Source organism: Taklimakanibacter albus, assembly GCF_016595235.1.
Taxonomy (GTDB): domain Bacteria; phylum Pseudomonadota; class Alphaproteobacteria; order Rhizobiales; family Aestuariivirgaceae; genus Taklimakanibacter; species Taklimakanibacter albus.
This window is the reverse complement of the sequence record NZ_JAENHL010000007.1, coordinates 2,044,383-2,101,281: the sequence shown is the minus strand read 5'-3', so window position 1 is coordinate 2,101,281 and position 56,899 is coordinate 2,044,383. Positions and strand designations below refer to the sequence as shown.

Below are 56,899 nucleotides of genomic sequence, written 5' to 3'. Positions count from 1 at the left end.
GCGTCGAATTCGGCACCTTCTCGAAGTCCTTCGAACAGTGGTTCGGCGTCAAGCCGCCCGAGCCGCAAGTCGGTTTCCCGTCCGAGCATCGGTAGCGGGGAAGGCGCGAGGGCAATGGGATACTCCTTCAATTTCGGAGTGATCTGGGCCAGGATTGATGTCTTCCTCCTCGGTCTGGCACTGGGTCTTGCCCTCGCGCTCGCCGCTCTCGCCATCGGGACGGTGCTGGGCCTCGCGGCCGCTTTCGCCGCCGAGGCGGGTGGCGTCAGGCGAAAGCTCGTCGCCGTCTATGTCTCGCTCTTCCGCAACACGCCGCTTCTGGTGATCGTGCTCTTCGTCTATTTCGGCCTACCGCAATGGGGCTTGCGCTTCGGCAAGCTCGAAAGCTTCATCCTGGCGCTCGCGGTCTATTCGGGCGCCTATCTGACGGAAGTCTTCCGCGCCGGTCTCTCCGGCGTGCCCAAGGGCGTCATCGATGCCGGCCGCGCGATGGGACTTAAACGTCTCCCGCTTCTGTGGCGTATCGTGCTGCCGATCATGCTGCGCAACTGCCTGCCGGCGCTCGGCACGACCTTCATCTCGCTGTTCAAGGACACATCGCTCGCCGCGGTGATCGCGGTCCCTGAACTCACTTATGAGGCGCGCAAGCTCAATGCCGAGACCTTCCGGGTGGCGGAAGCCTGGGCCACTGCCAGCGTACTCTATCTCGCCACCTGTCTCCTCATCGCTGCGGCCTTGCGTTTCGCCGAGCGGCGTTTCCCGAAATTCTGACATGGCCGATTTCCTGCATCAGCTGTGGATCGCCCGTTTCGCTCTGACGCAGGGCCTCATTCTTACTTTGTGGCTCTCGCTGGTTTCGATCATCGCCGGAACGATCCTCGGTATCCTGGGCGGTGTCGCGCTCACCTATGGCGGCCGGCTGGTGCGCTGGCCGGTGCGTGCTCTGGTCGATGCGCTGCGTGGCATTCCGGTCCTGGTGCTGATCCTCGCGGTCTTCTATCTCCTGACCTTCGCCGGCATCAATTTCACCGCCGTCGAATCGGGGCTCATCGCGCTCAGTCTGTTTTCGGGCGCCCATATGGCCGAGATCGTGCGCGGCGCCCTGAGCGCTATCCCCACCGGACAGATCGATGCCGGCAAGGCGCTGGGCCTGAGCTCGTTTCGTATCTTTGCCCTGGTGCTCCTGCCGCAAGCGGCCAGGATGATCATGCCGGTGTGGATCAATACCGGCGCCGAGCTGGTCAAGACCTCGACGTTGCTGTCGGTCATCGGCACCGGTGAGCTGCTGTTCCGCACCCAGGAGGTCATCGGGCGCAATTTCATGACGCTGGAGTTCTATGGTTTTGCCGGCGCGCTTTTCTTCCTCATCAATTTTGCCATCGAGCAAGCAGGCCGTGTGATCGACCGACGTCTCGCCGCGCGGTAATGTCGGCGCGCTGTTGGCGGATCGCAGCAGCTGGACTGGAAGGCTTGCCAAATCTCCTCCTGCCCGGTAACAGCAAAGCGGGGGAGATCAAAAATGAAACATGCAGGCGCGAGTTCCCGAAGGCGACGGGTTTGTCTTGTGATCGCGGCCGTTTTCACGGCGATAATTTTCAACCGGACCCTGCCCGCCGTGGCTGATGAAACTTCCGGGCTCACGAGAATCTGTCGTGATCTCTACCGGGATTGGAACAAGAAGCTCCCGCACAGGGCTTTTGCGGCCTCCAAGATCGTCAATGGCCTGCAGGCCTGTGATATTTCATGGGGCTGGGAGAATCAAGATAGGGCGATCGCCAAGGCTATCAGCCTGTGCAAGAGGGACGATCATATGCGCAACCTGAAGCTCGGAGATACCTGCCGGGTGATCAAGGTGCATTAGGGACCAGACCAGGGGGAAAGTATGGGGCGGAGATAGTCGAAAGGGCCGACAGGGGGATCCCTGTTTCGCTATGCGGCCGCAACTGTGTTTGTGATCGGATTTTCCGGTACGGCGCTTCCCGTGCGTGCGGACGAAACCGCCGGCATGACCAGACTATGTCGTGTGCTCTATAAGGAATGGCGCAAGGTTGCGATGCATAAGGCGTTCGCTGCCTCCCAGGTTCTCGACGGGCAGCAGGCTTGCGGATATTCTTACGCGTGGGGCAGCCAGAAGAAAGCAATCAACAGCGCTCTCGGTCATTGCAAGAGCGCGGCCTCCTACCGGAATTTGAAGACGGCCGTCTGCCGGCTTGTGAAAGTTCAGTAGGCGAAGACTTTCCAGTATTAAAAGAGTCAGCCGGCGCGCGGGAAACCCGGTGGATATTCAGGCAAGGTGACGCCGCCATCGACGGTCACGGTCTGGCCGGTGACATAGTTGGCATCGTCGCTCGCCAGATAGAGGACGGCCTTGCCGATATCTTCGGGCAGGCCGAAGCGGCCCATGGGGATGAAGGCTTCGACGGCTGCCTTGAATTCATCGTCATATTGCGGCGCCGCCCCCTCGGTCATCACATGGCCGGGCTCGACAGCATTGATGGTGATGCCGTGGCGGGCGATCTCGATCGCCGCCGCCTTGACGAAGCCGTTGATGCCGCCCTTGCTCGCCGCGTAATGCGCCATGTTGCCGATGGCGGTGCGGTTGCCGGTGATCGAGGAGGTGACGACGATGCGGCCATAGCGGCGCGCCATCATATGCGGCAGGCAGGCCTGTACCGCCAGGAAGACACCTTTGAGATTGATGGTGAGGAGGCGGTCCCACAGTTCTTCCGGCATGGTGACGAGCGGCGATGAATCGAACACCGCCGCATTGGGGCAGAGAATGTCGATCTTGCCGAATGCCGATATGGCGGCCTCGGCGGCGCGGCGCATATCGGCCGCCTTGCTGACATCGGCCGCAAAGCCCTGGACTTGCCCGCCGTCGGCGCCGAGAGCCTGCACCGCCTTGGCCAGGAGGTCCTGATCGCGATCGACGAGCAGCACACGAGCGCCCTCGCCGGCGAGACAGCGGGTTATGCCGAGGCCGATGCCGCGTCCGGCACCCGTCACGATGGCGCTTTTTCCTTCAAAACGTCCCGGCATGGCGGTTCCTTTCGTTTCTTCTTCTCAGCCGCGGAAGGCCGGTTCCGGCAGACCACGGATTCCCGTCTCGATGGCAAAGATGGCGCCTTCCAAAGGGGTGCGCGCGAAACCTGCGTCGTCGAGATAGACCCATTTCCCGTCGACGAAGCGGATCGAGGCCGAGGTCACGAACAACGTGGTCATGTCGGGCCCGCCAAAGGCGCAGCTGGTCGGGCTTTCGACCGGCATTTCGATCACCCGGTCGACGCGGCCGTCGGGCGCGTAGCGGGTGATGCGAGAGCCGCCCCAATGGGTGGACCAGAGAAAACCCTCGGCGTCGACGGTCGAGCCGTCGGGCACGCCCGCTTCGGGCTCGATCCTGGCGAAGATGCGGCTGTCACTCGCCGTGCCTGTCACCGGATCGATGTCATGCGCATAGATGGCGCGGTCATGGGTACGGCTGTGATACATCACGCGCCCATCCGGGCTGAAAGACGGGCCGTTCGAGCAGATGAAGCCGTCGACCACACGCGCCGCGTCGTTGTCGCGATCGATGCGGAAGAGGGCGCCGACTTTCTCGGTTTCGAGCCGGTCGGTGGTGCCCGCCCATAATCTGCCCTGCCGGTCGCATTTCGCGTCATTGAAGCTGGCGCGCGGCGTATCGGCGATCGGATTCACATAAGGGACGCGGCCGCGGAAGTCTTTGTCGATGAAGGAAACGCCATCCGAGGCGGCGAGAACGAAGCCGCCTGCCGCGCGTGGCAGCACGGCGCCCAATTGCTCGGGCAGCGGCAGGTCGAATTTGGTGTCGATGCCCTGGGCCACATCGAGGCGGTGGATCTCGGGGCGCATCTGATCGATCCAGTAAAGCGCCTGCTCCCTCGAAGACCACAATGCGCCTTCCGACAGGACAGAGCGCGCTTCGTAGATGCATTCTATCTTCACGCTGCCCTCAATATTTGACGATCAGGTCGTTGAGCTCGCGCACGCTCGTCTCCGCCTTGGCGAGCGAGCCGATCACCTGGCCGCGCGAGAGAATGGTGAAGCGGTCGCAGCTTTCATAGGCGTGATAGAGATTGTGGGTGATGAAGACCGCCGACACGCCCTCGCGCTTGAGCTCGGCCAGATGCTCGAGCAGCTTCGCCGTCTCGCGCACCGACAGAGCGCTGGTCGGCTCGTCGAGCAGCAGCATCGCGGTCTTGAAATAAACGGCGCGGGCAATGGCGACCGCCTGGCGCTGGCCGCCCGACAAAGCCTCGACCAGGATATCCGGCGAATTGATGCCGGAGATGCGCACCATATTGACGAGAATGTCCATCACGATGGCGTTCATCTTGTGGGTGTCGAGAATCCCCAGGCCCTTCGTCAATTCGCGTCCGGCGAAGAAATTGCGCATGATCGAGGCCGAGCCGACCAGCGCCGAGTCCTGGTAGATCGTCTCGATGCCGAGCTTCTCGGAATCCTTGCGCGATTTGATGGTGGCAGGCTGGCCGTCGCGGAAGACCTGGCCGCTGTCGGGGAATTCGACGCCCGACATGATGCGCACCAAAGTCGACTTGCCGGCGCCATTGTCGCCGAGAAGGCCGACGATCTCGTTGCGGTTGATCTGGAAGTCGACGCCGCTCAGCGCCTGGACATGGCCATATTGCTTGGAAATGCCCTTGAGTGCCAGCAGCGGGGTGGAGGAGGGAATGGTCATTTGCCGGCCTTCCGCGTGAGCCAGGTGTTCAGGATCACGGCCACGACCAGGATCGCGCCGACAAAGACGTCGAGATAGAAGCCAGGCGCGCGCAGGAGCAGCAGGACGTCCTCGACCATATACATCAGGCAGGCGCCGACCACGATGCCGAGCACCGTGCCGCGGCCGCCCGACAGGAACAGGCCGCCGATGACGCAGACGGCGATGGCTTTCAATTCGAGGCCGATGCCCTGCGCCGGCGTCGCGGTGCCGACGCGGGTGATGCTGAGGATGCCGGCGATCGCCGCGGCGAGGCTCGCCAGTGCGAAAGCGATGACCTTGACCCGGTGGCTGTTGATGCCGACCGCGATGGCGGTCTTCTCATGGCCGCCGACCAGATAGAAATGATTGCCGAGCTTGCTTTTGTGAACAAGCAGACCGGTGAGCAGCGCTAGGCCGATGAACCAGATGAAGGGCGCCTCGATGCCGTAAAAGGCACCGGTGAGCAGGCCCGAAAAGGTCTCGTCCGGCTTGAAGGAAACGGTGCGGCCTTCCGACAGCCAGCGCACCACGCCGCGCACCACCAGCATGGCGCCCATGGTGGCGATGAAGGAGGGAATGGCGAATTTGACGGTGATGAGGCCGTTGGTGACGCCGATGGCGATCGCGATGGCAAGCGTGGCGATGACCGCAAGCCATACCGGCAGGCCCATGCCAAACAGAAGCGCGATGCTGTAGCCCGCCAGCGTATAGACCGATCCGACGGACAGATCATATTCACCGGTGATCATCAGGACGCCGACGCCCAGCGAGATGATGCCGAGCACCGGAATGGCGCGCAGCAGAAGACCGATATTAGTTTCCGAAACATATCTGAAATCGTTCGGATAAAGGAGCGACGCCACGATGCAGATCACCTGCAGGACGAAGAAGAACAGGCAGATATTGACGATCGGCTGCCGCATGAGGCGGCGCCAATGCGGGATTGCGGGCGTCGTGGATTTGAGAAGAGGAGCGGCGTCTTGCGTCATGTCATATCGCTAAAGGGCCGGCTCGCCCTGAATGCGAGCCGGCATGTAGGTTACTGTTTTACCGGTAGGTGCCGGCCCATTTCTTGACGAGCTCGGCATTGCTCTTGTCGATCACCGTGCCGCCGATCGGAATGCTGGAGGGCGGCACGCCATATTTGACGAAGTAATAGAGCATCACGATCGGCATATAGCCTTCGTAATAGGCGCCCGAATCGACGGTCGCGACCATCTTGCCGGCGAGAATGGAGTCGATGATGCCGGGGCTCAGATCGAAGCCGCCGATGACCGGCGTCACATTCGCTTCCGCCGCCGCCTGGGGGCCGACTTCGGTCACCACGCTGCCGAGACCGATGACCGCCTTGGTGTCGGGACGGCCGACGAGATATTGCGAGATGCGGGTCAACGCGGTCGCCATGGTCGGCGAGGCGTCGAGACGTTCCGAGGTGATGCCCGCTTCGTCGAGCGCCGCCTTGATGCCGCGATAACGCTCGGTGCCGTAGAAGGCATCCGGATCCTCGACCGGCGCCACGACGTGATCGCCTTTCTTGAGGCTACCCGCCTCGACCATCTTGCGCGCGATGCGCTGGCCGGCGGCGAAGAAATCCTGGCCGACATAGGCCTGGCTCTCGGTCGCGTTGGGCTTCGGATCATCAGTGTCGAAGGTGATGACGGCGATGCCGGCGGCGCGCGCCTTGGCGATGTTGGCGGTGAAGGCGTCGGGCAGCCAGTTGACGAGGGCGATGCCCTGCACCTTGTTGGCGATCGCGGTCTCGATGAGGTTGTTCTGCTTCACCGGATCGCTGTCGGCATATTGGATGTCGACGGAGACACCGCGATCCTTGGCGGCTTCCTGCGCGCCCTGGATCACCGGATTCCAGAAGGGATCGCCGGCGGCGGTGTAGATGATGAAGGTGACATTGACCTTCTCTTCCTCGGCCAGAGCGGTGCCCGCCGGCATGGCGCTTGCCGCCACAAGGGCGGCCGAGCCGGCAATCATCGAGGCCAAAGCCTCGCGACGTGACGTTTTCTTCATTCTTCTGCTCCCTGTTTGTTGTGATGCTTCATTTGTTGTCGGCCTTGCCGGCAAGGACGACGTCGTAATGCACGGCCCAGCGCACGATATGGCCGGTCACATAATCGGCGGCCGCCTGCTGGTCGCGGGCGCGCACCAGGCGCAGGATCTCGCGGTGCTCGGCAAGCTCGGTCTCGCGCAGCTCATCGCTCAGGCGCCCGGTGCGGCCGCGGGCACGCAGGAGATCGAGGATCGATCCCATGAAAGTGACGAAGACCTGGTTGCGTGTCGCCTCGGCCAGAAGCACATGGAATTTCGCCGCATGCTCATCGGTGGGCAGGCTACGATCGAGCGCCGCGCGGTGATCGTCGAGCAATCGCTCGATCGGCGCCAGATCCTCGGGCGTGGCCCTGATGCAAGCGAGGCGGACCGATTGCGGCTCGATCAGCTCGCGCGCCTCGAGGAGGTCGAGCGCCACGACATTGTTGATCAGGAAGCCGATCTGCTCGACCCGCAAAACATCCTCGGTCCTCGGCGCCTTGATGAAGGTGCCGTGGCCGGGGCTCGCCTGGACGATATTGAGGGTGGAGAGGATCTGCAGGCCTTCGCGGATGGTGGAGCGTCCAACCCCTAAGCTTTCGATCAGCTCGCGTTCGGTCGGCAACTGATCGCCGGGCTTGAGCAGCCCGCGGCGGATCATGCCCAGCAATTGCTGGGCGACCTGTTGGGCCGAAGTCGTCTTGACGATGGGGACGAATTCCACGGGATGCTCATGTCATATTGTCAGACCACCAGAGCGCAGAGCAGAAACGGAGTCAAGGGCCGGGATTCCGTCAATCCCGGGTAAGGCCCTGCAAGCTATTGGAGATATTGGTGAATATTAAAATTCAGACGCCGGGATCGAGCAGTATCTTGCCGATCACCTGACCTGAATCCTGGGCCTCATGCGCCTCGATGATACGTTCGAGCGGCAATCTCAGCCCGATCACGGGACTATAGGCGCCGGCCGTCAGGCAGGCGGTCACGTCGCGCACCGCCAGGCGATGTGCCTCCTCCGACATGGTGTAGACGAGCATGAAGCGGAAATTGTAGCCGCGCTGCATCGCCGGCACGAAGGGGATGGGGATCACCGCGGCCGGATCGTCGGTCGCGTAGGAAACGACCGCGCCATCGAGCGCCAGGCACGCCATGTCGATGGCGAGATTGGCCTTGAGATTGACCTCGACGATACGCTCGACACCTTTGCCGCGCGTGGCTTCCTTCACGCGCGCCGCGACATCCTCCGTCTGCCGGTTGATGACGAGATCGGCGCCCGCTTCACGCGCGACCTTTTCCTGCTCAGGCCGGCTCACCGTCGTCGCAACGAAAGCGCCCGCCCATTTGGCGAGCATGATGGCTGCGGTGCCCACGGCACCGGCGCCGCCCTGCACCAGCACATGCCGGCCCCTGATATCACCATCGGCGAACAGGCAGCGATGTGCGGTCAATGCCGGCACGCCGAGGCAGGCGCCGGTCGTGAAGGAGATGTCATCCGGCAAAGGCACGGCCTGGGCCGAGGGAATGACGGTGAACTGCGCAGCTGTCCCAAAGGCGCGGCCGAATTGCGCTTCATAGAGCCAGACGCGCTCGCCAAGTCGCGTCTCGGATACACCAGGCCCAACTCTGTCGATGACACCTGCGCCATCCTGATGCGGCACGATGCGCGGAAAACCCATCGGCCGGCCGCCGAAAGCGCCACGCGTCTTGGTGTCTGAAGGATTGAGCCCTGAAACGTGGATGCGCACGCGCACTTCGCCGGATCCGGGTTCTGGTTCCGGCAGATCGCCTAGGAGGAGAACATCGCGCGCCGGGCCTTGCCGGTCGTAATAGGCTGCTTTCATGCGAGCAAGGATAGGCCGCGCGCGGATCCGACTCAACCGCCGGAAATCATCTGCCTGCTCAGTCTCTGCAGCGCGGCGGTTCGCTGGGCGACGAAGCGCAGGAGAGCCGAGCGCCCGGGTTCATTCAGACCCTGCAGCGACTTGAGGAACAGGATCGTGCCTTTGCAGTTGCGCGCCGCATCGAGCTTGAACTCGATCGCATTGCGGAACTCGGCCGCCGTGAAGCCATCCGCCGTGGCTGCGAGCAGGAGCTGCATCAACGGAGCCTCGACATCTTTCTGATCGACCGGCTGGCCGGCATAGCTGCCGCTGGTGCGGATCACCTCCGCCGTGGCGGCGAGCTCGCGCTCCTGCAGGGACGCGGGCAGCAGAGCCGGATCGAAACCGCCCGTCTCACCCTTGAGATAGGCCTCGCAGGCCTTGGCGTCCTTCGCCGCCAGAGCTTCGGCCTCTTCCGCCGCGATCTGGTAGAAGGAGGTGAGTGCCGCGTCGGACGCGGAAGATATGCTCTGCGCCACGATCGGCGTGATGATCGCCCACATGCGCCGGCGCATCTCAGCGGCGGCTTCGCCTTTGACCGTGCCTTGGCGCAGGATGGCGAAGATCTCCTCGCGCGCTTTCGGATGCTTTTCGCGCAAGGTCCGATAAAGGGCGACCTGGTCGAGGGCCTTTTCGGCGTCGTCGATCTCCTGCAGCGGAATGCCGGCCTGCGCCACATCGGCGTCGGTCGCATAAGAGGTCACGAGACCCGACGCGAAGAGCTCGGCATGGCTCGGCCGCCAGGCATTTTTCTCCGTCACCGCCAAAGCGCGCTCGATGAAGTCCGCTTCGACGCCGCGGCCGCGGAGGAAGCTGCGCAGCTTGGCGATATGAGGTTGCGCTTCGGCGGAGTCCTGCGCGCCGGATTCGGGACGACCAAGGGCCAGGACCGCGTCGCGCGACAGCCAGCGGCTCTTGCCGGCGGCGAAGGCCTTGACGCAGGGCCCGGCGCAGACGGCCGAGACATAGGTGTTGAGATTATTGGCGAGGATGATCTCGCTCAGCCTGTCAGCTTCGGCGGGGCGGCCTTCCGGGCTGTTCAGATAGATGGTCGCGATCGCCGGATGATCATGCAGGACCTCATCGACCGTTTCCGACAGGCCCAGATCCATCGGGCCGGTGACGTTGAGCTCGGTGTCGTCGCGCAGCAGCGCCACCGTGTAGCGCGGCTCCGTGGTCTCGAAGATGGCGTCGGCGAAATGCTGGATCTGCGGCACGCCGAGCCTGGCGAAGATGGCGAGCACGGAGAGCGCCGCGATGACCGTCGCCCCTTTTGCGGCGATGCTCCAGATGCGTTTCGGATGTTCGGCTTCATAACGCTCGGCGGCGCGGACGACGCCGACGGCGAACCACACCATGGCGGCGAGCAGCGCCAGCCACAGGCCGATCACCCCGACGCTCACCAGGATCGGATAGTCGGCGATGTCGAGTCGCATGAGGGAGAAATAGAGGACGCCGAACAGAAAGGCGATCACGAGGCCGCTCAGCCAGAAGCTCTTCGGCAGCGACAGCACGCCCTTCCAGTGGCGCAGAAGATACGGTGTTTTAGGTTCGACGGGAGCAGGCGGAGGCTCCGCCGCGGCGGCGACATCGACCGTCTGGACTTGCTGCCATTCCTTGAAGCCCACCCGCCAGATCCAGTCGGTCGGCTTGAGCGAATTGTCGGCCAATGCCGCGGTGACGGCTTCCGTCGCCATCGGCCCGTTCCGTTTGCCGCCGACATGGGTAAACCAGGCGATGGGCCGCGTGCCATCCCTCATCTTAAAGTAGATGCCGAGCGCATCGAGCGCGAAGACCAGGGCGGACGGCACGACAAAGCTGGCCAAGGCCACCTGCCACTGCGGTGCGCCGCCATGGGCGAGGGCGAAGGCCGAGACGATGACGGCGACAGCATAAGTGAGGAGATGGGCGGCCAGGAGCCGCCGCAAGCTCATCTCCTTCCAGGCCTTCAGCGCCCAGATCGGAACTCGGGAGAATACCGCAATGCCGAGAAGGGCCCCGGCAAAAGAAATGGCCGCTGCAGTCGTCATGCCGCACCTGCACTAACCGGTCACGGGCCGTCCGGGCCGGAATTAACCCTAAGTGATCGTGACCTGGGTAAGCTAAATGCAGATGAACGGGTTAGGCAAGCGTTAGGTACATCTGGTCGGGGAAGCGGTAAATATATGAAAAGTAACTAAAATTTTACGAAATGGCGATTCGGGGGACCCCTCTCCCGGCTCGTTGCCGATCTCGTCTCCGCGACGCTCCGGAGCAGGTGAAAATCATCAGTGCCCTGATCAATATTTCGCGTCTCCGCGCGCGTCGTGATTCCCTCCGGCATTGTACGCCAAGGTCGTGAATGCGGCGGTCGATGACCGCGATCATCGCAGCGCATCAGACACACTTTCCTGTGCCCGCGAACTGGATTTTCGCCGCCGCAAAAATGAAGTGTTGATCGGATCGGTCAAAGCGAGCATGCTCCCTCGCTATTTTCCGGATATGCGCTGAGGCTTTGGAACATGCCTGGCATTGGACGAGAGCAGACGTCGGAGCCCTGGCGGGTGGGCGTATTGTTTTCGCGCACCGGCTATATGGCGCTCATCGAAGAGACGCAGTATCGCGGCACGATGCTGGCGATCGACGAGATCAACGAGGCCGGCGGCATCAATGGCCGCGAACTCGTCCCCGCCGTCTTCGATCCGGGCTCCGACAATGCGCAGTTCCGCGCCTATACGCGCAAGATGCTGGCCGAGGACGGCATCCGCACCATCTTCGGCTGCTACACGTCGTCGAGCCGCAAGGCGGTGCTGCCGATCGTCGAGCGCCTCAACGGCCTCCTGTGGTATCCGACCCTCTATGAAGGCTTCGAATTCTCGCCCAACATCATCTATACGGGCGCCGCGCCCAACCAGAACAGCCTGACGCTGTTCACCTATCTCGCCCAGAATTACGGCACGCGTTTCTATTTCGTCGGTTCCGACTATGTCTATCCGCGCGAATCGAACCGCATCATGCGCGCCCTCGTCAATCAGTCGGGCGGCGAGGTGGTCGGCGAGATGTATGTGTCGCTCAATGCCCGGCGCGAGGAGTTCTATCCGATCATGCGCGACATCCGGACCGCCAGCCCGGACGTCATCTTCTCGACGGTGGTCGGCGAGGCGACCGTGTTTCTCTATCAGGCCTTCAACGATTTCGGCCTCGACGCCAAGAAGCTGCCGATCGCCAGCCTCACCACCACCGAGGCCGAGATCCAGGCGATGGGCGCCGATGTCGGTGAGCACCACATCACCGCCGCGCCTTATTTCCAGGGCATCGGCGGGTCCAAGGAAGAGGCCTTCGTCCAGCGCTACCGCAAGCGCTACGGCGACAGCGAAAACACGAATATGTGCGTGGAAGCGGCCTATTTTCAGGTGCATCTCCTGGCCAAGGCGCTGGCGCAGGTGAACACGCTCGACACCGACATATTGCGGCCTTTGGTGCTCGGCTCGACCATCGATGCGCCGCAGGGCACCGTGTCGATCAATCCGGCCTGCAGCCATGCCAATGTCTGGTCGCGCGTCGGGCGCGTCAACCGGGCCGGACACTTCGCCATCATGCATCAGTCGCTGTCGCAGATCGACGCCGATCCCTATCTCATCAGCCCCTATCGGTTGGCGGAAAGCGCCTGAGCCATGGCGATCAATCCCCTGGCCCAGTTCTCGCGCCTGCGCCTGCTGGTCGTCTGCGAGCCCGATGAGGACGGCCAGTCGCTTCTGCGCCACCTCCAGCGCAGCCGCGCGCAGGTCCGGCATCAATGGCCGGCGCCCGACCGTATCGGCGAAAATGCCGATGTACTGTTCTGCGAATATGGGCCGGGCCTCGGCAACCGGCTCGCCTGGATGCCGGGCGAGGCGGAGGCGGCGCTCATCGTCCTGCTGCCGCAGAATGTGCGCCTCGATTACCACGAGCTGCATGTGGCCTGCCCCAATGCGGTGCTGAGCCGGCCCTATCAGCCGCATCTCATCGATGCAGCGATGCTGCTCGCCTTCGACCAGTTCGCCTTCTTCCGGCGCCAGAAGACGCGCATCGCGCGCATGGAAGAGAATGCGCGCGCCATGCGCGATATTGAGAAGGCGAAGCAGCTGATCATGCGGCGCAATCGCATCAATGAAACGGAAGCCTTCCGTGTACTGCGCGATATGGCGATGAAGAAACGCGTCACTGTCGCGTCGCTCGCGTCCAAACTCGTTGACACTTCCGACAGCCTCGTATAAGAAACGCGCACCCCGCAAAAATGCGGACAGCGGCAAAAGCGCCGCTCACATAATCAGGCAGTAACGCCCTCATGATTGACCGGTCCAGGTCAACTTGGGGGTTTTTTGTTGTTGTCATGGAGGAAACGATGGCTATCAGGAGAAGATCGTTCCTGACGGGAACGGCTGCGCTCGGCGCAGGTTTATTGGGCGGATTCCCACATATCTGGATCAAGGACTATTCGCTGGCGCGCGCCGCCGGCGGTGAAATCAAGGTCGGCGTGCTGTTCTCGCTCACCGGCACGACGGCGATCATCGAGGAGTCGCTGAACAAGGCGACGATCATGGCGATCGAGGAGATCAACGCGGCCGGCGGCATCAACGGCATGCAGATCAATGCGGTCGTCGAAGACCCGGCCTCCGATCCCGCCACCTTCGCGGAGAAAGCGCGCAAGCTCGTCGTTGGCGACAAATGCGTCAGCGTCTTCGGCTCCTACACGTCGGCCAGCCGCAAAGCGGTGCTGCCGGTGGTCGAGAAGCGCAACAATCTCTATTTCTACCCGACCCTCTATGAGGGCCGCGAATGCTCGAAGAACGTGATCTATACGGGCGCCGTGCCCAACCAGCAGCAGGACGAGTTCGTGCCCTGGCTGGTCGAAAAGTTCGGCAAGAAGTTCTTCCTCATCGGCTCGAACTACATCTATCCGAAGGAGGAGAACAACTACTGCAAGAAGCTGCTCGAGAAGCTCGGCGGCGAAGTGGTGAACGAGGAATATGTGCCGCTCGGCCATTCCGAGTTCTCCTCGGTGATCAACAAGATCAAGAGCACCGCACCCAATGTGATCTTCTCGACGGTGGTGGGCGATTCGGTGGTGGCGCTGCATCGGCAATATCGCGCCGCCGGCCTCGATCCGGCCAAGATGCCGATGGCGAGCCTCACCACATCCGAAAACGAAGTGGCGGCGATGGGCGGCGATGCCGCGGCCGGCCATTTCACCTCGGCGCCCTATTTCATGGTGCACAAGTCGCCCGAGAACGAGAAATTCGTCGCCGCCTACAAGAAGCGCTGGGGCGACGACAAGGTCACGCATTTCGTTTCGGAAGCCTGCTATTTCCAGATGTATCTGTTCAAGCAGGCAGTCGAGAAGCTGGCCCAAAGCGACATCACGCCGGACGGCATCCGCGAGGCGATCAAGGGGCAGGAATATGTGGCCCCGCAAGGCAAGATCCATCTCGACAAGGAGAATCTCCACACCTGGCTGTGGCCGAAGATCGCCGTCGCGAAATCTGACGGCCAGTTCGAGGTGCTGAAGGATTCGGCCGAATGGAAGGCGCCCGATCCTTATGCCGCCTATCCGAACCAGAAATGCACCGAGACGGGCTTGAAGGAAGCCTGAGACTCATCCGGCCGCGGCGGCTTTGTACCGCCGCGGCTTTCTAGCCTTGTGAGCTTTCGGTCATGGAATTTCTGTTCGAACAATTCATCACCGGCCTGAGCATCGGCTCGATCCTGCTCATCGTCGCCCTCGGCCTGTCGATCATCTATGGCTCGATGGGCGTCATCAACATGGCGCATGGCGAGTTCATCATGCTCGGCGCCTATGGTGCCTGGGCGCTCAAAGCCTATGCCGGCATCAGCCTGTTTCCGAGCCTCATCATCATTTTCATCGCCACGGCGCTCCTCGGCGCCCTCATCGAGCGCGGCGTCATCCGCTATCTCTATCGCCGGCCGATCGACACCATCCTCGCCACCTGGGGGATCGGCGTCATGCTGCAGCAGCTGGTGCGGCTCACCGCCGGCGGCGAATTGCGTTATGTCGAGATGCCGCCGAGCCTCGCCGCCACTGTCGACATCTTCGGCGTCGACGTCTCGGCCTATCGTGTCTTCATCATCATCGCAGGCGCCGCCCTCTTCGCCGCGACCTGGATGCTCGTCAACAAGACGACGGTCGGCATGCAATTGCGCGCCGTGGTCCAGGACCGCAGCATCGCCACCGCCTTCGGCATCAATGCGAGCACGATCTATACCGGCACCTTCGCCTATGGGGCGGGGCTTGCCGGCCTCGCCGGCGCGCTGGTGGCGCCGCTCAAGAGCGTGTCACCGGAAATGGGCACCGGCTATGTGGTCGATGCCTTCTTCGTCGTGGTGCTGGGCGGCGTCCAGAGCCTGTTCGGCACGGTGGCGAGCTCGGTGCTTCTCGGCCAGCTCTCAGGCGTGCTCGCATATTGGCAGAACGACACCGTCGCCAAGGCGCTGGTGCTGGTCGGTATCGTCATTCTCATCCGCTTCAGGCCGCAGGGCCTCTTCGTCACAAGGGTGCGCACATGATGTCGAAGCGCACCATGAGGCAGGTCTTCGTCTATGGCGCGGTGTGCCTCGCCATCTTCCTCCTGCCGATGCTGATCAACGACGATTTCCTGCTCAACCGCTTCGCCCGCTATCTGGTGCTGGCCATGGTGTCGATGGCACTGGCACTGTCCTGGGGTTATGCCGGCATCCTCAATCTCGGCCAGGCGATGAGCTTCGGGCTCGGCTCCTATTGCATGGCGATGGCGCTCAAGCTGCGCACCATTCCCGTCCATACCGGCTCGGAAGGGCTGCCCGACTTCATGGTGTGGAACAATGTCGAGGCGCTGCCGTGGTTCTGGAAGCCGTTCTATTCCATGCCCTTCGCCATCGCGGCGGGCATCATAGGACCGATGATCGTCTCGGCGATCCTCGCCTGGTTCATGTTCCGCGGCAGGGTCACCGGAGTCTATGTGGCGATCATCACGCTCGCCACTCTGGTAGTCGTCAATCTCGTCATCATCGACCAGCAATGGGCGACGGGCGGTTTCAACGGCATCACCGATCTCGCCCAGCTCGAGCTCTTCGGCATCACCTTCGATGCCTATAGCGCGACGACCTATTATCTCATCGCTATCTGTCTGACGGTGTGCCTGTTCCTGGCGCTTGCCGTCACCAAGAGCAAGGCCGGGCTCATCCTGCAGGCGATCCGCGACCAGGAAGACCGCGTGCGCTTCTTCGGTTACGACGTGGCGCTGTTCAAGACCATGGTGTTCTGCATCTCGGCCGGCATCGCCGGTCTCGCCGGCATGCTCTACACGATCGTCATGGAATTCGCCTCGCCGACCTTTCTCGGCGTGCAGCTCAGCCTGTCGATCGTCATCTGGTGCGCGGTCGGTGGCCGGCAAAGCCTGGTCGGCGCGCTGCTCGGCGCCATTCTCGTCGCCGGCATGCAGGGCGCGCTCTCTGAATCCGAGGTCTTCCTCGACACCTGGACGCTCGTCATGGGCGCGCTTTTCGTGCTGGTGGTGCTGTTCCTGCCCAATGGCATAGCGAGCCTCGGCGAAAAACTCACCGAGAAGTTCGGCGGCCGCCGCGCCACGCCCGAACCGGCCAAGCGCGGCAATTCCATCGCCCGCTCCACCAAACTCGCCGAGGGCAAATGACCGCGCATCTCGAACTCAGCGATGTCAGCGCCAGCTTCAACGGCTTCAAGGCGGTGAACGGCCTGTCGCTCAAGGTGGAGAAGGGGGAGTTGCGCTGTCTCATCGGGCCGAACGGCGCCGGCAAGACCACCGCCCTCGACCTCATCTGCGGCAAAACGGTGCCGAGCGGCGGCTCGATCCGCTTCAAGGGCATCGAGCTCGGCCGGCATGACGACTATCAGATCGCGCGCTCAGGCGTCGGGCGCAAATTCCAGGTGCCGAGCGTCTTCCGCCAGCTCACCGTGCGCGAGAATCTCGAAGTCGCCTATTGCAAGCGCAATGGCGTCCTCGCCAATCTGCTGCGCTGGGCGCATTCGGCCGACAGCGACGGCCTCGACAAGCTCGCGGAATTCGTGGGGCTCAGCGATCAGCTCAACGTGCCGGCGGCGCATCTTTCGCATGGCCAGACGCAATGGCTCGAGATCGCGCTGTTGCTCGCCCAGGACGCCGAGCTCATCCTGCTCGATGAGCCGACCGCCGGCATGACGGTGCAGGAGACGCAGAAGACCGCCGATATCTGCAACCGCCTCAAGGGCAAACACACGATCATCGTGGTCGAGCACGATATGGGATTCGTCAAGGCGATCGGCGACATCATCTCGGTGATGCATCAGGGCAAGCTCCTCGCCGAAGGCCCGGTCGCCGAGATCGAGAACAATCCGAAAGTCAAACAGGTCTATCTGGGATCGGTGGGGATCAGCGGTGCTTGAGCTCAAGAATCTCGAAGCCTATTACGGCAATTCGCGCGCCCTTCAGGGCGTCAATCTCACGCTCGAAACGGGCAAATTCCTGGCCGTTCTGGGTCGCAACGGGGTGGGCAAGACCACTCTGTTCAAGGCGATCCTCGGCCTCATGGACCGCTGCGGCGGGGAGATCGCGCTGTCGGGTAAACGCCTCGACCCGCTGCCGACCTTCAAGCGCGCCCATGCGGGCCTCGGGTATGTGCCGCAGGGCCGCGGCATCATCCCGACCTTCACGGTGCGGGAGAATCTGAAGCTCGGCACCTTCGCGCGTTCCGGCGGCGACAAGCATTCCTATGACGATCTCGTCTTCGAGATATTCCCCGTGCTCGGCGAGTTTCTCGACCGGCAGGGCGGCAATCTTTCCGGCGGCCAGCAACAGCAGCTGGCGATCGGCCGGGCGCTTCTGACAAACCCTAAGATCATCCTGCTCGACGAGCCGACCGAGGGCATCCAGCCCAACATCGTCGAGCAGATCGAGGAAGCGATCATCAAGCTCAACAAGGCGCATGGCATCACCATCATCCTGGTCGAGCAGGATATCGAATTCGCACGGCGCGCCTCCGACTCCTTCGTAATCATGGAGAAGGGCCGCGTCGTGGCGGAGGGTCCCGTCAAGAACCTGACGGACAATCTCATGCACAAGCACATGGCGGTGTGACCATGCGTCGGTGCGCAATGATCAGGCAACCATCTGGGAGACGAACATGATTCATGGCGATATCGGTAGCAGCAACGACACGGTCGGCGTTGCGGTGGTCAACTACAAGATGCCGCGCCTCCATACCAAGAAGGAGGTGCTCGACAATGCCCGCAAGATCGCCGAGATGCTGGTCGGCATGAAAGTGGGCCTGCCCGGCATGGATCTGGTGATCTTCCCGGAATACAGCACCCACGGCATCATGTATGATCAGAAGGAGATGTATGAGACCGCCTCGCAGATCCCGGGCGAGGAGACCGAGATCTTCGCGGCTGCCTGCCGCAAGGCCAAGGTCTGGGGCGTGTTCTCGCTCACCGGCGAACGCCATGAGGAGCATCCCAACAAGGCGCCCTACAACACGCTCATCCTGATGAATGACAAGGGCGAGATCGTGCAGAAATACCGCAAGATCATGCCCTGGGTGCCGATCGAAGGCTGGTATCCCGGCAATTGCACCTATGTGTCGGAGGGCCCCAAGGGCCTCAAGGTGAGCCTGATCATCTGCGATGACGGCAATTACCCGGAAATCTGGCGTGACTGCGCGATGAAGGGCGCCGAGCTCATCGTGCGCTGCCAGGGCTATATGTATCCGGCCAAGGACCAGCAGGTGCTGATGGCCAAGGCGATGGCCTGGGCCAATAACAGCTATGTGGCGGTTTCGAACGCTACCGGCTTCGACGGCGTCTACTCCTATTTCGGCCATTCGGCGATCATCGGTTTCGACGGTCGCACGCTCGGCGAATGCGGCGAAGAGGAGATGGGCATCCAATATGCCCAGCTGTCGAAGATGCTCATTCGCGACGCGCGCAAGAACAGCCAGTCCAACAACCATCTCTTCAAGCTGGTGCATCGCGGCTATACCGGCATGATCAATTCGGGCGAGGGGGCGCAGGGCGTCGCCAGCTGCCCCTATGATTTCTACAAGAAGTGGATCACCGATCCGGAAGGCACGCGCGAGATGGTGGAGGCCATCACCCGTTCGACCGTCGGCACCGAGGAGTCGCCGATCGAGGGCATTCCGAATCCGAAGACGCGCGCCCATCGTTGAGTAAGAGCCGGGGACCGGAGAGTGGTCGGGGCCACTCTCCGGTCATGCCTGAATGGATGTCGTAGTCATGGATCTGAGCAATTATCTCCTCACCGGACAGCCTTATTATCATCCCGTCGGCAATGAGGTGGCGCTGTTCGAAGCGGCCTATGCGGCGCGCCTGCCGATGATGCTGAAGGGGCCGACGGGCTGCGGCAAGACACGTTTCATCGAGCATATGGCCTGGCGGCTCGGCAAGCCGCTGATCACGGTCGCCTGCCATGAGGACATGACGGCGTCGGATCTGGTCGGGCGTTTCCTTCTCGATGCCGAAGGCACCGTCTGGCATGACGGCCCGCTGACACTCAGTGTTCGCCACGGCGCCATCTGCTATCTCGACGAGATCGTCGAGGCGCGCCAGGATACCACCGTCGTCATCCATCCCTTGACCGATGACCGTCGCATCCTGCCGCTCGAGAAGAAGAACGAGCTGGTCCGGGCGCATCCCGACTTCCAGATCGTGATCTCCTACAATCCCGGTTATCAGAGCGTCATCAAGGATCTGAAGGAATCGACCAAGCAGCGTTTCGCGGCGCTCGACTTTTCCTATCCCGAAGCGTCGATCGAAACCGAGATCGTCGCCCATGAATCAGGGATCGCGCATGAGGACGCCGCCGTGCTGGTGCGGATCGCCGGACGCACCCGCAATCTGAAGGGACATGGATTGGATGAAGGCGCCTCGACCCGCATGCTGGTCCAGGCCGGCCGGCTGATGAGCCGGTCGATCCCGCTGCGCGAGGCTTGCGAGGTGGCGATCGTGCTGCCGATCAGCGATGATCCCGATATGCGCCGCGCCCTCACCGAAACGATCGCCGCCTGCGTCTGAGGATGACCGACGACGGTCTCATAGACGGCTTGCTGCGCAGCGTCCGCTTCGCCCAGGCCATCGACCGGCGCACCTGGCAGAGCGTGCGCGAGGTCTTTCCCGGGCCTGCCTTCGACCTGTGGATCGACGGCTTCGAGCGGGTCGCGGCGAAGATCAGCGACCCCGCGGCGCCTTTCGCCTTCGCCACCGGTAGCGTCGAGGTGGCGCGGCTTCACGGCGTCGATCTGGCGCTCGCCACTGCCGACACCGCGACCGGCATCGCCAAGGCGGCGGGACCTGAAGCCGCTCTGCGCTTCCTCAGCACGCTGCCGGCGGTGGCCGCACTTCTCGAGGAAAACGCCGCCTTGCGGATCTGGTTGCGGACGGTCGAGGAGGCGGCGACGCTGGCGCCAGGCGCTGCGTCCCTCATCATTCGCGCCTCGGGCTTCGTGCTCGGCCGGCTCAGCGTGCTCGCCTTTCGCGCCTGGGCGGCAAACGGCATCCGTCAGAGCGGTGGTGATGCCGCCAAGGCGGCGCTCTATTTCGCCGTCACCGACATGGCGACGCTCAAAGCCTTCGAGCGCGATCCGGACGATGTCGCCTTCACCGATATCGAGGCATCGCTGCGCGCCTTCCTGATCGCCCTGTGGAAGATCCGCCCGGTGATCCGCGCGGCCAGCGTCAGGCCGGGCGGGCGGGTGATGCGGCGGGCCTCCTTCGATGGCGCCTTCATCCGCGTGCCCGAGATCTATGCCGGTTATCGCGGCGCGGCGGCAGCCGCCCATTATCACGCGGTCTTCGCCCATATCGGCGCGCATCTGAGGTATGGAAGGGCCAAATTTCCGGTCGGCTCGCTCCGGCCCGTGCAGCTGGCGCTGGTCGGGCTGATCGAGGATGCGCGTATCGAGGCGCTGGCCGCCGAGGAATATCCGGGCCTGCGCCGGCTGTGGTCGCGCTTCCATGTCGCCGAGCCCGGCACGGCCCTCACCGCCGAGCTTCTGATGATGCGCCTGGCGCGGGCGCTGATCGATCCCGCTTATGTCGATGACGATCCGTGGATCAGCAAGGCGCGCCGGATGTTTCGCGATGCCCGTGATCAATGGGAGGATCCGGCGATCAGCCGGCGCATCGGCGGGCTGCTCGGCAATGACATCGGCCAGATGCGCATCCAGTTCAATGCCAGAAGCCATGTGATCGAGCCGTCCTATCGCGATGACAATCTGGGCCTGTGGGATTTCGGCGAGACGCCGCCGGAGCAGGCGGAAACCGCCGAGATGCTGCTCGAGGCGGTGCGTCTCAATGAGCAGGAGACGCCTGAGGGGAGCGAGCGGCGCGAGCGTGATGATACGAGCGACGTTTCGGCGAACCGGGCCGGAAAGCTGACGGCACTGCCGGAGGATGCCGGCATCCCGATCGCCCGGCGTTCCGAATGGGATCATGTCGGCGGCCTGATGCGGCATGACTGGACGACGATCCTGGAATTCAAGCCGAAACCGGCGGCGGCCGAAGCGATCGATGCCATCCTCGCCGATCACGCCGATGTCGAGCGCCGCATCGCCCGGCTGGTGAAGGCGGCCAAGGTCAGCCGGCCGGTGCGGATGCGCCGCCAGCCGCAAGGCGACCGCCTCGATCTCGATGCCGCCATCCGGGCGATGATCGATTATCGCGCCGGCCTTCCTCCCGACACGCGCCTCTATGAAACGCAGGAGATGCGGGCGCGCGATCTCTCGGTGCTGGCTTTGCTCGACATATCGGAATCGACCCGCGACCGGGTACGCGACACGACGACCACCGTCATCGCGCTCGAGCGGGCGGCGGCGGCGCTGCTCGCCCAGGCCATGGCCGATCTCGGTGACCCTTTCGCGCTCCATGCCTTCTGCTCGAATGGGCGCGAAGAGGTGCGCTACTACCGGGTGAAGGATTTCACCGAGGACAATCTGGCGGTGGTGAAAGCGCGACTGGCGGGGTTGCGTGGCATGCTGTCGACCAGGCTCGGCGCCGCGCTGCGCCAGGCGGGGGCGGAAATCGCGACCCAGGCCACGCATCGTAAGCTGGTGCTCGTCATCACCGACGGCGAGCCCGCCGATATCGACGTCGCCGACAAGCGATATCTGGTCGAGGATGCGCGCAAAGCGGTGCAGGAGCTGGCCCGGCAGGGTGTCGACGTCTTCTGTGTCGGCCTCGACGGCGGCGGTGAAAACTATCTGCCGCGCATCTTCGGTCCGCGCAACCACCTGATGATCAATCGGGTCGAGGCCCTTCCCGAAAAATTGCCGATGCTCTATTTCAGACTCACCATCTGATCATGCAGGACGGCAATCGCTTGAGCAGTGCCAGGCTCTATGCCGCGGAATTCCTCGGCACGGCCATTCTCGTGTTTTTCGCGGCGGGCGCGGTCATGGTCACCACCATGCTCGGCAATCTGCCGGGACCGCTGATCGCCGGCTCGGCCTCAGGATTGGCGCTGATGATTCTGATCTGGGCCTTGTTCGATATTTCGGGCGCGCATTTCAATCCGGCCTTGACCCTGGGGCTCGCCGCCTTCGGTGACTTCCCCAAGCGATTGGTGCCTGGCTATATCGTGGCGCAGCTCGCCGGGTCCTGTGCGGGTGCGGCTCTTCTTTATTATACGCTCGGCGCGCAAGGTGGCATGGGCGCCAATCTGCCCAATCCGGGTTTGGCCCTTCCGCTCGCCGGCGCCTTCGCCATCGAATGTTTCCTGTCCTTCGTGATGATGCTGGTCATTCGCGCCGCTTTCGCGGTCGCGCCGCCGCTTCGCTCTTTCGCCGCGGTGCCGATCGGCCTCGTCGTCGGCATCGAGGTCATGCTGATGGGGCCGATTGCGGGAGCGGCGATGAATCCGGCGCGCGCCTTCGGCCCGACCATGTTTCTCGGCGACTGGCGGTTCTATTGGATTTATGTATTGGGACCCATCATCGGCATTCTCGTTGCCGGCTGGACTTGGCGCTTCCTCGAGCGCTAATCGCGAAAATCCTGCAGCAGGCTGCCGATGGAGCGCAGGCAGCGCAGCGCCAGGTCGAGCAGCTCGGTGTGGGCGTGTGTGTCGGGTGCGATCACATAGACCGGCCGGCGGATCTCGGGCGCGTTCTCGACCGGTGTGATATGGCCGCTCGCAATCCAGGGCGCGGCGAGGCTCCAGGGCAGGTAGCCCGCGGCGCGCTGGTCGAGAAGATAGTTCAAGCCCAGGACCGCCGGACCGATGGTGATGGCCGGCGTTGGCAGATCGGGATAGGCCTCGCGGTGGGCCGAGCGCAATTCGTCGTCCCAATCGAGATTGACATAATGGCTGTGCCAGTCGTCGATGATCTCCTTGTGGCAGACAAGGACCAGGCGTTCGTCGAACAAGGTCTCGACGAGGAGACCGGGCCTGCGGCGGGGAATGAACACCACGCCCAGATCGAGCAGCCCTTCCGACAGGCGTTCGATGATATTGTCGGAATGGCTGCCTTCGAGCCTCACCGCCACGTCGGGCGCGCGCTCGCGCATCGAGGAAAGCCAGGGGCGCAGCAGGCTGCTCCACAGGCTGGCCGGGCCGCCTAGGCGGAATATGGTCTGAAAACCTTGCGGCAGGGCGATTTCCTGGCGCGCCTGTTCCCAGGAGCTCAGGATCGCCAGCGCATGGGCCTCGAGCCTGAGGCCCGCCGGGGTGAGGTCGGCGCCTTCGCGCCCGCGCAGGAAAAGCGGCTGGCCGAGCTGTTCCTCGAGCGCCCGGATCCGCGCCGAGACGGTCGACTGCGTGACATTCAGCCGGCTGGCGGCCAGGCTGAAACTGCCGGTCGCCACCACCTCGACAAAGCTGCGCAACTGGTCGACATTCATGGCGATCCCGTTCGATTGAGATTTCCGATAGCAACTATTCGAAAAATTTGCTTGCAAGATCAAGACCACTTCATGGACCATCGCCTACTTACCGACAGATAGAAGCGTCCAGGGAGCCCGTCCATGACCCGTCCTCGCGACCATGACTACTTGCCCATCCTCAAGCGCGATCTCGCTGACGGGAAGGTGAGCCGACGCAGTTTCCTGCGTACCGCAACCTTGCTGGGCCTCTCGGCGGCCTCGGCTTACGCCTTCGCCGACAAGGTGACGGGGGTACCAAGCGAGGCACAGGCGCAAGACGCGAAGCCCAAGGGCGGGACCTTGCGAATCAGCACCACGGTCTATGACGTCAAATCGCCGGCCATCGCCTCCACCACCGCCCACCCGCTCATTTATTCGCAAGTGGTCGAATATCTGACCAAGACCGGCGCCGACAATGTCACGCGACCGCATCTCCTCAAATCCTGGGAGCCGTCCGCCGATCTCAAGACGTGGACGCTCCATCTGCGCGACGACGTCAAATGGCACAGCGGCCGCTCCTTCGTCGCCGACGATGTCGTGTGGAACCTGACGCGGCTGTTGAGCGACGACGTCGGCTCCTCGGTTCTGGGGCTGATGGAAGGCTACCTGCTCAACAGCGTCGACACCGGCAAGGTCGACGACAAGGGCAAGAAGATCATTCGGCACGAATTGTGGGACCCGAAGGCCATCGAGAAGGTCGACGACAAGACGGTGCGCCTCAATCTCAAAGCCCCGCAGCTCGCGGTGCCCGAGCATCTCTTCCATTATCCGGCGGTCATGCTCTATCCGGAGGAGAAGGGCGTGTTCGGGCCGGGCGCTGTCGGCACCGGCGCCTTCACGTTGAAGGAACTCAATGTCTCGCGCAATGCGGTGCTGGAAGCCAAGCCTGGTTACTGGGGCGAGGGGCCTTATCTCGACCGCATCGAATTCGTCGATGTCGGCGGCAATGAGCAGGCGATCGTCAATGCGCTGATCTCCGGCCAGGTCGATGGCGCCTTCCAGATCCTGCCCGACTTCTATCCGCTGCTGAAGGACAATGCCGCCCTGCAATATTACCAGGTCACCACCGCCGATACTTCGGTGGTGCGCATGAATCTCAAGAACAAACCCTTCGACGATGCGAAGGTCCGCCAGGCCTTCCGGCTGGCGGTCGACCCGGTCAAGGCCAACCAGATCACTTTCGGCCAGTTCAGTACGCCGGCCGAGCATCATCATGTCTCGCCGATCCATCCCGACTACGCCAAGCTGCCGGAGCCCGTGCGCGACGTCGAAAAGGCCAAGGCGCTGCTCGCCGAGGCCGGTTACAAGGACGGCGTCGATGTCGAGCTGGTCATCCAGCAGAACCCGCCGCATCACTTGCGCAATGCCACCGCGCTCACCGAGATGTGGAAGGAGGCCGGCATCCGCGCCGCCATCAAGGTGGTGCCCAACCCGCAATATTGGGATGTCTGGATGACGGCGCCGCTCGGCATGACGGTCTGGGCGCATCGCCCGCTCGGCGTCATGAATCTGGCGCTCGCTTATCGCTCCAATGCCGCCTGGAATGAAAGCGCCTTCGCCAATCCCGAATTTGACAAATTGCTCGACGAAGCCGAGGCGATCCCCGATCCCAAGGCGCGCAGCGCCAGGATGGCCGATATCGAGGCGCTGATGCAGCGCGAAGGCCCGATCGTCCAGACCTATTGGCGCAACCTGATCTCCTTCTACGACAAGAAGGTGGTGGGCTTCGCCATGCATCCGACCTACATGGTCTTCTGCAACGAGCTGGCGATCAAAAGCTGAGTTTTCCCTTCTCCCGCCTGCGGGAGAAGGTGCCCGAAGGGCGGATGAGGGTGTTCGTGCCGATTGTGTGAGCCTTCGGCGAGTGACTCATCTCGAAATGCGGAGTTCATGATTATCTGCCCGACACCCTCATCCGGCCTATCGGCCACCTTCTCCCGCAAGCGGGAGAAGGGGAATAATTTGGTATGGACGCGGGGATGATCCGCTTCCTCCTTCGCCGCATCGGCCAGTTCATCATCACCTTTCTCGCGGCATCGTTCCTGCTCTTCGCGGTGACGGAATTTTCGCCGGGCACCGTGGCGTCCAAGATCCTCGGTCCTTATGCAGTCTCATCGCAAGTCGATCTCCTCACCGAGAAGCTGCATCTGGGCGATCCGTTGCTGGTGCGTTATCTGCGCTGGCTCGGCATCGTTGCGGGTGTCGTCGAGAATCCGCTCGGTGATCCGACGATCGGGCTCGGCCTGAGCGATCCGCGCGGCAACCGCTATGTCGGCAATTTCGGCTATTCGCTGATGCTGAAGGAGCCGGTCGTCGATGTGGTGGGGGAGCGCATCGGTTATACGGTGCTGCTCACGCTGCTCGCCATCCTCGTCATCATCCCGGTGTCGCTCGCCGCCGGCGTCGCCGCCGGCGTCAATCCGGGGCGGCCCGTCGACCGCATCCTGTCGATGGGCGCCGTCATCCTCACCTCGCTGCCGGAATTCGTCGTCGCGGTGGCGCTGCTGCTCGTCGGCGTGGTGTGGCTCGGGATTCTGCCCGGCACCAGCCCGATGACACAAGGCGGGCGCTGGCCCTTGAGCCTGCAGCTCGTTCTGCCGGTCGGCGTCCTCGTCATCGCCTCGGCGAGTTATGTGCTGCGCATCGTGCGCGCCTCGGTCGCCGACACGATGCGCAAGCCCTATGTGCGCACCGCTCTGCTCAAAGGCCTCAAGCGCCGCGACATCATCCTCCATCACGTGCTGCGCAATGCGATGATCCCGCCGATCACCGTCATTCTGCTGCAGATCAACTGGCTGCTCACCGGCGTCGTGGTGGTCGAATCGATCTTCGCCTATCCGGGCGTCGGCTCGCTCCTGCTGCAGGCGGCCCTGTTCGGCGATATCTATCTCGTCCAGGCCCTGACGCTCCTGGCGCTCATCGTGGCGGTCGGCACGCAATTGATCGGCGATCTCTGCTATCTGGCGCTCGATCCGAAGATCAAGCTCGGATGACGATGATGCGCACCATCCTCCGCCGCTTCTCGCCCTCGCCCTCCGCCCTGATCGGCGTGGCGCTGATCGTCGCCTGGGGCCTCGTGGCGCTCCTGGCGCCGCTCATCGCGCCTTATGATCCGAGCGCCATCGATTTCGCGGCGGCCGCCGATCCGCATCCGTCCCTCGCCCATTGGCTCGGCACCGACAGCAGCGGGCGTGACATTCTCTCCCGCCTCATCTGGGGAGCGCGCACGACCTTCACGGTGGTGCCGCTCGCGGTGGTGAGCGCCTTCGCCGCCGGCATCCTGCTCGGCGTGCCGGCCGGTTATTTCGGCGGTTGGTTCGATGCGCTGGTGAGCCGTCTGTCGGATGTCATTCTCGCCTTCCCGGCGCTCATCATCTACATCATCCTCATCACCGCACTGGGGCCGTCGCTCCTCAACATCATCATCGCGGTGACGCTCGCCTATGCGCCTGGGGTGAGCCGCATCGCACGCGGCATCACGCTCGCTCTGCGCGAGCAGGATTATGTGGCGGCGGCACAGGCGCGCGGCGAATCGAGCCTCTACATCATGTTCGCCGAGATCTTGCCCAATGCGCGGGGACCGCTCATCGTCGATCTCTGCCTGCGTGCCGGCTATACGGTCATCCTCACCGGCACGCTCGGCTTCCTGGGCCTGGGCCTGCCGCCGCCGACACCCGACTGGGGCGGCATGGTGGTCGAAAGCGCCCATCTGCTGCCGATCGCCTGGCACATGGCGGTGTTTCCCTGTGTCGCTATTGCGAGTCTCGTGATCGGCTGTAATCTGCTGGCCGACGGCCTGCGCAAGGAGGGGCTCACATGAGCGCACCTCTTCTCGTCGTCGACAATCTCCATATCGCCTATCGGGGCGACAAGGGCGACGTTACCGTCGTCAAGGATTTCTCGCTGACGCTGGGTTCGGCCGAGACCTACGGGCTGGTGGGCGAATCGGGTTCCGGCAAATCGACGGCGGCTTTCGCGCTTCTGGGCTATCTCGCCGAAGGCGGCCGCATCGTTTCGGGCAGCATCAAGGTGAATGGCGCCGAAATCACGACGCTCGACGAAGAGGGCCTGCGGCGTCTGCGCGGCGGCGACATCGCCATGGTCTATCAGGAGCCGGCGAGCGCGCTCAATCCGGTGCTCACCATCGGCCGGCAACTGGTCGAGGCGCGGCTGGCTCATCGCCCGGGCAGCAAGGCGCAGGCGCTGGCCGACGCCGCCGATATGCTGACGAAGGTGAGCATCGGCGACGTTCAGGCGATGCTGCGGCGTTATCCGCATCAATTGTCGGGCGGCCAGGCGCAGCGTGTGGTGATCGCCATGGCGCTTCTCGCGGAACCGAAGCTCCTGGTGCTCGACGAGCCGACGACTGGCCTCGATGCGACGGTCGAAGCGGGGGTCGTCGATCTCATCGGCGAGCTGGCCCGGAAGATCGGCATGGGGCTGCTCTATATCTCGCATAATCTGGCGCTGGTCGGGCGCATCTGCGAAAGAGTCGGCGTGATGTATGCCGGCCGTGTCGTCGAGGAGGGAAGCACCCGCGATATTTTCGGCCGGCCGCGGCATCCTTATACACAAGCCCTCATCGCCTGCCGTCCCGCGGTCACGGAAGGAACGGCGAGTCGCCGCCTCACCGTCATTCCCGGACAGCCGCCGGCGCCCGGCATTCATATTGAAGGGTGTGCTTTCGTACCGCGCTGCCCGCATGCGGTGCCGGGGCGCTGCGATCAGGCCGCGGCCATCGCCGTGAAGACACTTGCCGGTAATCACTTTGTGCGCTGTGCCCGGGCGGATGATGACCTGGCGATCGCAGCTGTGGCCTCTGAAGCGGAAACGCGGCCATTGCCCGGTCCCGAGGTGATCCGTATCGAGCATCTGAGCAAGGCCTACCTGCCGCGCAATGCCTTCGGGCTCGCGCGCCGGGTGGATCTGGCGCAGCTGCCCAAGGCCAATGACGATATCTCGCTGTCGGTCCGGCAGTCCGAAATCCTGTCGGTGGTGGGCGAATCGGGCTCCGGTAAATCGACGCTCGCCCGCATCCTGATCGGCCTCGAAGAGGCGAGCGAGGGCCGGGTCCTGCTGCTCGACCAGGATGTCGCGCGGCGCCGGGCGTGGCGGCGGCCCAGGTCTTTGCTCCGGGCGCTGCAAATGGTGTTCCAGAACCCGGACAGCACGCTCAACCCCTCCCACAAGGTGGGTGCCATCATCGGGCGCGCCGTCAAGCGCCTGGGACAGATCCAGGGAAGGCAGGCGATCACGGCGCGTGTCGATGAGCTTCTGGCGCAAGTGCAATTGCCGCAGAGCTTCGTCGGCAAATATCCGCATGAATTGTCGGGCGGGCAGCGCCAGCGCGTCGGCATCGCGCGCGCTTTCGCCGGCGAGCCGGACATCATCATCGCCGATGAGCCGGTCTCGGCGCTCGATGTGTCGGTGCAGGCGGCGATCGTCAATCTGCTGCTCGACATGCAGCGGGAGGCCGGCACCACCTTCGTCTTCATCAGCCATGACCTCGCTCTGGTGCGCCATATCTCCGACCGCGTGGTGGTGATGTTCGGCGGCCGCATCATGGAAATTGGCCGCCCGGCCGAGATATTCGCGCCGCCTTATCATCCCTATACCGAGGCGCTGCTGCAGGCGGCGCGTGAGGGACGGCGCAAGGTGCCGGCCTTCGACCCGGCTCCACCGCCCCGGACAGGGTGCCGCTATGCCGGCCGCTGTCCGCGCCGCATCGACGGCCTGTGCGAGATCAAGGAGCCGCCGCGTCAGGCGACACCAGACGGCCACGTCATTTTCTGCCATCTATCCTGGGAGCAGTTCGGCGCTGCTCAGACATTCAGTGAAGGAGACTAATCATGCGCCAGGCTCATTTGCGAGGCCGCGGGCCTCATCTGCCACCTCTGGACAAGGTCCGGCAATATGACGTCGAGCCGGGTTATGTCGCCTTCACCATGCCGGTGCCGAAAAGACTGCGGGTCATTGTCGGCGAGACCGTCGTCGCCGACACGGTCAATGGCGTGATCCTGCATGAATCGGATCATATTCCCGTCTATTATTTCCCCTTGCGCGACATCCGCACCGATCTGATGTCGGCCAGCGGACGGTTGACCGTCGATCCCTTCAAGGGCGAGGCGCGCTACTATTCGCTCAAGCTCGGTGACGAGGTGATCCCCGACTTCATGTGGCGCTATGCGGCTCCGGGCCGCAGCGGGCCGGATATCGGCGATCATGCGAGCTTCGACTGGGAGAAAGCGCGTTGGTTCGAGGAGGATGAGGAGATCTTCGTCCATCCGCGCGATCCGTTCCGCCGCGTCGACACGCTGCCCTCGAGCCGGCATGTCGAGATCTTTCTCAATGGCGAGCTCATCGCCGATTCACGGGCTGCCGTCTTCCTGTTCGAGACCGGCCTGCCGACGCGCTTCTATCTGCCGCTCGACGACGTCAGGCGCGAGTTCCTCACAGCCAGCGATACAAGGAGCCGCTGTCCCTATAAGGGCATCGCCAGCTATTACCATGCGACGGTGAAGGGAAAGCACTATCCCGATCTCGCTTGGTATTATCCAGAGCCCGTGCATGAAAGTGCGAAGATCAAAGGCCTCGTTTCCTTCGCCAATGAGTTCGTCGACCGGGTTCTGGTGGATGGCGTCGAGCAGGCGCGGCCCGTGACCTCCTTCTCGCATGGCTCGGACCGAGGTGCGGCGCATCCTTTGTCTACATCGCAGTGAAGCCGTTATCGACGAAGAGATGCGTGCCGTTGATGAAGCTCGAGTCGTCGCTGGCGAGGAAGAGCGCCGCCTTGGCGACTTCCTCGGGCTCGCCGATGCGGCCCTGCTGGGCGGCCAAGGCGGCATCGGACACATCGACGCCGAGACGGCCGAGCTCGGCCACTTCGCGCAGGCCATGTGGCGTGCGGATGAAGCCTGGGCAGAGCGCATTGCAGCGGATATTACGGTCGCGGAACTCGACCGCGATGGCGCGCGCGAACATGTGGCAGGCGCCTTTGGTCGTGTCATAGAGGACTTCCATCGGTGTCGCCGCCACCGCCGAGATCGATGAGGTGCAGATGATCGAGCCGCCGCCCTTGGCGATCATGCCGGGCAATACGGCGCGGGTCATCAGGAACATCGAGCGGACATTGACGGCATGCAGCCCGTCCCACTCGGCAAGCGTCGTTTCGAGGAAGGGTTTGATGACGATCGAGCCCGCATGATTGAAGAGGATATCGGCGGGACCGAAATGCGCCGTGGCCGCCGTGACGGCCGCTCCGACCTGGGCTTCGTCCGACACATCGGCCAGCCAGTGCCGTGCCTCGCCGCCCGCTTCGCGGATAGCGACGGCGGTGTTGATCGCTTCCGCCTCATTGCGGTCGATGATGGCGATGCGGGCGCCCTCGGCGGCGAAGAGCCGGGCGGCGGCGGCGCCCATGCCGGTGGCGCCGCCTGAAATGATCGCGAATTTGCCGTCGAGCCGTCGGGCCATGGTCAGTCCGTTCCTTGCAAGAGATATGTCAGCGAGCCTCGACCGCGAATTGCTCCTCCGGCGAGAGGACGAGGCGGTGGCGGCGGTAGAAAGCGAAATAGGCGAGCCCGATCAGGTACCAGGCGGCCGCCGCGATCGCCGCCCAGCGATAGAGCGGGTCGAAGAACTGATAGGCCAGCGTCACGATGCAGATGAGGATCGTCGCATAGGCGCCGACCTTGCCGAGCGGGCTGACGAAGGGCCGCGTGATGCCGGCGAAGCGGCTGCGCAGGCGCAGGAAAGCGATGCTCTGCAGGATATAGGAGACCATGCCGGCGAAGACGATCATGCTGACCAGGAAGCCGCCCATGAAGGCGATATTGCCGCTGCCGCCCAGATACCAGACGACCAGCAGCATGAAGAGCGCCATGGCCGCTCCCGTCGCCAGCGCCATATTGGGCGTCTTGGTGCGTTCCGCCGTCACCGAGAGGCGGGTCGGCAGATAGCCGGCGCGCGACAGTGAATAGATGTTGCGGCCGGAGGCGAAGCTGCCGGCAAAGAAGCTGGCGGCGAGGCCCAGCACCGCGACGGAAGCGAGCAACTTGGCCCAGCTGTCGCCGAAGATGGTGCGGAATCCGTCGAGCAGCGGCTCGCCGGAAGAGCCCATGGCATGGGCGCCTTGCGGAATGGAGGCACTGAAGAACAACACGCCGAGCGCCAGCGCGATCAAAGTCAGGATCGAGAGCACGAGAGCGCGCGGCATATCGCGGGTCGGATTCTTGGATTCTTCCGCCGTCAGCGGCAGCTGCTCGACGGCAAGGAACATATAGACGCCGAAGGGCAGCGCCAGCATGACGCCGGTCAGGCCGAAGGGGAACCACATGCCATTGCCGCCCTCGAGCTTCACGGCGGCGCCCGACGCATCGATACCGATATTCAGCGCATAACGGGCGAAATCGACATGCGGGATCGCCACCACGAAGAAGAACAGCAGCACCGCGATGGCGGCAACCGTCACATAGATGACGACACGCATCGACAGCTCGAGGCCGCGCAGCGAAAGCAGCAGCATGATGGCATAGCCGCCGATCCACCAGAGCGGCAGCGCCGAGGGAGGCGTGCCGAAGATCGCCGCCAGATAGAGGCTCATGAAGAACATGTTGGCGGCGGGCGCCAGCACGAATTCGATATTCTCGGCGAGGCCGGTGGTGAAGCCGCCCCACGGCCCCATGGCGGTGCGGGCGAAGGAATAGGCGCCGCCGGTATGAGGGAGCGCCGCGCTCATCTCGCCGATCGAGCAGCACAGACAGATATACATGAAGCCGATGATCAAGGTGGCGAGCAGCATGCCGCCGAAGCCGCCCTGGGCGAGGCCGATATTCCAGCCCGAATATTCACCTGCCACCACGGCGCCGACGCCCATCATCCACAGAGCGAACAGCCCGGCATGGCGCTGCAATTGCCGCTGCTCGAAATATTCCTTGCCGACCTTCTGATAGGTGACGCCTGACGTTTGTCCCTCGGCCATGAAAATCCTCCCTGCGCGGAAACGTGACGTCCCGCTTTCTGATCCGGGGGCATAGTTCTTGAGGGGGGCGATGGCGTATATATCACGAAAGGGGTATTCGGGGCGCGTAATGGACCACTCCACCACAGAAGGCCTCGCCGGCTGGCAGGAGACGACGCCGGCGCTTGTCGGCCGGATCGGGACCGCGGGCTTCGCCCAGGCGCTGGACGAGGCGCTCAGAGCCGTCGCGCCTTTCGATCTCAGTTGCACTTTCGCCTATCCCGGAAGGGCGACGCCGATCTTCCTGCATGACGGGCTGGGCGATGTCTCCTCACCGCAGATCATGAGCAATTATCTCAACGGCACCTATCTGCTCGATGCGGTCTATACGGCCTGCGCCCATCTGACGCCGGCCGGCCTCTATCGGCTCAAGACGCTGGCGCCCGACGCCTTCTTCGAGGGTGAATATTACAATTCACCCGATGTGCATCCTTGCATCTCGATGGAAACCGGCAGCCTCGCCGAGGAGATCGTCTTTCTAGTACCGCTCGAGGGCACCTTCTATCTGGCTTATTCGCTGCTCCGCCAGAATGGCAGTCCCGAATTCTCAGATGCCGAATTCACGCGCCTCCACCAGACCGCAACCATGGTTCTGGCCTTGCTGGCGCAACATTGGCGGAAGCTGTCGCCGCCGCAAGGCCAGGCCGCCTTTCTGCCGCGCGATGGCCATGACGATATCGAGCATGCTTTCGGCAGCTTCGCGCCGACCAAGCTCACGGCGCGCGAGCAGACCATCGTCAGCCTCATTCTGCGCGGCCATTCCAGCATCTCGATCGGCAAGCTGCTCGATATCGCCGAAGGCACCGTCAAGATCCACCGCCGCAACATCTATGCGAAGCTCGCGATCTCCAGCCAGACCGAACTGTTCAATCTCTTCATCCAGCATCTGCTGGCCAGGAAGTGACGGCGCGCGCCACCTAACCAAGCCGGCGCGAAAGCTTCTGCGCCGCGGCGATGACGGCGGCGATCAGCTGGTCGCGATTGGGCTTGGCGAGACGCTGTTCGGGCGCGGCGATGCTCAAGGCGGCGATGCAGCGCCCGGTGGCATCGATCACCGGGGCGGCGACGCAGCCCGCATGCTCATTCGTCTCGTTGATCTCGGTCGCATAACCCTGGCGGCGGAATTTGCGGATCTGGGCGATGAGCTTGTCGACCTCGACCGGGGCGCGCCCGGTCGGCGACGGGCGCATCGTCGCGGTCAAGAGCTTGGTCAGCGCCGCATCATCCATGTCGGAAACGAGCAGGCGGCCGGCCGCCGCCCAGTTGACCGGCACGCGCGAGCCGACATGGCTGATGATGCGCAGCGGACGGATGCCTTCTTCCTTGAACAGCACCATCATCATGTCGTTCTCGAACACCGAGAGCTGCACCGTCTCGCCGGTCTCGTCGCGCAATTCGGCGGCGATGCGGCTGCCGTCGCGCAGAAGGTCGACATGGCTCTTATAGGCCATGCCGAGCTCATAGAGGCGGCGGCCGAGGAACAGCCCGGCGCCTTTGCCGGCCGCCTCCAGATAGTCGCCGTCCGACAAGGTGCGGACCAGCTCATAGGCGGTCGATTTGGGGATGCCCAATTCGGCGATGATCTGCGCCACTGTCACCGGCTGGTTGTGCTTCAGCACGAGCTCGAGGATGTCGAGCGCGCGGCGCACGCTGCGCGAGCCGGCATTGTCGTCCGAGCCGGCGCCGTTCTCCGTCTCGCGAGGGGTTTTCAAGGCTTGAGTCTCCGCGGTGATGCGCATAGGGTAGTTTAGAATACTGTACTCTGTTCCGCAATTCTGGACAAGCGCCCGAGCCTGGATCACCCCCTATGAGCTATGTCGAGCTGAACGCCGTCAAGAAACGTTATGGCGACACGGATATCATCCATGGCGTCGATCTCAAGATCGAGAAAGAGGAATTCGCCGTCCTGGTCGGCCCTTCGGGCTGCGGCAAGTCCACGCTGCTCCGGATGATCGCCGGCCTCGAGGACCTGCAGGATGGCACCATCCATATCGGCGGTGAGCGGGTGGACGACCTGCCGGCGGCTGAGCGTGGCATCGCCATGGTGTTCCAGTCCTATGCGCTCTATCCGCATATGACGGTGTTCGAGAACATGGCTTTCGGCCTGCGCATCGCTAAGACGGCGAAGGAAGAGGTCCGCGAACGGGTCGAGCGTGCCGCCGCCATTTTGCAGATCTCGCCCATCCTGGGACGCCGGCCGCGCGAATTATCGGGCGGGCAGCGCCAGCGCGTCGCCATCGGCCGCGCCATCGTGCGCGAGCCCAAGGTCTTCCTGTTCGACGAGCCCTTGTCCAATCTCGACGCCAAGCTCCGGGTGCAGATGCGGGTCGAGCTGACCCGCCTCCACCGCCAGCTCAAGGCGACGATGATCTATGTGACCCACGACCAGGTCGAGGCGATGACCATGGCCGACCGGATCGTGGTGCTCAATCAGGGCCGCATCGAGCAGGTCGGACGGCCCCTCGACCTCTATCGCAAGCCCAGCAACCGCTTCGTCGCCGGTTTCATCGGCTCGCCGGCGATGAATTTTCTCAAGGGCACGGTGGCGGGCGCCTCGGCCAAAGGCACCGAGGTCAGACTGGCCGATGGCCAGACGATCACCGTGGGGCGCACATCATCCGCCGCGCGCCAGGGCGCGGACGTCATGCTCGGTATCCGGCCGGAAGACCTGCATGTGGCGGGCGATGGTGACGCCATGCTCAAGGGCCGCGTCTTCGCGGTCGAGCGGCTCGGCAATGAAACCTATGCCTATCTCGACGTGCCGGGCTCGAGCGAATTCGCCGCCCATGCGGCCGGCGATATCGAGATCCAGGCCGGCGACGACATGAAGGTCGGCCTCATCGCCGGCAAGTGCCACTTGTTCGATGGCGAGGGGCGGGCTTTCGAGGCGGTTTAGAAAAGCCTCCTCACGCTGAGGTGGCCGCGAAGCGGCCCTCGAAGCGTCCATCAGGATAGAGCGAGACTGTTGCGAGACACCCTTCGAGGCTCGCTTCGCTCGCACCTCTGGGTGAGGGAAAAAGCTACGACCCGGCCTTGCTCGTCTTGCTCGACGAGATCTGGCTGGCACTGCGCAGGCGTTGCAGCAGCGCGCGCGAGGGATGGCCGTCGGCGAGCAGGCCTTCGCGTTTCTGGAATTTGATGATGGCGAGACGCCCCGCGGGACTGAGGATGCCGTCGGCCTTGCTCGCGTCATATCCCTTGTCGGCCATCAGGTCCTCGAGCTCGCGGCGCTCCTCGCGCGTCAGCGGCATCATGTCGGCGGGCCAGGCCTGCACGAACTCGGTGCCACCCTCGATGCGGTCGGCCAGATGCGCCACGGCGAGCGCATAGGAATCGGCGTTGTTGTAGCGCTTGATGACCTCGAAATTCTTGAGCACCAGGAAGACCGGGCCATTGCCGCCGGCCGGCTGATAAAAGCGCGCCGCCTCGGTCGTCTGCGGCAAGGGCTTGCCGGTCACGCGGGTGACGCCGAGCTTTCCCCAGTCGCGCAGGGTCATGCTGGCATTCTTCTTCCACACCTTGCCGAAATCGAAGCCGGCCGGAAGCTTCACCTCATAACCCCAGTCACCACCGCGCCGCCAACCCTTCTCCTTCAGGAAGTTGGCGGTTGAGGCGAGCGAATCCGGCACGGAATTCCACAGGTCCTTGCGCCCGTCGCCATCCTGGTCGACGGCGTAGGTGAGAAAGTTCGACGGCATGAACTGGGTCTGGCCTATGGCGCCGGCCCAGGATCCGGTCATCTGCGATTTCTTGGCATGCCCGTCGCGGATCATTTCCTCGGCGGCCCACAGCTCAGCGCGGAAATAGTCGGAGCGATGGCCGCCATCGGCAAGTGCGGCGAGCGAGCCCAGCACACTATGGTCGCCCATGTTCTTGCCGAAATTGGATTCGATGCCCCAGATGGAAACCAGCGTCTCGGCGGGGACGCCGTATTTCTTTTCGATGGCGGAGATCGTGTCCTTCCACTCGGCCGCCTTCTCCTGGCCGGTCGCGATGCGCCGCGCCGAGACCCGGAGCTTGATGTAATCTTCGACGCTGGACAGGACTTCCGGCTGGCTGCGCGCCAGATCGAGGACGCTCTTATAGGAGCTGGTCCACAGCGAGGCGACGAACCGGCCAATATTGCCGGGGCCGTATATATATAATGTGAGGCTGGAGACGAGAGTCAGCACCGTCGCGACACACAGCGCGCCGGTCTTCCACGACCTGAATCTAGGCCAGTTCCTCTTCGCCATTCTCCCTCCATTAACGGCGAATATGATTAAAATAAGGATACCAATCGCAACGTTTTGCTGATCACGATCTTGTCAGCCGATCTCCGCTTAAGTCGATGATGGGGTTCGGAAATTTGCCGTTTACGTCTTGGGCGGGGCGAATACCGTCACCGCCTTGGCCCGGATGCGGAAGGTCGCCGGCGTCTCGCTGACGATCTCGCCATCGGCATTGATGTCATGCGGCCTTTTGGTCCGGATCACCAGATCGGTTGCCGAAAAGGCCCGCACCTTGCGCCAATTTCCGTGCGTGCCGCGGCGCAGTGACGGCGCCAAAGCCAGCAATTCCCACCAGTGGTCGATCTCCAGGCTGTAGACGTCGAGGCGACCGTCATCGGGTGCTGCGTCCTTCTCGACCGTCATCCCGCCGCCATAGAAGCGGCCATTGCCGACGCTGATCTGCACCGTCTTCACCCGCTCGATCGTCCCGTCATGGTCGATCTCGACGGTGAAGGGCCGGCTCTGGCGCAGGAGATTGAAGGCGGCGAGCGCATAACCGAGCGTGCCCCAGCGCCGCTTCGCCTCCGCGGTCAGCTGGCGCGCCAGAGCGGCGGAAAAGCCAATGCTCGCCACATTGAAGAAGAAATGGCCGTTCACCTCGCCCAGATCGACGGGACGGCGATGACCGTCGATGATGATCTGCGCGGCGCGCGCCAGGTCGCGCGGCACGCCGATGGTGCGGGCGAAATCATTGGCGGTGCCGAGCGGCAGCACACCGAAAGGCAGTTGCGTCTCCTGAAGGGCGGCCGCGGCGCCGTTGAGCGTGCCGTCGCCACCGCCGAGGATCACCATGTCGACATCCTTCGCCTCGGCGCGGATGTCATCACTCAGCGAGCGGCTGACATCGCGCTCGATCGTCTCGATGCCGGCGCCGTTGAGGCGCTCGATCGCCGCCCGCAAGGACTGGCCGCCGCGGCGTGCCCGCCGGTTCGCGAAAATCAAGGCACGGGACTTCGGCACGGCGTCTCCGGATCAGAGTGGATGGGCCGGATGCTCTATGGTCGGGGCAAGGCGGATATGTGGCGGGATCGCCGCTCTGAGATGCGCCCACTGTCGCAAGTCGTGGGGCCAGCTCATTCCAACGCTTTCCCTTCTCCCGTTGCGAAGCAATGGGAGAAGGTGGCCGAAGGCCGGATGAGGCTCTTCTCTAAAGCAAACAAGGCCAGAGCCCTCACCCGCCCTATCGGGCGTCCTCTCCCATCCTGCGGACGGGAGAGGGGGATAATGGTTTCAGACCGGCAACGCACGGCCTTCGCCGTCGAGGCAGGGGATCGGTCCCTTAGGCGTAAAGGCCTGGAAACGTAACGTCGTGGCGAGTAGTCATGAGCCGACCGATTCGTCCGTCCAACGTCGGAACAAAACGCTGGCGTTGACTCCTCCGAAGCCGAAACCATTGGAAATTGCGTAGTCCATCGCCATCGGCCGGGCTTGACCTGCGACGAAGTCAATCCCATCGCCGGCCGGATCGGGCGCGCTCAAATTGAGTGTCGGCGGCGCCACCTGGTCCTTAAGCGCCAGGATCGCAAAGATGGCACCAAGCCCGCCGGCGGCGCCGAGCAGATGTCCTGTGGCCGATTTCGTCGCGCTGACAGCTATCGCGAATTCGCGACCGAACACGCTCTTAATCGCTTCGATCTCCCCCAGATCGCCTACCAGCGTAGAGGTCGCATGCGCGTTGAGGTGACGAACCTCGCGCGGCGAAATCCCCGCTCGGGCAATCGCGATCTGCATGGCCCGCCGCGCGCCATCGCCGTCCTCGGGACCGGACGTGACGTGGTGAGCATCCGCGGTCGTGCCGTAGCCTACAAGCTCGGCGACCGGTTTCGCACCGCGCGTGAGCGCGTGGCTCAATTCCTCGATAACCAGGATACCGGCTCCTTCACCCATGACGAAACCGTCCCGTGAGACATCGAAAGGCCGTGATGCTCGAGCTGGTGCGTCATTGAAGCCGGCGGAAAGAGAGCGTGCGGCAGCAAAGCCACCGAGACTGACTGTGTTCATACATGCTTCTGTCCCACCGCACACGGCGATATCTGCTTCGTTTGCGCGGATAAGACGAGCCGCATCGCCGATCGCTTGGATGCCGGCCGCGCACGCCGTCACCGGCGCGCCGAGTGGGCCTTTGAATTTATGTCGGATCGAGATATGACCCGCCGCGAGATTCACCAAAAAGGACGGTATCGTAAACGGCGACAGGCGCCGGACGCCGCGCTGGTCGACCGTGCGCACCGCCTCGGTGATGGCGGGAAAACCGCCAACGCCCGAAGCGACGACCGTTGCTGTGCGTAAGCTGTCCGCTTCCGAAACAGGGTTCCACTTCGCCTGAGCGAGTGCCTCTCGTGCGGCGGCAAGCCCGAAGAGGATAAACCGGTCTACCTTGCGTTGATCCTTCTGCGCAAAGACGGTCATTGGATCGAAGCCAGCATCGTCTTCTTCGAGGGAGGGTACGACCCCGCCGATCTTAGCCGGCAGATCTCTCACCACGTCGTCCGGAAGCCTTCGGATGCCCGAACAACCGGCCAGGAGACGCGACCAAGACGTTTCGACATCGGCGGCGAGGGGCGTGACCGCACCCATGCCTGTTACAACAATCCGTCGCATCTATCGTCCTATCGATCTGGATATGCTCACTGGTGCGGTCCTTTCTGGGCATCGCCCGCAGGTGACACCGTCAGCACGCTCTCGGCGGCTGCTTGCAGGAACCGCTTCGAAAGCCGCTCGTCATTGACGGCCCGCGAGAGGAGCACCGCACCGACCATTGTCGAGAGAATCGCCATAGTCTTGCCGCCGGGCTCCTCGCCGTCGGCCTCGCCAATCCAACTGCCGAGCATCTTGAGATACTCCCTGATCCCGGCTTCGAAGGACGCTCTCACGTCGGCGCCCTGCCTCGCAACATCGGAGCCGAGCGCAACGACCGGGCAGCCGTCCATCCTTTCTGCGCGATGCTCCATGCTGAGATAGAACGCGATCACCGCGCGAAGGGGATCTTTCGGATTGGCCTCGGCAGCGGCTGACCACCGGTAGAAGGCGCTTTCCATCGCCCGCCTGGACGCCTGTGCCGCCAAGTCGTCCTTTGACGCGAATTGCTTGTAAAAGGCGCCCTGGGTGAATCCGGCACCTTCCATCACATCCTTCAGGCCGATGCCGTCGAAGCCGTGCTCCCGAAAGAGGCGGCTTGCCACATTGATCACGGTTTCGCGGTTCTCCGCGGCCTGAATGCGACTCACCCGCATCGTCAGTTTCCTTTTTAGATTGTGTTCGTAATCTATATAAGTTAAATAGATGTCGAACGCAATCTATTTTTGAGAGGCGACGAGCATGAAAAAGAGGACCGTTATTGTGCTCGGGGGCGTTCTGATCGCGATGTCAGCGGCGGCGGCATTCGCCCCCCTTATCGTTCCCGCCCAGGAAGCCTCTGCCGTGAGCGACCCGCGGCAGGAACCGCCGATCGTCAGATTGGTGACGCCACAGCCGGTGATCGGGTCCGAACGCGGCTTCACTGGCCTCATCGGGGCTAAGGTTGAGAGTAATCTCGGCTTTCGCATACCGGGCAAGATCATGGAGCGGCTCGTGGACGCCGGTCAGGTGGTCAGAGCCGGCCAGCCGTTGATGCGGATCGACGATACCGACCTGCGCTTTGCGCTCACGGCGAAGCGCAACGCCGTTGCCGCAGCGCGCGCCCTCGTCGTTCAGACGGAACCGGATGAACGGCGATATTCAAAGTTGCTCGAGGGTGGCTGGGTTCCACGGCAGCGCTACGAGCAGGCGAAGGCCGCGTTGGCTACGGCCAAGGCACAATTTGCCGCCGCCGACGCCGAGGCACGGGTCGCCGAGAACGAGGCGACCTACGCGGTCCTGTTGGCGGACGCGGATGGAACGGTGATTGAAACGCTGGGCGAGCCGGGGCAGGTCGTCGCCTCCGGCCAGACAGTGGTCCGGGTTGCCCAGGCCGGCCCGCGCGAAGCGGTGGTGGCGCTTCCCGAAACAATCCGGCCGGCGATCGGGTCGGCGGCCGAGGCCAGCCTGTATGGTGGCGATGGACACCGCTATACGGCACATCTCCGGCAATTATCGAACTCCGCCGATGCCCAGACGCGTACCTATGAGGCCCGTTATGTGCTCGACGGTGAGGCCGCGGCAGCGCCGCTTGGCGCAACGGTAACCATTCGGCTAGCAAGCCAGGCCCGCCAGCCGGAAGTCCAGGTGCCGCTCGGAGCCCTGCTCGATGACGGCGAGAGGACCGGCGTCTGGGTCTTGGATAGCGCCAACTCGACCGTACGCTTTCTGCCCGTCAAACTCATTCGCGTGAGCGGCGAAGCCGCTGTGATCTCCGGACTGAACTCCAGCGATCCGATTGTCTCGCTCGGCGCTCATCTCCTGCAGGAGGGCGCTCGTGTCAGGACTGCATCCGAAAGCGGGGGCTGACGATGAACCTCAATCTTTCCGCAATCGCCGTTCGCGAACGCGCCGTCACCCTCTTCTTTATCCTCCTGCTGGTGGCCGCCGGTGCCTACGCTTTCGTCATGCTCGGGCGGGCGGAGGATCCAAACTTCACCATCAAGACCCTGACGGTCACGACGGCATGGCCGGGTGCCACGGCGCGCGAGATGCAGGACCTCGTTGCCGAACCTCTGGAGAAGCGGCTGCAGGAGCTGACCTGGTACGACCGGGTGGAGACGACCACGCGGCCGGGCTATGCGTATATGACGGTCACGCTGAAGGACAGCACGCCGCCATCTGTCGTGCAGGAGGAGTTCTACCAAGCTCGTAAGAAGCTCGGGGATGAATCCCGCAACCTGCCCAGCGGTGTCTTCGGCCCCTTCGTCAACGACGAATATTCGGACGTCAGCTTCGCTCTCTATGCGCTCAAGGCCAAGGGCATGCCGATGCGTGAGTTGGTCCGGCAGGCCGAGGCGATTCGCCAGGACCTCCTGCACGTGCCTGGCGTCAAGAAGATCAACATTCTTGGTGAACGACCCGAACAGATCTTCGTCGAGTTTTCCTATGCAAGGCTCGCGACGTTGGGTGTGTCGGCACAAGATATCGTCGCCGCCTTGCAGCGGCAGAACACCGTGACGCCGGCAGGCTCGGTCGACACAAAGGGGCCGCGGGTCTTCATCCGCATCGACGGCGCTTATGACAGCATCCAGGCCATCGCCGACACGCCGATTGTCGCTGCGGGGCGGACGCTGAAGCTCTCCGACATCGCCGAGGTGCGTCGCGGCTACGAAGACCCTCCCACATACCTCATCCGGCGTCAGGGCGAGCCCACCATCATGCTCGCGGCCGTCATGCAGGAAGGCTGGGATGGTCTGGCGCTCGGCAAGGCGCTGGAGGACAGGACGGCGGCTATCGCGCAGACACTGCCGCTCGGCATGACGCTCGACAAGGTGACCGACCAGGCCGTCAACATCACCTCGGCGGTCGACGAATTCATGATGAAGTTCGCGATGGCGCTCGGCGTCGTGCTGCTGGTGAGCCTGCTCAGTCTCGGCTGGCGCGTCGGCATCGTGGTCGCGGCGGCTGTTCCCCTGACGCTCGCCGTCGTCTTCCTCATCATGCTGGAGACCGGCCGGTTCTTTGACCGTATCACGCTCGGCGCCCTGATCCTGGCGCTCGGTCTGCTGGTGGACGACGCCATCATCGCCATCGAGGTGATGGTGGTGAAGATGGAAGAAGGCCTGGATCGCATCAAGGCGGCCGCTTATGCGTGGAGCCACACTGCGGCGCCGATGCTCTCCGGAACGCTCGTGACGATCGCCGGCTTCCTGCCGGTGGGCTTCGCGCGTTCGACCGCCGGCGAATATGCCGGCAACATCTTCTGGGTCGTGGGCTTCGCCCTCATCGTCTCCTGGATCGTCGCGGTGGTCTTCACGCCCTATCTCGGCGTGAAGATGCTGCCCGCGATCAAACCGATCGCGGGTGGTCATCACGCGATCTACGACACACCGAACTATCGGCGCCTGCGCCGGCTTATCACCTTTGCCGTTCGCCACAAGTTCGTAACCTGCGCTGTCGTCGCCATCGCCTTCGTGCTTTCCGTTATCGGCACGGGCGCCATCAAACAGCAGTTCTTCCCGACATCCGACCGCCCCGAAGTGCTGGTGGAGGTTCGCCTGCCGGAAGGCGCCAGCATCGAGACGACGACCGCCACGGTCGAGAAGCTCGAACACTGGCTGGACAGCCAGCCCGAGGCCAGGATCGTCACGAGCTATGTCGGGCAGGGCGCTCCGCGCTTTTTCTTCGCGATGGCGCCGGAATTGCCTGACCCTGCCTTCGCCAAGATCGTCGTACTGACTCCGGACACCGGGGCGCGCGAGGCATTGAAGCACCGGCTCCGGGAGGCGGTGGCACAGGGGCTTGCACCCGAGGCCTATATCCGCGTCACGCAGCTCGTCTTCGGACCCTACACGCCGTTCCCGGTCGAGTTCCGGGTCATGGGACCTGATCCGGCGCAACTCTACAGTATTTCCGAAAAGGCCCTCGACATCATGCGGGGCATTCCCGACGTGCGCCAGGCCAACCGCGACTGGGGCAATCGCACCCCAGTGCTTCGCTTCGTTCCGGATCAGGATCGGTTGAATCTCATCGGCCTCTCGCCGGCGGAGGTGGGCCAGCAGCTCCAGTTTCTCCTCACGGGCATCGCCGTCACGGAAGTCCGCGAGGACATCCGCAATGTCCCCATCGTGGCGCGTAGCGCCGGCGGCGAGCGGCTCGATCCGGCGCGTCTGGCGGATTTTTCGCTGATGAGCCGTGATGGTCGCCAGGTTCCGCTTGACCAGATCGGTCATTCGGAAATCCGACTGGAAGAGCCGATCCTGAAGCGCCGCGATCGCACGCCTGTCATCACGATCCGTTCCGACATCAACGAGGCGACCCAGCCTCCTGAGGTCTCCAAAGAGATCATGACGGCGCTTCAGCCGCTGATCGCATCCCTTCCCGTCGGCTATCGTATCGACATGGGCGGGTCGATCGAGGAGGCTGCCAAGGCCAACGTGGCGCTGGGCAAGGTCTTCCCGGCCATGATCGCCGCCACGCTGATCGTCATCATGCTGCAGGTGCGATCCTTCTCGATGATGTTCATGGTGCTGCTGACGGCACCGCTCGGGCTCGTCGGCGTCGTGCCGATGCTGCTCGCCTTTAATCAGCCCTTCGGGTTCAACGCCATTCTGGGCCTGATCGGACTGGCCGGCATCCTGATGCGCAATACGTTGATCCTGACTGAACAGATCAAGGAGAACCGTAGTGCCGGCCTCGACGGTTATCACGCCGTCATTGAAGCAACAGTGCAACGCACGAGGCCTGTGGTCCTGACGGCACTTGCCGCCGTGCTGGCCTTCATCCCTCTCACACACTCCGTCTTCTGGGGATCGATGGCCTATACGCTGATCGGTGGTACTGCCGTCGGCACGGTGCTGATTCTCCTTTTCCTTCCCGCGCTCTATGCCGCTTGGTTCCGGATCAAGCCGGTTGCGGGTGATATCCGTGAGGTTTCGACGGAGACACCGGGACTGCGAGCAGTTGCGTGATTGCAAGGCCCTGCCTCGCCCGAGATAGAAAGACAAAGGCGGGCGCCACGCTCATCTTGCAATGCGCACCGGCAACGCGCGGCCTTCGCCGTCGAGAGCAGTGATGGGGCCCGTTGGCGTAAAGGCCTGGAAACGCAGCGTCGTGGCGAGCTCGTCGCCCGGGTTGAGCGTGAGCAGCGTGCCGCCCGCCTGTTTCGCCTTGGCGAGGCCCCAGGCCGGCCAGGTCGTGTTGGGCTCGATGCCGATGAGGCGGGTACGGTTGAGCCAGGGCGCATCCGGGTTGCCGGCGAGCTCGTACCAGAGCCAGGCGCAGGGAAAGAGTTTCTCGTCCCAGGACAAAGCGACGGCCACCTTGTTGTCGAGGCGGCGCGCCGCGATCCACGCGTCGTCATCGAAATCCGTGAGATAGGCGAGGCTCGCCATCGGCTCCCGCGGCCGGCTCAGATCGAAGGGGCCGGTCTTGCCGGGAACGATCGGCCATTGGCCCTCGGCGCCGAGCGCCAAGGGATTGCTGGCGAGATCATGGCTGGTGCAGACCCGCGCTTTACGGGCGCCCGAGGTGATCTCGATCGGTGCGGCGAGGAGATCCGATCCTAAGGTTGGATGATGGCCCCACATCACCTCGATCGGCCGGGCGCCGGTCATCTGGAGATGCTCGGTCATGATCAGGAGATCGCCTTCGAGGCGCATTTCACGCCGCATCGTCACCGGCACGATGTCGAAATGCCGCGAAAGAACGATCCGGTCGGCGGCGCGCGCCACCACATCCCAGGGCGTGACTGCGCCTTCGCCATGAAAGCCGTGGAATGCTCCGTCGAAATCGCAGGCATCGCCGGCATTGGGAAAGAGCAGGGGCCAGCCGCCCGTGAAGCGGGTCAGGAATTCGGGCTCATCGCGCGCCGCGCCACTGGCGATCGGCTCATCCGTCACCGGCCAGGGGACTTCACCCAGCACATCGAGGCCGCTCTCCTTGACGGTCATGCGGGTGATGCTGCCGCCGACTTGGCAGCTGACCGCGACCTGGAGTTCGGCGCTTTCGAGGATGATCATTTGATGGCGCCCGCCATGAGGCCTCGGATGAAATGCTTCTGGAAGGCGATATAGAGAATGAACATCGGGGCGCTGGCGATCACCATGCCGGCCATGGTCAAGGGCACCTGGTTGTTGTAGCGGCCCTGGAAGACGCTGATGCCGGCCATCAGCGTCCGCTTGGCATCTTCCTGCAGAAAGATAATGGCGATCAAGAGGTCATTCCAGACATAAAGCGAGTTCACCACAACCAGGGTCACCAATGCCGGCAGCGACAAAGGCAGCACGATCTTCCACAGGATCAAAAGGTCGCCGGCACCGTCGAGTTTCGCCGATTCGAACAATTCCTTCGGCACGGTGCGGAAGAAGGTGGTGAGCAGATAGACCGAGAACGGCGTGATCAGGCCGGCATAGATGATGATGGCGCCCTGATAGGTGCTGATCAGGTCGAGCTGGGTATAGAGCACGAAGAGCGGCACGATCATGACCACCGGCGGCACCGCCATCAGCGAGGTGCTGAGCGCCAGGAGCGTCTCGCGGCCCTTGAACTCCATCCGCGCGATGGCATAGGCGGCGAGGCAGGAGACCACGATGCTGAGCGCGACCGACCCCACCACCAGGATGAAGCTGTTGAGCATCCAGGCGAGAAACGGGCTGTCGACGAGCACGGCGCGGAAATTGTCGAGGATCGGCGCGTCGGGCAGGCCGAGCTTGTCGATCGCATATTCCTCCTCGCTCTTGAGTGCCGTCATGATCATGTAGAAGGTCGGCACCAGAGCGACGAAGGAGGCGATAAGGAGGACACCCTGCTTGAGCGCATCGCCGAGGGCGGTCTGCGCGCGGGCGCGGCGTCTTCTGTCTTGGGTGGCGATCTCGGACATCGTCATGCCTCCTCTTCCCGAACCCGGCGGCGGGCGCGGAACATCGGGAAGATGAGCAGCACCGAGACCAGGAACAGCAGTACGGAGGCGGCCGCCGCGATGCCGGGCAGGCTGGTGCGGATCAAGGCATTGAAGATGTAGAATTCGATGACCATGGTAGCGGTGCCCGGCCCGCCGCGGCCGCCGCCCACCACATAGACATAAGAGAACACGGCGGCGAGAATGGTGATGACCGAGACCACGACATAAAATTCGATGACGCCGCGCATCTGCGGCAGGATGATGTGCCAGACGCGCTGCCACCAATTGGCGCCTTCGAGGCGTGCCGCCTCCAGCATCGATTCATCGAGGCTCAGAAGCCGGGCGAGGAACAGGATGATGCCGAGCGCCGATTCGCGCCAGACGATCAGGATCATCACTGTCCACAACGCCACGTCGGAGGAGCCGATCCAGTCGAGCGCCAGAAAATCGAGGCTCAGCCAGCGCAGCACCTCGTTGACGGGTCCGGAAAACTGGAACATGCGCTTCATCACCACCGCGATGATCGGGATGGCGAGCACGAAGGGCACGAAGACGATGATGCGGTAGAGCTTCCAGCCGGTGATGCGCTCATAGAGCAGGATGGAGATGAGGAGCGAGATCACCACCATCGCCGGGATCGCCAGCAGGAGCTGGATATTATGCAGCACCGATTCCCAGAACAGCGACTGGCCAAGGATCAATTCGTAATTGCGCAGGCCGATCCACGGCCCGTCGATGCCACGCACCAGTTTGAAGCTGAATTCGAAGATGCGCAGCAAGGGATAGCCGAAGACGAAAGCCAGCAGCAGGATCAGCGGCAGTACATAGAGATAGGGCTTGAGCTTCTGGCTTTGTAATGCGGTCATGTCGGAAACGCGCTCATATCTCCAGTTTTCTCCCTCTCCCGTCCGAAGGATGGGAGAGGGTGGCCGAAGGCCGGGTGAGGGCTCTTAGAATTCGTAGCTCTCACAGAAGAGCCCTCATCCGCCCTTCGGGCACCTTCTCCCACGCGTACCGCGCGGGAGAAGGGGAAACCCAGGGAGGTCTTTCAGATTACAGCGGCGCCGACAGATCGAGCGCCCATTTGCGGTAGTTCTCGACCATGTCGGGGTTGAACTCGCGCCATTCCTTGGCGGTGTTGGACGCGAGCTCGCCCGCCTGCTCGCCGGTCATCGAGCCCTGGACGATCTGCTGTCCGGTCGGGATGGCGGCGCGCTCATAGAACTGGCCGGGCACGAGATTGGTCACGTTGGAGATGTTGGGCTTCAGGCCCCAATTCTCCCACAGACCACGCACCGAGGCATCGGCGATGACGCTGGTGTCGAAGTTCTTGTTGGACGGGATCCAGCCGGTCGCGTCCCAGAACGCCTTCAGCCGCTCCGGCGAATGGAGATATTCGAGGAAAGCGGCAGCCGTCTTCGGGTCTTCGGCATTGGTCGAGATGCCGAGCCCCTGCACGTCGACCACCGGCACGCCGGCGAGCTTGCCCTTGCCGAAGACCGGCATGGTCATGTAGCCGATCTTGCCGCCGGTCGCCTTGCTGTCGGCCGGAAGCCTGGTGCCGATCGACTGGCCGATGGCGAGCTTGCCGGCGGCGACGAGGTCGATGCCCGGATAGAGCTCGAGCGAGGACATGTCCTTGTTGAGATAGCCGCGGGTCTTCAGCTCCGCCAACTTCGTCCAATGCTCATGATATTTGGGATCGCGGAAATCCTTCTCGCCGATGAAGAGCTCGACCGCTTCGCCCAGCGTGTCGAGATTCTGCGGCAGGGAGTGGGTGATGTACCATTCGCTCCAGTAACCGTCCTGGATGCCGCCGCCGAGAGGCTCGATGCCGGCGGTTTTGAGCTTCTCGCAAGCCGCGAGCAGCGCGTCCCAGGTGGCGGGAGGCGCCTCCGGATCGAGGCCGGCCTTTTCGAACAGCGTCTTGTTGTAGCACCAGAACATCGGCAGCGGATACCAGCCGACCCGGTAGATGTCGCCGCCGAAGCGGCTGAGCGCGGTCGGGTTGGAGGCGGTGAGCACATCGTCGCTCACCAGGCCCTTGAGGCCCTTCAGATAGCCGAGCCACACGCTTTCCATATGGTAGACGCCGTTCCAGAGATACTGGATGTCGGGCGCCTTGCCGGCGGCAGCGGCCGTCTGGAACTGCGAGATCACCACGGCGGTATCCTGCAGCATCGGCTTGACGGTCGCCTCCTTGTAGCCGGCGATCGAGCTGTCGACGAATTTCTGCAGGCCGGGCAATTCCTGCTCGCCCCACCACCACATGTCGAGCGTCTTGTCCTGCGCCTGTGCGGCGAAGGCGGGGAGAAGGCCCGAGAGCGCAGAGCCTGCGCCCAGCATGGCCGAAGTCTTCAGGAGATCACGACGCGAGAGGTGTCTTCTACTGTCCATTGTTTGCCCTTCCCTGTTTCCACTTATGACTGCATCTTATCAGAACGTGCTCATCAGGCCGCCATCGACCACCAGAAGCTGGCCGGTCATGTAGCGGCAATAGTCGGAGGCGAGGAACACCACGGTGCCCGCGACATCCTCCGGTTGACCGCTGCGGGCCAAGGGGATCTTGCGGCGGGTGATGTACCATTCGATATAGTCCGGCGTCGTCGTCTCGTCGACGCCATTGACCACCGACATCGGCGTCACCATGAAACCCGGCGCCACCGAATTCACGAGGATGTTGTAGCGGCCGAGCTCGACCGCCATGGATTGCGTATAAGCGATGATGCCGCCCTTGGCCGCGTTATAAGGTCCGCAATCACCGCTCGAGGCGAAGCCCTGGATCGAGGCGATATGGATGATGCGGCCGTCCTGCTGCTTCACCATATGCGGCGCCACCAGCTTGCTGCCCATATAGACGGCTTCGAGATTGATGGTGATGGTGCGCCGCCACTCCTCCAGCGTGTCGTTGAGGATGGTGCGGGTCGGCGGGTTGATCGCCGCGTTGTTGACCAGCACGTCGATGCGGCCATGGCGGGCGGCGACGTCGGCAACGATCTCGCCGTAACGGTCATAGTCGGTGACATCGAGCGCATGGGCTTCGGCCCGGCCACCCGCTTGCGTGATCTCTTTCGCGACGGCGGCGGCCGTGTCGGGATTGCGCTCGAGCAGGATGGCGACGGCGCCTTCCTTGGCCATCTCGCGCGCGATGGCACGGCCGAGCCCCTGGCCCGCGCCGCTGACGAGGCAAATCTTGTCGGCGAGCAAGCCCATGCGCTTTTCCGTAATGTTGGACCTTGATCTGAGATATCGGAAGTCACTATAGTCAGGGCCGACAGAGCGTCAAGGGGCGGGCGCCGCTCGTCCATTGCCGCTTGCGCTCCCCCCTCCCTCCCGCGGAAATCCAGGTTCTGCGCAGCGTTCCCGCCGGCGCTATGGATAACCTTGATCCGAGAATCTCACCCCGATCCCGGTGCGGTAAAACGCTTGTTCAGTGAGCGCGGCAAGCCGTCGACCGGCGCGCGCTCGTCGAAGCCCTGGGCGCGGATGTCTATGACTTCAACTATGCTCACCTCGACACTATAGTGAGCCGGCTGCGCCGAAGGGCCCAAAGTCCGGCATGCTTCTCCCCTTGCACGCAATTCGCGGGTTAGGTTTCGCCTTCACCGAATAGAATGGTGGTGCGGAACCTGTCTGTGAAAAATTGAACCGTTCGCCGCCCTTCGAGAAATACGCAGCGGTCGTTCAAAGCATCCTTGAGTGTTCGCAAGCGTCAGGAAGTGACAGCTGCTGCAATTGTGAAGAATATTCAGAGTACCTACCGTGAAGAAGGGGGCGGTCTCGATTCGTTGCGGCATCACATCGCTTACGCCCCGGCAGGACGAAGCGCCGGTGCCGCGCAAAGCACATAGCGGGCTAATATGACGATCGAGCAGGCCGAGATCGAAGCAACGAGAGTATTGGATATTCTGCTGGGCTGGCTGGTCAGCCCGCAATTCTATGCCCAGATCGGCGCCGTCATCCTGGCCGTGGCGGTCGCCCATTTCGCCAATCGCCAGATCAAGGCGAAGACCCCCTATTTCAGGAGCCCGCCGGAGCAGGAGCCGCTGCTCAAGGCGCGGCGCTGGCTCTATAGCTGCCGCGACCTTCTGTTTCCGATCCTGTGCGTCCTGATGCTGGCCATCGCCGTCCAGGTGGCGGAAGGCTCGGTGGGCTCCTCCTGGCTCGTCCGTTTCGCCCAGAGCATCGCGGTGATCGCTGTGCTTTATGCGGCGATCAAGCGCTTCGTCCGCCACCCGCTGATCAATGCCGCGGCGCGCTGGATCGGCATCCCGATCGCGACGCTGCAGGTCTTCGGCGTCCTCGACAATGTATCGCTCTATCTCGATTCGGTGTCGCTCGAGGCCGGCAATATCAGGCTCTCGCTCTATACGCTGGTCAAGGCCGCGGTGTTCGGCGGGGTGCTGTTCTGGCTCGGACGCCTCTCCAACGATGCCGGCCAGAAGGCCATCCGCAAGCAGGAGGCGCTGGATATCCCGACCCGCGAATTGCTGGCCAAGATATTCCAAACCGGCCTGTTTGTGCTGCTGTTCATCCTGCTCCTGCAGGTGCTCGGCCTCGATCTGACGGCGCTCACCGTCTTCGGCGGCGCCTTGGGCGTCGGCCTGGGCTTCGGCCTGCAGCAGATCGCCTCCAACTTCATCTCCGGCATGATTCTGCTGTTCGAGCGTTCGATGAAGGTAGGTGACTATGTCGAGGTCGGCGGCGGCATGGCCGGCACGCTGCACGAGATCAATATGCGCTCCTCGACGCTCCATACCGGCGATGGCAAGGAGATCACGGTGCCGAACGAGAAGTTCATCACCTCCGCCTTCGTCAACTGGACCAAATCCGATCCCCTGCAGCGCTTCGAGGTGGCTTTCTCGGTGCCTTATGACGCCGATATCCACCGGATTCCCGACCTCATCCAGATCGCCGCCGCCAAGCACCCCCATATCCTGGCGAGGCCCTCGGGCCCGGCTTGCGAGATCAAGCTATTCGGCGACAAAGGCATCCAGTTCAGCCTGACTTATTGGGTCGCCGGGACCAACGGTTATGGCTCTGATGTCCATTTCCTGGTGTGGGATACGCTGAAAGAGGCTGGGATCGCACTGGCGCCGTTAAAATAAGTATCGCATTGCTTGAGAGGCGGTTGATCCACATTCCATGCATGTCCGAGCGGAAATCTGCCGGGCGCATCGAGGGGGATATCCGAAGCTTCTGATCTTCAACGTGGGGCGCGTCGCGTGCCAAGTCCTGATTTCGCTTTTGATGGGCCGCCGGGCATCATCAGAATTCCAGCCGTCGCCTCGACAGACTCGGCGCGCCGTAACCATGTGCTTCCCCGGTCTCCGAAGGTCCGACGTGGCGCAATCTCCTGCTGCGGGGCGGGCGGATGCCGGTCATTGCCAATTTGTGCGGTTGGACGTTAAATATTTCGCCGGTGGCGCTGCCCGGCCTCAAGCTTCGCCATCCGCTGTTAAAAGGGAATCGGCGAAATTCCCTGTAGATCCCTGCAGATCCGCTGCTAATCCGCTGCAGAATTCCGCTGCTCCGTGAAAAAGAACAGCGGATCTGGCTCAGCCCGCCACGCGGCGCGCCGCGGCTTCAGAGGTCTCGTATCTCTCGAGGAAGGCCTCCGCCGACAGCGCCCGGAAGTCGGGTAGAGCTTCGCGTAAAGTTTCGTGGTCCCAGTCCCACCAGGCGAGTGCCTGCAAACGCTCGGCGATCTCCTGCGGGTGGCGCCATTTGAGGAACTGCGCCGGCTTGCCCGCGACGATGGCATAAGGCGGAACGTCCTTGGTGACGACCGACAGCGAACCGACGATGGCGCCATCACCGATGGTGACACCCTTCATGATCACCGAGCCATGGCCGATCCAGGTATCGTGGCCGAGCGTCACCGGGCGCGAGCGGCGCCAGTCGAAAAGAGCCTTCTCACTCTTCTCTTCGGGCCAGTAATATTCCGAGCGGTACATGAAGTGATGCAATGAGGCGCGCTGATAGGGATGCTCGCTCGGATTGAGGCGCACGAAGGCCGCGACATTGGCGAATTTGCCGAGCGTCGAATAGGCGATGTCGGCATACCGGTCGGTGTAGCTGTAGTCGCCGAACACGCTCTCGACGATACGGGCGCCGGCGCCGATCTCGACATAACGGCCCAAGGTCGAGCCGGTGACAGTGGCGCCCTCATGCAGATAAGGCTTCTCAGACAGCTGCGGCATAGGACTCCTTGGAGAGCTGCAGAAGCGCCGATGTGAAGGCGCGGGCGGCGGCTTCGAGCGTGGTGTCGTTGACGATGGTGAGGGTCTCGACCCATGAATCGGAGCGCGGCGCCTCGCGGGCGATGCGCTGGGCGATGTCGGCGGGCGCCTCGCGGCCACGCTGGGCGAGCCGTGCGGCGATGATCTCGGCCGGTGCCGTCACATTGAGGACGGCGACATTCGGGAAGCGCGCCGCGGCTTCTGTGATGATGGCGCGCGAGACATTGACGGCGGCGGTGCGGCCCGCTTTCAGCTCGTCGAGGAGAGAGACCGGAATGCCGTAATGCAGCCCATGCGCCTGCCAGGACAGTGCGAAGCGACCTTGACCTTGCGCTTCGATGAATTCCTTGACGGTGAGGCTGTCATGCGCCTCCGCCTCGTCATGACTGAGTCTCGTGATGACGCGGCGTGGAAAGATGATGTGGCGGTCGGCGGCAAGCGTCTTCGCCGCCTCGCGCAATAGACTGTCCTTACCGGCGCCGCTCGGGCCGACGACGAGGACCAGTCTTCCGGGGCTGGGCATGGTGATCAGAGAACGCGCTCGCCGGCGCGCCACACCGAGCGCACCACCGGATGTCTGTCGACGAGACGCACCTCGATGACATCGGCGCGTTTGCCAAGGGCGATCTCGCCGCGATCATCGAGGCCCATCACGCGGGCCGGGTTGCGCGACACGACCTTGACGGCTTCCGGCAGCGTGATGCCCGGGACATTGTCGGGCAGCGCGAAGGCGGCGTGCAGCAGGCTCGCCGGCACGTAGTCCGACGACATGAGGTCGAGGCAGCCGGCCTTGGCGACGTCGGCGGTCGGGATGTTGCCCGAATGCGAGCCGCCGCGCACCAGATTGGGGGCGCCCATCAGCACCGCGAGGCCGCTGTCATGGGCGACACGCGCCGCCGCTTCGGTGGTCGGGAACTCGGCGATCACGACGCCGTCGGCGATCGCCTCGGCGACATGCGCCTCGGTCGCATCGTCATGGCTCGCGATCTTCAGTCCCTTTGAGAGGGCGAGATTGACGACGGCGCGGCGGTTGCGCTCGGAATGAAGCTGGTTCAGCTCGCGGCGCTCCACTATGAAGACTTCCAGCCGTTCCGGGCTCATGATGCCTTTGCCGAGATAATATTCGCGGAACTTGTCGATGCTGACGAATTGCCGTTCGCCCGGCGTATGATCCATGACCGAGAGCAGCTCGACGAGACCTTGCTCGACCAGCTCCTCGACCGTGTCGAAGGTGTCGGCGCAGGGCAATTCGCAGCGCAGATGCACGCGATGATCGGCGCGCAGCATATTGGCCTTGCGCGCTTCGCTGATCGCGCCCGAGAGCTGGTCATTGGCGCGGCGCAGGCCGCCGGTCTCGGAGTCGAACGTGCCGGCGCGCAAGGCGTCGAAGACGGTGGTGATGCCGGCGGCGGCGATCTGCGCGTCGTGGGCGAGCAGCGCGCCGATGGCGGGCCAGCTCACGCCCGGACGCGGCCGGTAATGGCTTTCCAGGTGATCGGTGTGGAGCTCGACCAGGCCCGGCAGCAGATAGGCGCCGTCGAGATCGACATCGGCCGTGGCGACCGCACTCGTGCTGATATCCGCGATCATGCCGTCGCGGACGAGGACCGCGCCATCGATGATCTCATCCGCCGTCACGATCTTCGCATTGTTGAAGATCTTTTCCTTCGTCATCTTACACCCAGTTTCCAGATTTCCGGCCAGATCGTGTCGGCCTTGCCGGTGAGGGCGAAACGCTCCTCGGCCCGGAAGGCCGTTCCTTTTTCGGCCTCGCAAAAGATGGTGATCGCATCGAGCCGGACCGGAACGCCGATCACGGGCGCGAAATGCCGCTCGGCCTCGGCGCGCAGCTTCGCCATGTCGGCGGCGCCCAGCTTGTTGCTGAGCGTCATGTGAAAGCGGAACTGATCGAGCACATGGGGATAGCCCCAATTGAGCAGCAGCCGGCCCTGGCGGTGGCTGAGGCCGGAGCGGTGGCGGCGCGCGATCTCATCAGGCAGCAGCGGTCCGCGAAACGCGTCGAAATCCATGACGCAGCAGGCGGCGAGCTCGTGCAGGTGATCGGTCTCGCTGTCGGGCAGCAAAGCGAGGAAGCCGTCGAGCGCCGCGAGCCGCAGCTTCGGCAGCATCACCGGCGCCTGGCGCTGCGCGAAGGCTTCGGCGAAGGCGGAAAGCTCGGCGCGGCTTTTGCACGGCGCGAGCTCGAAGGGTGCCTTCAGCGTCGCATGAAAGCCGTAGCGGCGCGGCTCGGTGGTGAGACCGGTAATGTTCTCGACAGAAGGCTGGCCCGTCACCGTGCCCGACCAGGCGTCGCGACCGAGCCAGCTGGCGCCCAGCGCATGGAACAGCGTGTCGGGAGCCGGCGCGTAATAAAGGGCGTAGCGGGCGCTCATACCAGCACCTTGCGCAGGCGCTGCGAGATGATGTCGATGACGGCGACGGTGATCACCACGACGATCATGATCGCGGCGGTCTCGCCATAATAGAAGCCGCGGATATTCTCAAAGAGCAACTGGCCGATGCCGCCGGCGCCGACGATGCCGAGCACGGTGGCGCCACGGACATTGGATTCGAAACGGTAGAGGCCGTAGCTCAACCACAACGGCATGACCTGCGGGACAATGCCGTAGATGACTTCCTGCAGCTTAGTGGCGCCGGTGGCGCGGATGCCCTCGACCGGGCGCGGGTCGGAAGCCTCGACGGCTTCCGAGAAGAGCTTCGAGACGATGCCGAGATTATGCACGAAGACAGCCATGACGCCGGCGAAGGGGCCCAAGCCCACGGCGACGACGAACAACACGGCGAAGACGAGCTCGTTGATGGCGCGGCAGGCATCCATCAGGCGGCGCACCGGCTGGACGACCCAGACCGGCGCCACATTGTTGGAGGCGAGAAGGGAAAGAGGAATGCCGAACAGCACCGCCAGGAACGTGCCCCAGATGGCGATATGCACGGTGATCAGCATCTCGCTGACATAAAGCTTCCAGTCGGCGAAATTGGGCGCCAGGAAGCCGGACGCGTAGCGCGCCATGTTGCCGGCATCGGTGACGAGGAGGGGGGCGCGGTAGATCTCGGCCGGATAAAAGCTCCAGGCCAGAAGCACAGCGAGGATCGACCAGAAGGCCAGGCGGCCGTAACGCTGTGCCGCCGGCACGGGTGGAATATGGATCGCTGTGGTGGTCATCGTCGCTTCCGAAAATCGGCGGGAGGGGTCGACCCCTCCCGCCTGTCAGGGATCAGGTCTGCGGCACTTCGGCCATCAGCTTCTCGAACTCGGCCTTCTTGGCCTCGAGCTCCTTGAGCTTGGCGTCCTTGTCGGCCTGGGCCAGCTGCTCGTCGGCCTTGATCTTGTTCATGGCCTTGGAGATTTCCAGGATGCGGATCGGATAGAGCTGCGCATCGGAAGAGGGCTTGAAGGGCGCCCAGTTCAGCTTCTTGAGGTTCTCGCGCGCCGTCTTCACTTCATCGACGGAGCCCTGGCGGCCATAGGTCATGAAGAAGGAGAGCAGCTTGTCCTTGGTCGGCTGGTCGAGGTCCTTGCGCCACACGATCGGGTCGGCAGGGATGAGCGGCGAGCGCCAGACTTCCTTGATCTTCTTCAGCTCTTCCGGATGCGACTTGGCGAAGTTGCGCATATTCTCGGTGTTGTTGGTGGCGAAGTCGACCTGCTTGTTCACCACCGCCATAAGATTGGTCTCATGATTGGCGTTGGTGACGGCCTTGTAGCAGGTCTTGGGATCGACATTGTGGGCGCCGAAGACGAAGACCGACGGCACCAGGAAGCCCGAGGTCGAATTCGGGTCGCCATTGCCGAAGCTCAGAGTCTTGTCGCATTTGAGGACGTCGTCGACCGTGTTGATGCTGGTGTTGTCGACATTGGTGACGAGCAGCGACCAGTAGCCGGGATTACCTTCGACATCGACGGACTGGGCGAAGACTTCGCCGTCGGCGCGATCGACCGCTTCCATCGCGGATTTATTGCCGTACCAGGCCATCTGCACCTTGCCGAAGCGCATGCCCTCGATGATGCCGGCATAGTCGGAGGCGAAGAACGGATTGATCTTGATGCCGGTTTCCTTTTCCAGGTCGGAGAGGAACGGCGTCCAATACTGCTTCAGATTCTGCGTCGATTCGGTCGATATGATGCCGAAATTGATTTCCTTGGTCTCGGCATAGGCGGCCGTGGCCATGAAGGCGGCCGCCGCCATCGTGGCAAGCGGTCTTGCGATCCATCTCATCTGACTTCTCCTGATATGTAACGTTCTTATGTAGACGCAACTATGCGGCGGCCGCCGCGAGCCCTTCCACGAGAGAGGAGGGCCGGCGGACTTCGCCCGCATCTGGCAGAAT

54 protein-coding genes (2 of these 54 only partly in view) are annotated in these 56,899 nt (G+C 63.2%); 26 read left to right on the top strand and 28 right to left on the bottom strand.

Going from position 1 to position 56,899, the window contains the following annotated elements:
- The 4 genes from JHL16_RS21475 to JHL16_RS21460 all read left to right on the top strand — a co-directional run.
- Positions 1-95 carry the end of a transporter substrate-binding domain-containing protein gene (locus tag JHL16_RS21475; RefSeq protein WP_200186861.1) on the top strand. 736 nt of this gene lie to the left of the window's left edge, so 95 of the gene's 831 nt are visible here — the last part of the coding sequence; the start codon falls outside the window, past its left edge; the stop codon is at positions 93-95.
- Between the two features lie 19 nt (positions 96-114).
- Entirely contained in the window at positions 115-771 is a 657-nt protein-coding gene (locus JHL16_RS21470) for an amino acid ABC transporter permease (RefSeq protein ID WP_200186860.1), read from the top strand.
- A gap of 1 nt (position 772) precedes the next feature.
- Positions 773-1,426, top strand: a complete 654-nt coding sequence (locus tag JHL16_RS21465; RefSeq protein WP_200186859.1) for an amino acid ABC transporter permease — start codon at positions 773-775, stop codon at positions 1,424-1,426.
- 93 nt (positions 1,427-1,519) lie between these two features.
- Positions 1,520-1,861, top strand: coding sequence for a hypothetical protein (locus JHL16_RS21460; RefSeq protein ID WP_200186858.1), 342 nt, complete (start codon positions 1,520-1,522; stop codon positions 1,859-1,861).
- Positions 1,862-2,253: 392 nt separating this feature from the next.
- Here JHL16_RS21460 and JHL16_RS21455 read toward each other — a convergent pair whose 3' ends face one another.
- From JHL16_RS21455 to JHL16_RS21420, 8 genes are all read right to left on the bottom strand, one after another.
- Entirely contained in the window at positions 2,254-3,039 is a 786-nt protein-coding gene (locus tag JHL16_RS21455) for an SDR family NAD(P)-dependent oxidoreductase (RefSeq protein WP_200186857.1), read from the bottom strand.
- Between the two features lie 24 nt (positions 3,040-3,063).
- Entirely contained in the window at positions 3,064-3,963 is a 900-nt protein-coding gene (locus tag JHL16_RS21450; protein WP_200186856.1) for an SMP-30/gluconolactonase/LRE family protein, read from the bottom strand.
- Positions 3,964-3,970: 7 nt separating this feature from the next.
- On the bottom strand, positions 3,971-4,717 hold the full coding sequence (locus JHL16_RS21445) for an ATP-binding cassette domain-containing protein (protein ID WP_200186855.1): 747 nt from the start codon (positions 4,715-4,717) through the stop codon (positions 3,971-3,973).
- Positions 4,714-5,727, bottom strand: coding sequence for an ABC transporter permease (locus JHL16_RS21440; protein WP_200186854.1), 1,014 nt, complete (start codon positions 5,725-5,727; stop codon positions 4,714-4,716). Before JHL16_RS21440 ends, JHL16_RS21445 begins: the two co-directional genes overlap by 4 nt.
- 58 nt (positions 5,728-5,785) lie before the next feature.
- Positions 5,786-6,760, bottom strand: coding sequence for a substrate-binding domain-containing protein (locus tag JHL16_RS21435; protein ID WP_200186853.1), 975 nt, complete (start codon positions 6,758-6,760; stop codon positions 5,786-5,788).
- Between the two features lie 28 nt (positions 6,761-6,788).
- Positions 6,789-7,502: an FCD domain-containing protein gene (locus JHL16_RS21430; RefSeq protein ID WP_200186852.1), complete on the bottom strand. Its 714-nt coding sequence runs from the start codon at positions 7,500-7,502 to the stop codon at positions 6,789-6,791.
- Between the two features lie 124 nt (positions 7,503-7,626).
- Complete coding sequence (locus JHL16_RS21425; protein ID WP_200186851.1) at positions 7,627-8,619, bottom strand: NADPH:quinone reductase; 993 nt, start codon at positions 8,617-8,619, stop codon at positions 7,627-7,629.
- Positions 8,620-8,651: 32 nt separating this feature from the next.
- On the bottom strand, positions 8,652-10,688 hold the full coding sequence (locus tag JHL16_RS21420; RefSeq protein ID WP_200186850.1) for a GYF domain-containing protein: 2,037 nt from the start codon (positions 10,686-10,688) through the stop codon (positions 8,652-8,654).
- Between the two features lie 292 nt (positions 10,689-10,980).
- On the opposite strand from JHL16_RS21420, the gene JHL16_RS21415 reads away from it, so the two are divergent.
- From JHL16_RS21415 to JHL16_RS21360, 12 genes are all read left to right on the top strand, one after another.
- Positions 10,981-11,148, top strand: coding sequence for a hypothetical protein (locus tag JHL16_RS21415; RefSeq protein WP_200186849.1), 168 nt, complete (start codon positions 10,981-10,983; stop codon positions 11,146-11,148).
- Positions 11,149-11,201: 53 nt separating this feature from the next.
- Entirely contained in the window at positions 11,202-12,308 is a 1,107-nt protein-coding gene (locus JHL16_RS21410) for a transporter substrate-binding domain-containing protein (protein ID WP_348647247.1), read from the top strand.
- Between the two features lie 3 nt (positions 12,309-12,311).
- Entirely contained in the window at positions 12,312-12,893 is a 582-nt protein-coding gene (locus JHL16_RS21405) for an ANTAR domain-containing response regulator (protein WP_137857001.1), read from the top strand.
- Between the two features lie 128 nt (positions 12,894-13,021).
- Positions 13,022-14,269: a transporter substrate-binding domain-containing protein gene (locus tag JHL16_RS21400; RefSeq protein ID WP_200186847.1), complete on the top strand. Its 1,248-nt coding sequence runs from the start codon at positions 13,022-13,024 to the stop codon at positions 14,267-14,269.
- Between the two features lie 62 nt (positions 14,270-14,331).
- Positions 14,332-15,201, top strand: a complete 870-nt coding sequence (gene urtB, locus JHL16_RS21395; RefSeq protein ID WP_200186846.1) for an urea ABC transporter permease subunit UrtB — start codon at positions 14,332-14,334, stop codon at positions 15,199-15,201.
- On the top strand, positions 15,198-16,325 hold the full coding sequence (gene urtC / locus JHL16_RS21390) for an urea ABC transporter permease subunit UrtC (protein ID WP_200186845.1): 1,128 nt from the start codon (positions 15,198-15,200) through the stop codon (positions 16,323-16,325). Before urtB ends, urtC begins: the two co-directional genes overlap by 4 nt.
- Positions 16,322-17,074 carry an urea ABC transporter ATP-binding protein UrtD gene (gene urtD / locus JHL16_RS21385; protein ID WP_137856997.1) on the top strand — a complete coding sequence of 251 codons (753 nt, stop codon included), beginning with the start codon at positions 16,322-16,324 and terminating at the stop codon, positions 17,072-17,074. Before urtC ends, urtD begins: the two co-directional genes overlap by 4 nt.
- Positions 17,067-17,765, top strand: a complete 699-nt coding sequence (gene urtE / locus JHL16_RS21380; RefSeq protein WP_137856996.1) for an urea ABC transporter ATP-binding subunit UrtE — start codon at positions 17,067-17,069, stop codon at positions 17,763-17,765. The genes urtD and urtE overlap by 8 nt, the downstream gene beginning before the upstream one ends.
- A 46-nt stretch (positions 17,766-17,811) precedes the next feature.
- Positions 17,812-18,852, top strand: a complete 1,041-nt coding sequence (locus tag JHL16_RS21375) for an aliphatic amidase (protein ID WP_200186844.1) — start codon at positions 17,812-17,814, stop codon at positions 18,850-18,852.
- A gap of 67 nt (positions 18,853-18,919) precedes the next feature.
- Entirely contained in the window at positions 18,920-19,717 is a 798-nt protein-coding gene (locus JHL16_RS21370; protein WP_200186843.1) for a CbbQ/NirQ/NorQ/GpvN family protein, read from the top strand.
- A 2-nt stretch (positions 19,718-19,719) separates the two neighbouring features.
- On the top strand, positions 19,720-21,999 hold the full coding sequence (locus JHL16_RS21365; RefSeq protein WP_200186842.1) for a nitric oxide reductase activation protein NorD: 2,280 nt from the start codon (positions 19,720-19,722) through the stop codon (positions 21,997-21,999).
- A gap of 20 nt (positions 22,000-22,019) precedes the next feature.
- Complete coding sequence (locus tag JHL16_RS21360; RefSeq protein ID WP_200186841.1) at positions 22,020-22,679, top strand: MIP/aquaporin family protein; 660 nt, start codon at positions 22,020-22,022, stop codon at positions 22,677-22,679.
- Here the strand turns inward: JHL16_RS21360 and JHL16_RS21355 are convergent.
- Positions 22,676-23,536 carry a LysR family transcriptional regulator gene (locus JHL16_RS21355; protein ID WP_200186840.1) on the bottom strand — a complete coding sequence of 287 codons (861 nt, stop codon included), beginning with the start codon at positions 23,534-23,536 and terminating at the stop codon, positions 22,676-22,678. The genes JHL16_RS21360 and JHL16_RS21355 overlap by 4 nt on opposite strands.
- A gap of 123 nt (positions 23,537-23,659) precedes the next feature.
- Between JHL16_RS21355 and JHL16_RS21350 the strand changes: the two genes are divergently transcribed.
- The 5 genes from JHL16_RS21350 (at position 23,660) to JHL16_RS21330 (ending at position 30,276) form a co-directional block, all read left to right on the top strand.
- Positions 23,660-25,339 (top strand): ABC transporter substrate-binding protein, encoded by a 1,680-nt coding sequence (locus JHL16_RS21350; protein ID WP_200186839.1) that lies wholly within the window; start codon positions 23,660-23,662, stop codon positions 25,337-25,339.
- A gap of 197 nt (positions 25,340-25,536) precedes the next feature.
- Positions 25,537-26,550, top strand: coding sequence for an ABC transporter permease (locus tag JHL16_RS21345; RefSeq protein WP_200186838.1), 1,014 nt, complete (start codon positions 25,537-25,539; stop codon positions 26,548-26,550).
- Positions 26,547-27,377, top strand: coding sequence for an ABC transporter permease (locus JHL16_RS21340; protein WP_246770993.1), 831 nt, complete (start codon positions 26,547-26,549; stop codon positions 27,375-27,377). Before JHL16_RS21345 ends, JHL16_RS21340 begins: the two co-directional genes overlap by 4 nt.
- Entirely contained in the window at positions 27,374-29,404 is a 2,031-nt protein-coding gene (locus tag JHL16_RS21335) for a dipeptide ABC transporter ATP-binding protein (RefSeq protein ID WP_200186837.1), read from the top strand. The genes JHL16_RS21340 and JHL16_RS21335 overlap by 4 nt, the downstream gene beginning before the upstream one ends.
- A gap of 2 nt (positions 29,405-29,406) precedes the next feature.
- Positions 29,407-30,276 (top strand): DUF427 domain-containing protein, encoded by an 870-nt coding sequence (locus tag JHL16_RS21330; protein ID WP_200186836.1) that lies wholly within the window; start codon positions 29,407-29,409, stop codon positions 30,274-30,276.
- Here JHL16_RS21330 and JHL16_RS21325 read toward each other — a convergent pair.
- Positions 30,263-31,030, bottom strand: coding sequence for an SDR family NAD(P)-dependent oxidoreductase (locus JHL16_RS21325; RefSeq protein ID WP_200186835.1), 768 nt, complete (start codon positions 31,028-31,030; stop codon positions 30,263-30,265). The two genes, JHL16_RS21330 and JHL16_RS21325, sit on opposite strands and share 14 nt — an antisense overlap.
- Before the next feature lie 28 nt (positions 31,031-31,058).
- Entirely contained in the window at positions 31,059-32,537 is a 1,479-nt protein-coding gene (locus tag JHL16_RS21320; protein ID WP_200186834.1) for an amino acid permease, read from the bottom strand.
- Between the two features lie 109 nt (positions 32,538-32,646).
- Here JHL16_RS21320 and JHL16_RS21315 point away from each other — a divergent pair, with 109 nt between their 5' ends.
- Complete coding sequence (locus JHL16_RS21315; protein ID WP_200186833.1) at positions 32,647-33,480, top strand: helix-turn-helix transcriptional regulator; 834 nt, start codon at positions 32,647-32,649, stop codon at positions 33,478-33,480.
- Between the two features lie 13 nt (positions 33,481-33,493).
- On the opposite strand, the gene JHL16_RS21310 is transcribed toward JHL16_RS21315, so the two are convergent.
- On the bottom strand, positions 33,494-34,288 hold the full coding sequence (locus tag JHL16_RS21310) for an IclR family transcriptional regulator (protein WP_200186832.1): 795 nt from the start codon (positions 34,286-34,288) through the stop codon (positions 33,494-33,496).
- Positions 34,289-34,383: 95 nt separating this feature from the next.
- Between JHL16_RS21310 and JHL16_RS21305 the strand changes: the two genes are divergently transcribed.
- Positions 34,384-35,472 carry an ABC transporter ATP-binding protein gene (locus JHL16_RS21305; RefSeq protein WP_200186831.1) on the top strand — a complete coding sequence of 363 codons (1,089 nt, stop codon included), beginning with the start codon at positions 34,384-34,386 and terminating at the stop codon, positions 35,470-35,472.
- A gap of 124 nt (positions 35,473-35,596) precedes the next feature.
- On the opposite strand, the gene JHL16_RS21300 is transcribed toward JHL16_RS21305, so the two are convergent.
- From JHL16_RS21300 to JHL16_RS21285, 4 genes are all read right to left on the bottom strand, one after another.
- The gene (locus JHL16_RS21300; RefSeq protein WP_200186830.1) at positions 35,597-36,811 is read right to left on the bottom strand and encodes a lytic murein transglycosylase; all 1,215 of its coding nucleotides are present in this window, start codon (positions 36,809-36,811) and stop codon (positions 35,597-35,599) included.
- A 120-nt stretch (positions 36,812-36,931) separates the two neighbouring features.
- Positions 36,932-37,807 carry a lipid kinase gene (locus tag JHL16_RS21295; protein WP_200186829.1) on the bottom strand — a complete coding sequence of 292 codons (876 nt, stop codon included), beginning with the start codon at positions 37,805-37,807 and terminating at the stop codon, positions 36,932-36,934.
- A 360-nt stretch (positions 37,808-38,167) separates the two neighbouring features.
- Complete coding sequence (fabF, locus tag JHL16_RS21290; protein WP_200186828.1) at positions 38,168-39,448, bottom strand: beta-ketoacyl-ACP synthase II; 1,281 nt, start codon at positions 39,446-39,448, stop codon at positions 38,168-38,170.
- A gap of 26 nt (positions 39,449-39,474) precedes the next feature.
- Positions 39,475-40,080, bottom strand: a complete 606-nt coding sequence (locus JHL16_RS21285) for a TetR/AcrR family transcriptional regulator (protein ID WP_200186827.1) — start codon at positions 40,078-40,080, stop codon at positions 39,475-39,477.
- Between the two features lie 85 nt (positions 40,081-40,165).
- On the opposite strand from JHL16_RS21285, the gene JHL16_RS21280 reads away from it, so the two are divergent.
- Both JHL16_RS21280 and JHL16_RS21275 read left to right on the top strand, forming a co-directional pair.
- Positions 40,166-41,272, top strand: coding sequence for an efflux RND transporter periplasmic adaptor subunit (locus JHL16_RS21280; RefSeq protein ID WP_200186826.1), 1,107 nt, complete (start codon positions 40,166-40,168; stop codon positions 41,270-41,272).
- Between the two features lie 2 nt (positions 41,273-41,274).
- Positions 41,275-44,376, top strand: a complete 3,102-nt coding sequence (locus JHL16_RS21275; RefSeq protein ID WP_200186825.1) for an efflux RND transporter permease subunit — start codon at positions 41,275-41,277, stop codon at positions 44,374-44,376.
- A 51-nt stretch (positions 44,377-44,427) separates the two neighbouring features.
- Here the strand turns inward: JHL16_RS21275 and JHL16_RS21270 are convergent, their stop codons facing one another.
- The 5 genes from JHL16_RS21270 to JHL16_RS21250 form a co-directional block, all read right to left on the bottom strand.
- Entirely contained in the window at positions 44,428-45,426 is a 999-nt protein-coding gene (locus JHL16_RS21270) for an aldose epimerase family protein (RefSeq protein WP_200186824.1), read from the bottom strand.
- On the bottom strand, positions 45,423-46,292 hold the full coding sequence (locus JHL16_RS21265) for a carbohydrate ABC transporter permease (protein WP_200186823.1): 870 nt from the start codon (positions 46,290-46,292) through the stop codon (positions 45,423-45,425). The genes JHL16_RS21270 and JHL16_RS21265 overlap by 4 nt, the downstream gene beginning before the upstream one ends.
- Positions 46,289-47,173, bottom strand: a complete 885-nt coding sequence (locus tag JHL16_RS21260; protein WP_200186822.1) for a carbohydrate ABC transporter permease — start codon at positions 47,171-47,173, stop codon at positions 46,289-46,291. The genes JHL16_RS21265 and JHL16_RS21260 overlap by 4 nt, the downstream gene beginning before the upstream one ends.
- Positions 47,174-47,360: 187 nt before the next feature.
- Positions 47,361-48,704, bottom strand: a complete 1,344-nt coding sequence (locus tag JHL16_RS21255; RefSeq protein WP_200186821.1) for an ABC transporter substrate-binding protein — start codon at positions 48,702-48,704, stop codon at positions 47,361-47,363.
- A 39-nt stretch (positions 48,705-48,743) separates the two neighbouring features.
- Positions 48,744-49,520 (bottom strand): SDR family NAD(P)-dependent oxidoreductase, encoded by a 777-nt coding sequence (locus tag JHL16_RS21250; protein WP_200186820.1) that lies wholly within the window; start codon positions 49,518-49,520, stop codon positions 48,744-48,746.
- 647 nt (positions 49,521-50,167) lie between these two features.
- Here JHL16_RS21250 and JHL16_RS21245 point away from each other — a divergent pair.
- Positions 50,168-51,415: a mechanosensitive ion channel family protein gene (locus JHL16_RS21245; protein ID WP_200186819.1), complete on the top strand. Its 1,248-nt coding sequence runs from the start codon at positions 50,168-50,170 to the stop codon at positions 51,413-51,415.
- Positions 51,416-51,865: 450 nt separating this feature from the next.
- Here JHL16_RS21245 and JHL16_RS21240 read toward each other — a convergent pair whose 3' ends face one another.
- The 7 genes in view from JHL16_RS21240 to phnC are tightly spaced (at most 52 nt apart) and all read right to left on the bottom strand, a layout consistent with a single transcriptional unit that may run on beyond the window.
- The gene (locus JHL16_RS21240; RefSeq protein WP_200186818.1) at positions 51,866-52,510 is read right to left on the bottom strand and encodes an LbetaH domain-containing protein; all 645 of its coding nucleotides are present in this window, start codon (positions 52,508-52,510) and stop codon (positions 51,866-51,868) included.
- Positions 52,494-53,072: a phosphonate metabolism protein/1,5-bisphosphokinase (PRPP-forming) PhnN gene (gene phnN, locus JHL16_RS21235; protein WP_200186817.1), complete on the bottom strand. Its 579-nt coding sequence runs from the start codon at positions 53,070-53,072 to the stop codon at positions 52,494-52,496. The genes JHL16_RS21240 and phnN overlap by 17 nt, the downstream gene beginning before the upstream one ends.
- A gap of 5 nt (positions 53,073-53,077) precedes the next feature.
- Positions 53,078-54,223: an alpha-D-ribose 1-methylphosphonate 5-triphosphate diphosphatase gene (locus JHL16_RS21230; protein WP_200186816.1), complete on the bottom strand. Its 1,146-nt coding sequence runs from the start codon at positions 54,221-54,223 to the stop codon at positions 53,078-53,080.
- The gene (locus JHL16_RS21225; RefSeq protein WP_200186815.1) at positions 54,220-54,942 is read right to left on the bottom strand and encodes a DUF1045 domain-containing protein; all 723 of its coding nucleotides are present in this window, start codon (positions 54,940-54,942) and stop codon (positions 54,220-54,222) included. The genes JHL16_RS21230 and JHL16_RS21225 overlap by 4 nt, the downstream gene beginning before the upstream one ends.
- Positions 54,939-55,733 carry a phosphonate ABC transporter, permease protein PhnE gene (gene phnE, locus JHL16_RS21220; RefSeq protein ID WP_200186814.1) on the bottom strand — a complete coding sequence of 265 codons (795 nt, stop codon included), beginning with the start codon at positions 55,731-55,733 and terminating at the stop codon, positions 54,939-54,941. Before phnE ends, JHL16_RS21225 begins: the two co-directional genes overlap by 4 nt.
- A 52-nt stretch (positions 55,734-55,785) precedes the next feature.
- Positions 55,786-56,787 carry a phosphonate ABC transporter substrate-binding protein gene (gene phnD, locus JHL16_RS21215; RefSeq protein WP_200186813.1) on the bottom strand — a complete coding sequence of 334 codons (1,002 nt, stop codon included), beginning with the start codon at positions 56,785-56,787 and terminating at the stop codon, positions 55,786-55,788.
- A gap of 40 nt (positions 56,788-56,827) precedes the next feature.
- A protein-coding gene (gene phnC, locus JHL16_RS21210; RefSeq protein ID WP_246770992.1) for a phosphonate ABC transporter ATP-binding protein crosses the window boundary here: on the bottom strand, positions 56,828-56,899 show its end. It continues 774 nt past the right edge of the window; only the last 72 of its 846 coding nucleotides appear in the window; the start codon falls outside the window, past its right edge; it ends in the stop codon at positions 56,828-56,830.

Coding starts and splice junctions, on each gene's coding strand:
- JHL16_RS21470 (WP_200186860.1), top strand. CDS start 115: ATGGGATACTCCTTCAATTTCGGAGTGATCTGGGCCAGGATTGATGTC.
- JHL16_RS21465 (WP_200186859.1), top strand. CDS start 773: ATGGCCGATTTCCTGCATCAGCTGTGGATCGCCCGTTTCGCTCTGACG.
- JHL16_RS21460 (WP_200186858.1), top strand. CDS start 1,520: ATGAAACATGCAGGCGCGAGTTCCCGAAGGCGACGGGTTTGTCTTGTG.
- JHL16_RS21455 (WP_200186857.1), bottom strand. CDS start 3,039: ATGCCGGGACGTTTTGAAGGAAAAAGCGCCATCGTGACGGGTGCCGGA.
- JHL16_RS21445 (WP_200186855.1), bottom strand. CDS start 4,717: ATGACCATTCCCTCCTCCACCCCGCTGCTGGCACTCAAGGGCATTTCC.
- JHL16_RS21440 (WP_200186854.1), bottom strand. CDS start 5,727: ATGACGCAAGACGCCGCTCCTCTTCTCAAATCCACGACGCCCGCAATC.
- JHL16_RS21435 (WP_200186853.1), bottom strand. CDS start 6,760: ATGAAGAAAACGTCACGTCGCGAGGCTTTGGCCTCGATGATTGCCGGC.
- JHL16_RS21425 (WP_200186851.1), bottom strand. CDS start 8,619: ATGAAAGCAGCCTATTACGACCGGCAAGGCCCGGCGCGCGATGTTCTC.
- JHL16_RS21420 (WP_200186850.1), bottom strand. CDS start 10,688: ATGACGACTGCAGCGGCCATTTCTTTTGCCGGGGCCCTTCTCGGCATT.
- JHL16_RS21405 (WP_137857001.1), top strand. CDS start 12,312: ATGGCGATCAATCCCCTGGCCCAGTTCTCGCGCCTGCGCCTGCTGGTC.
- JHL16_RS21400 (WP_200186847.1), top strand. CDS start 13,022: ATGGCTATCAGGAGAAGATCGTTCCTGACGGGAACGGCTGCGCTCGGC.
- urtB (WP_200186846.1), top strand. CDS start 14,332: ATGGAATTTCTGTTCGAACAATTCATCACCGGCCTGAGCATCGGCTCG.
- urtC (WP_200186845.1), top strand. CDS start 15,198: ATGATGTCGAAGCGCACCATGAGGCAGGTCTTCGTCTATGGCGCGGTG.
- urtD (WP_137856997.1), top strand. CDS start 16,322: ATGACCGCGCATCTCGAACTCAGCGATGTCAGCGCCAGCTTCAACGGC.
- JHL16_RS21375 (WP_200186844.1), top strand. CDS start 17,812: ATGATTCATGGCGATATCGGTAGCAGCAACGACACGGTCGGCGTTGCG.
- JHL16_RS21370 (WP_200186843.1), top strand. CDS start 18,920: ATGGATCTGAGCAATTATCTCCTCACCGGACAGCCTTATTATCATCCC.
- JHL16_RS21365 (WP_200186842.1), top strand. CDS start 19,720: ATGACCGACGACGGTCTCATAGACGGCTTGCTGCGCAGCGTCCGCTTC.
- JHL16_RS21355 (WP_200186840.1), bottom strand. CDS start 23,536: ATGAATGTCGACCAGTTGCGCAGCTTTGTCGAGGTGGTGGCGACCGGC.
- JHL16_RS21350 (WP_200186839.1), top strand. CDS start 23,660: ATGACCCGTCCTCGCGACCATGACTACTTGCCCATCCTCAAGCGCGAT.
- JHL16_RS21345 (WP_200186838.1), top strand. CDS start 25,537: ATGATCCGCTTCCTCCTTCGCCGCATCGGCCAGTTCATCATCACCTTT.
- JHL16_RS21340 (WP_246770993.1), top strand. CDS start 26,547: ATGACGATGATGCGCACCATCCTCCGCCGCTTCTCGCCCTCGCCCTCC.
- JHL16_RS21335 (WP_200186837.1), top strand. CDS start 27,374: ATGAGCGCACCTCTTCTCGTCGTCGACAATCTCCATATCGCCTATCGG.
- JHL16_RS21330 (WP_200186836.1), top strand. CDS start 29,407: ATGCGCCAGGCTCATTTGCGAGGCCGCGGGCCTCATCTGCCACCTCTG.
- JHL16_RS21325 (WP_200186835.1), bottom strand. CDS start 31,030: ATGGCCCGACGGCTCGACGGCAAATTCGCGATCATTTCAGGCGGCGCC.
- JHL16_RS21320 (WP_200186834.1), bottom strand. CDS start 32,537: ATGGCCGAGGGACAAACGTCAGGCGTCACCTATCAGAAGGTCGGCAAG.
- JHL16_RS21315 (WP_200186833.1), top strand. CDS start 32,647: ATGGACCACTCCACCACAGAAGGCCTCGCCGGCTGGCAGGAGACGACG.
- JHL16_RS21305 (WP_200186831.1), top strand. CDS start 34,384: ATGAGCTATGTCGAGCTGAACGCCGTCAAGAAACGTTATGGCGACACG.
- JHL16_RS21300 (WP_200186830.1), bottom strand. CDS start 36,811: ATGGCGAAGAGGAACTGGCCTAGATTCAGGTCGTGGAAGACCGGCGCG.
- fabF (WP_200186828.1), bottom strand. CDS start 39,448: ATGCGACGGATTGTTGTAACAGGCATGGGTGCGGTCACGCCCCTCGCC.
- JHL16_RS21285 (WP_200186827.1), bottom strand. CDS start 40,080: ATGCGGGTGAGTCGCATTCAGGCCGCGGAGAACCGCGAAACCGTGATC.
- JHL16_RS21280 (WP_200186826.1), top strand. CDS start 40,166: ATGAAAAAGAGGACCGTTATTGTGCTCGGGGGCGTTCTGATCGCGATG.
- JHL16_RS21275 (WP_200186825.1), top strand. CDS start 41,275: ATGAACCTCAATCTTTCCGCAATCGCCGTTCGCGAACGCGCCGTCACC.
- JHL16_RS21270 (WP_200186824.1), bottom strand. CDS start 45,426: ATGATCATCCTCGAAAGCGCCGAACTCCAGGTCGCGGTCAGCTGCCAA.
- JHL16_RS21265 (WP_200186823.1), bottom strand. CDS start 46,292: ATGACGATGTCCGAGATCGCCACCCAAGACAGAAGACGCCGCGCCCGC.
- JHL16_RS21260 (WP_200186822.1), bottom strand. CDS start 47,173: ATGACCGCATTACAAAGCCAGAAGCTCAAGCCCTATCTCTATGTACTG.
- JHL16_RS21255 (WP_200186821.1), bottom strand. CDS start 48,704: ATGGACAGTAGAAGACACCTCTCGCGTCGTGATCTCCTGAAGACTTCG.
- JHL16_RS21250 (WP_200186820.1), bottom strand. CDS start 49,520: ATGGGCTTGCTCGCCGACAAGATTTGCCTCGTCAGCGGCGCGGGCCAG.
- JHL16_RS21245 (WP_200186819.1), top strand. CDS start 50,168: ATGACGATCGAGCAGGCCGAGATCGAAGCAACGAGAGTATTGGATATT.
- JHL16_RS21240 (WP_200186818.1), bottom strand. CDS start 52,510: ATGCCGCAGCTGTCTGAGAAGCCTTATCTGCATGAGGGCGCCACTGTC.
- phnN (WP_200186817.1), bottom strand. CDS start 53,072: ATGCCCAGCCCCGGAAGACTGGTCCTCGTCGTCGGCCCGAGCGGCGCC.
- JHL16_RS21230 (WP_200186816.1), bottom strand. CDS start 54,223: ATGACGAAGGAAAAGATCTTCAACAATGCGAAGATCGTGACGGCGGAT.
- JHL16_RS21225 (WP_200186815.1), bottom strand. CDS start 54,942: ATGAGCGCCCGCTACGCCCTTTATTACGCGCCGGCTCCCGACACGCTG.
- phnE (WP_200186814.1), bottom strand. CDS start 55,733: ATGACCACCACAGCGATCCATATTCCACCCGTGCCGGCGGCACAGCGT.
- phnD (WP_200186813.1), bottom strand. CDS start 56,787: ATGAGATGGATCGCAAGACCGCTTGCCACGATGGCGGCGGCCGCCTTC.